The 53,684-nt window shown below is 66.8% G+C and carries 54 protein-coding genes, 3 tRNA genes and 7 pseudogenes (2 of these 64 running past the window's edge); 26 read left to right on the forward strand and 38 right to left on the reverse strand.

Annotated elements, in window-relative coordinates; translation table 11 throughout:
• On the reverse strand, positions 1–1,105 hold the 5' portion of the coding sequence (gene ahpF, locus ADT71_RS19375) for an alkyl hydroperoxide reductase subunit F (RefSeq protein WP_054439451.1). Its footprint begins 485 nt before the window's first position; the window shows 1,105 of its 1,590 coding nt (coding positions 1–1,105); it begins with the start codon at positions 1,103–1,105; its stop codon lies off the left edge, out of view.
• Positions 1,106–1,252: 147 nt separating this feature from the next.
• Complete coding sequence (gene ahpC / locus ADT71_RS19380) at positions 1,253–1,819, reverse strand: alkyl hydroperoxide reductase subunit C (protein WP_054439453.1); 567 nt, start codon at positions 1,817–1,819, stop codon at positions 1,253–1,255.
• Between the two features lie 198 nt (positions 1,820–2,017).
• Between ahpC and ADT71_RS19385 the strand changes: the two genes are divergently transcribed.
• From ADT71_RS19385 to ADT71_RS19395, 3 genes and pseudogenes are all read left to right on the forward strand, one after another.
• Positions 2,018–2,392, forward strand: a complete 375-nt coding sequence (locus tag ADT71_RS19385) for a hypothetical protein (protein ID WP_054439455.1) — start codon at positions 2,018–2,020, stop codon at positions 2,390–2,392.
• Positions 2,393–3,700: 1,308 nt separating this feature from the next.
• Positions 3,701–3,967, forward strand: a pseudogene (locus tag ADT71_RS35905) (hypothetical protein); the annotation flags it as partial.
• Positions 3,968–4,018: 51 nt separating this feature from the next.
• The gene (locus ADT71_RS19395; protein ID WP_054439458.1) at positions 4,019–4,201 is read left to right on the forward strand and encodes a hypothetical protein; all 183 of its coding nucleotides are present in this window, start codon (positions 4,019–4,021) and stop codon (positions 4,199–4,201) included.
• Between the two features lie 18 nt (positions 4,202–4,219).
• On the opposite strand, the gene aroC is transcribed toward ADT71_RS19395, so the two are convergent.
• Positions 4,220–5,287, reverse strand: a complete 1,068-nt coding sequence (aroC, locus tag ADT71_RS19400) for a chorismate synthase (protein WP_054439460.1) — start codon at positions 5,285–5,287, stop codon at positions 4,220–4,222.
• Positions 5,288–5,468: 181 nt separating this feature from the next.
• Here aroC and ADT71_RS19405 point away from each other — a divergent pair, with 181 nt between their 5' ends.
• From ADT71_RS19405 to ADT71_RS19420, 4 genes are read left to right on the forward strand one after another with little or no spacing between them, the layout of a single operon-like run.
• Positions 5,469–5,774 carry an antibiotic biosynthesis monooxygenase gene (locus ADT71_RS19405; RefSeq protein ID WP_054439462.1) on the forward strand — a complete coding sequence of 102 codons (306 nt, stop codon included), beginning with the start codon at positions 5,469–5,471 and terminating at the stop codon, positions 5,772–5,774.
• A 4-nt stretch (positions 5,775–5,778) separates the two neighbouring features.
• Complete coding sequence (locus tag ADT71_RS19410) at positions 5,779–6,126, forward strand: ArsC family reductase (RefSeq protein WP_054439463.1); 348 nt, start codon at positions 5,779–5,781, stop codon at positions 6,124–6,126.
• A 47-nt stretch (positions 6,127–6,173) separates the two neighbouring features.
• Positions 6,174–6,740, forward strand: coding sequence for a nicotinamide riboside transporter PnuC (pnuC, locus tag ADT71_RS19415; protein WP_054439466.1), 567 nt, complete (start codon positions 6,174–6,176; stop codon positions 6,738–6,740).
• Positions 6,737–7,252, forward strand: a complete 516-nt coding sequence (locus ADT71_RS19420; protein ID WP_054439584.1) for an AAA family ATPase — start codon at positions 6,737–6,739, stop codon at positions 7,250–7,252. Before pnuC ends, ADT71_RS19420 begins: the two co-directional genes overlap by 4 nt.
• A 37-nt stretch (positions 7,253–7,289) precedes the next feature.
• Here the strand turns inward: ADT71_RS19420 and ubiG are convergent, their stop codons facing one another.
• Positions 7,290–8,039, reverse strand: a complete 750-nt coding sequence (ubiG, locus tag ADT71_RS19425; protein WP_054439467.1) for a bifunctional 2-polyprenyl-6-hydroxyphenol methylase/3-demethylubiquinol 3-O-methyltransferase UbiG — start codon at positions 8,037–8,039, stop codon at positions 7,290–7,292.
• Positions 8,040–8,137: 98 nt separating this feature from the next.
• Between ubiG and ADT71_RS19430 the strand changes: the two genes are divergently transcribed.
• A complete protein-coding gene (locus tag ADT71_RS19430; protein ID WP_185998928.1) occupies positions 8,138–9,382 on the forward strand; it encodes an aspartate kinase in 1,245 nt (414 codons plus the stop codon).
• A gap of 57 nt (positions 9,383–9,439) precedes the next feature.
• Here the strand turns inward: ADT71_RS19430 and ADT71_RS35910 are convergent, their stop codons facing one another.
• The 4 genes from ADT71_RS35910 to ADT71_RS19445 form a co-directional block, all read right to left on the reverse strand.
• Entirely contained in the window at positions 9,440–9,640 is a 201-nt protein-coding gene (locus tag ADT71_RS35910) for a DUF2239 family protein (RefSeq protein ID WP_369818314.1), read from the reverse strand.
• Complete coding sequence (locus ADT71_RS19435; RefSeq protein ID WP_054439469.1) at positions 9,583–10,878, reverse strand: acetyl-CoA hydrolase/transferase family protein; 1,296 nt, start codon at positions 10,876–10,878, stop codon at positions 9,583–9,585. Before ADT71_RS19435 ends, ADT71_RS35910 begins: the two co-directional genes overlap by 58 nt.
• Before the next feature lie 136 nt (positions 10,879–11,014).
• Positions 11,015–13,240 carry a glycosyltransferase family 41 protein gene (locus tag ADT71_RS19440; RefSeq protein ID WP_165913234.1) on the reverse strand — a complete coding sequence of 742 codons (2,226 nt, stop codon included), beginning with the start codon at positions 13,238–13,240 and terminating at the stop codon, positions 11,015–11,017.
• A gap of 129 nt (positions 13,241–13,369) precedes the next feature.
• A tRNA-Gly gene (locus ADT71_RS19445) sits at positions 13,370–13,444 on the reverse strand.
• Positions 13,445–13,668: 224 nt separating this feature from the next.
• On the opposite strand from ADT71_RS19445, the gene ADT71_RS19450 reads away from it, so the two are divergent.
• Both ADT71_RS19450 and ADT71_RS19455 read left to right on the forward strand, forming a co-directional pair.
• A complete protein-coding gene (locus ADT71_RS19450) occupies positions 13,669–14,571 on the forward strand; it encodes a tetratricopeptide repeat protein (protein ID WP_054439472.1) in 903 nt (300 codons plus the stop codon).
• 2 nt (positions 14,572–14,573) lie between these two features.
• Entirely contained in the window at positions 14,574–15,188 is a 615-nt protein-coding gene (locus tag ADT71_RS19455; protein ID WP_054439473.1) for an LON peptidase substrate-binding domain-containing protein, read from the forward strand.
• 118 nt (positions 15,189–15,306) lie between these two features.
• Here ADT71_RS19455 and ADT71_RS19460 read toward each other — a convergent pair whose 3' ends face one another.
• The 5 genes from ADT71_RS19460 to ADT71_RS19480 all read right to left on the reverse strand — a co-directional run bounded on the left by ADT71_RS19460 (position 15,307) and on the right by ADT71_RS19480 (position 20,989).
• Complete coding sequence (locus tag ADT71_RS19460; protein ID WP_054439475.1) at positions 15,307–17,547, reverse strand: PBP1A family penicillin-binding protein; 2,241 nt, start codon at positions 17,545–17,547, stop codon at positions 15,307–15,309.
• 116 nt (positions 17,548–17,663) lie between these two features.
• Positions 17,664–18,548: a dienelactone hydrolase family protein gene (locus tag ADT71_RS19465; protein ID WP_054439477.1), complete on the reverse strand. Its 885-nt coding sequence runs from the start codon at positions 18,546–18,548 to the stop codon at positions 17,664–17,666.
• 95 nt (positions 18,549–18,643) lie between these two features.
• Positions 18,644–19,045 (reverse strand): VOC family protein, encoded by a 402-nt coding sequence (locus ADT71_RS19470; RefSeq protein WP_054439479.1) that lies wholly within the window; start codon positions 19,043–19,045, stop codon positions 18,644–18,646.
• 58 nt (positions 19,046–19,103) lie between these two features.
• A complete protein-coding gene (gene purU, locus ADT71_RS19475; RefSeq protein WP_054439481.1) occupies positions 19,104–19,958 on the reverse strand; it encodes a formyltetrahydrofolate deformylase in 855 nt (284 codons plus the stop codon).
• A gap of 11 nt (positions 19,959–19,969) precedes the next feature.
• Positions 19,970–20,989, reverse strand: coding sequence for a nitronate monooxygenase family protein (locus tag ADT71_RS19480; RefSeq protein WP_054439482.1), 1,020 nt, complete (start codon positions 20,987–20,989; stop codon positions 19,970–19,972).
• 142 nt (positions 20,990–21,131) lie between these two features.
• Here ADT71_RS19480 and ADT71_RS19485 point away from each other — a divergent pair, with 142 nt between their 5' ends.
• The gene (locus ADT71_RS19485) at positions 21,132–21,602 is read left to right on the forward strand and encodes a hypothetical protein (RefSeq protein ID WP_054439484.1); all 471 of its coding nucleotides are present in this window, start codon (positions 21,132–21,134) and stop codon (positions 21,600–21,602) included.
• A gap of 142 nt (positions 21,603–21,744) precedes the next feature.
• On the forward strand, positions 21,745–23,280 hold the full coding sequence (locus tag ADT71_RS19490; protein WP_054439486.1) for a catalase: 1,536 nt from the start codon (positions 21,745–21,747) through the stop codon (positions 23,278–23,280).
• A 99-nt stretch (positions 23,281–23,379) separates the two neighbouring features.
• Here ADT71_RS19490 and ADT71_RS19495 read toward each other — a convergent pair whose 3' ends face one another.
• The 5 genes from ADT71_RS19495 to bioF form a co-directional block, all read right to left on the reverse strand.
• The gene (locus tag ADT71_RS19495) at positions 23,380–24,633 is read right to left on the reverse strand and encodes an adenosylmethionine--8-amino-7-oxononanoate transaminase (RefSeq protein WP_054439488.1); all 1,254 of its coding nucleotides are present in this window, start codon (positions 24,631–24,633) and stop codon (positions 23,380–23,382) included.
• Positions 24,630–25,274 (reverse strand): dethiobiotin synthase, encoded by a 645-nt coding sequence (gene bioD, locus ADT71_RS19500; RefSeq protein ID WP_197283085.1) that lies wholly within the window; start codon positions 25,272–25,274, stop codon positions 24,630–24,632. Before bioD ends, ADT71_RS19495 begins: the two co-directional genes overlap by 4 nt.
• A gap of 141 nt (positions 25,275–25,415) precedes the next feature.
• A complete protein-coding gene (locus ADT71_RS19505) occupies positions 25,416–26,021 on the reverse strand; it encodes a methyltransferase (RefSeq protein WP_231636048.1) in 606 nt (201 codons plus the stop codon).
• The gene (locus ADT71_RS19510) at positions 26,018–26,638 is read right to left on the reverse strand and encodes an alpha/beta fold hydrolase (protein WP_054439490.1); all 621 of its coding nucleotides are present in this window, start codon (positions 26,636–26,638) and stop codon (positions 26,018–26,020) included. The genes ADT71_RS19505 and ADT71_RS19510 overlap by 4 nt, the downstream gene beginning before the upstream one ends.
• On the reverse strand, positions 26,635–27,828 hold the full coding sequence (bioF, locus tag ADT71_RS19515; RefSeq protein ID WP_054439492.1) for an 8-amino-7-oxononanoate synthase: 1,194 nt from the start codon (positions 27,826–27,828) through the stop codon (positions 26,635–26,637). The genes ADT71_RS19510 and bioF overlap by 4 nt, the downstream gene beginning before the upstream one ends.
• A gap of 196 nt (positions 27,829–28,024) precedes the next feature.
• Between bioF and ADT71_RS19520 the strand changes: the two are divergent.
• Positions 28,025–29,102: pseudogene (locus tag ADT71_RS19520) on the forward strand (L,D-transpeptidase).
• Here the strand turns inward: ADT71_RS19520 and ADT71_RS19525 are convergent.
• Positions 29,093–30,127 (reverse strand): rhodanese-like domain-containing protein, encoded by a 1,035-nt coding sequence (locus ADT71_RS19525; RefSeq protein ID WP_054439493.1) that lies wholly within the window; start codon positions 30,125–30,127, stop codon positions 29,093–29,095. The pseudogene ADT71_RS19520 and the gene ADT71_RS19525 sit on opposite strands and share 10 nt — an antisense overlap.
• Before the next feature lie 233 nt (positions 30,128–30,360).
• Between ADT71_RS19525 and ADT71_RS19530 the strand changes: the two genes are divergently transcribed.
• Positions 30,361–30,735 carry a hypothetical protein gene (locus tag ADT71_RS19530; RefSeq protein WP_231636049.1) on the forward strand — a complete coding sequence of 125 codons (375 nt, stop codon included), beginning with the start codon at positions 30,361–30,363 and terminating at the stop codon, positions 30,733–30,735.
• 120 nt (positions 30,736–30,855) lie between these two features.
• Here ADT71_RS19530 and ADT71_RS19535 read toward each other — a convergent pair.
• The 3 genes and pseudogenes from ADT71_RS19535 to ADT71_RS19545 form a co-directional block, all read right to left on the reverse strand.
• A pseudogene (locus ADT71_RS19535) lies at positions 30,856–31,061 on the reverse strand (hypothetical protein).
• Positions 31,061–31,252, reverse strand: coding sequence for a DUF4169 family protein (locus ADT71_RS19540; RefSeq protein ID WP_054439495.1), 192 nt, complete (start codon positions 31,250–31,252; stop codon positions 31,061–31,063). Before ADT71_RS19540 ends, ADT71_RS19535 begins: the two are co-directional and overlap by 1 nt.
• Before the next feature lie 9 nt (positions 31,253–31,261).
• Positions 31,262–32,740, reverse strand: coding sequence for an ATP-binding protein (locus ADT71_RS19545; protein ID WP_054439586.1), 1,479 nt, complete (start codon positions 32,738–32,740; stop codon positions 31,262–31,264).
• A gap of 157 nt (positions 32,741–32,897) precedes the next feature.
• Here ADT71_RS19545 and ADT71_RS19550 point away from each other — a divergent pair, with 157 nt between their 5' ends.
• A complete protein-coding gene (locus tag ADT71_RS19550) occupies positions 32,898–33,770 on the forward strand; it encodes an NTP transferase domain-containing protein (RefSeq protein WP_054439588.1) in 873 nt (290 codons plus the stop codon).
• Between the two features lie 169 nt (positions 33,771–33,939).
• On the opposite strand, the gene ADT71_RS19555 is transcribed toward ADT71_RS19550, so the two are convergent.
• Positions 33,940–34,026 (reverse strand) — tRNA-Leu (locus tag ADT71_RS19555).
• A gap of 311 nt (positions 34,027–34,337) precedes the next feature.
• Positions 34,338–35,324, reverse strand: a complete 987-nt coding sequence (locus tag ADT71_RS19560; protein ID WP_054439497.1) for a zinc-ribbon domain-containing protein — start codon at positions 35,322–35,324, stop codon at positions 34,338–34,340.
• A gap of 156 nt (positions 35,325–35,480) precedes the next feature.
• On the opposite strand from ADT71_RS19560, the gene ftsE reads away from it, so the two are divergent.
• From ftsE to ADT71_RS19580, 4 genes and pseudogenes are all read left to right on the forward strand, one after another.
• A complete protein-coding gene (gene ftsE / locus ADT71_RS19565; RefSeq protein ID WP_054439499.1) occupies positions 35,481–36,194 on the forward strand; it encodes a cell division ATP-binding protein FtsE in 714 nt (237 codons plus the stop codon).
• A 20-nt stretch (positions 36,195–36,214) separates the two neighbouring features.
• Positions 36,215–37,116: pseudogene (locus ADT71_RS19570) on the forward strand (cell division protein FtsX).
• 26 nt (positions 37,117–37,142) lie between these two features.
• Positions 37,143–37,709: a YdcF family protein gene (locus tag ADT71_RS19575; RefSeq protein WP_054439500.1), complete on the forward strand. Its 567-nt coding sequence runs from the start codon at positions 37,143–37,145 to the stop codon at positions 37,707–37,709.
• On the forward strand, positions 37,709–38,404 hold the full coding sequence (locus ADT71_RS19580) for a 1-acyl-sn-glycerol-3-phosphate acyltransferase (RefSeq protein WP_054439502.1): 696 nt from the start codon (positions 37,709–37,711) through the stop codon (positions 38,402–38,404). The genes ADT71_RS19575 and ADT71_RS19580 overlap by 1 nt, the downstream gene beginning before the upstream one ends.
• A 2-nt stretch (positions 38,405–38,406) precedes the next feature.
• Here the strand turns inward: ADT71_RS19580 and ADT71_RS19585 are convergent, their stop codons facing one another.
• The 3 genes and pseudogenes from ADT71_RS19585 to ADT71_RS19595 form a co-directional block, all read right to left on the reverse strand.
• Complete coding sequence (locus ADT71_RS19585; RefSeq protein WP_054439504.1) at positions 38,407–39,186, reverse strand: transglutaminase family protein; 780 nt, start codon at positions 39,184–39,186, stop codon at positions 38,407–38,409.
• A 95-nt stretch (positions 39,187–39,281) separates the two neighbouring features.
• Positions 39,282–40,207: pseudogene (locus ADT71_RS19590) on the reverse strand (prephenate/arogenate dehydrogenase family protein).
• Complete coding sequence (locus ADT71_RS19595) at positions 40,204–41,322, reverse strand: histidinol-phosphate transaminase (protein ID WP_054439505.1); 1,119 nt, start codon at positions 41,320–41,322, stop codon at positions 40,204–40,206. The pseudogene ADT71_RS19590 and the gene ADT71_RS19595 overlap by 4 nt, the downstream one beginning before the upstream one ends.
• A gap of 211 nt (positions 41,323–41,533) precedes the next feature.
• Between ADT71_RS19595 and ADT71_RS19600 the strand changes: the two are divergent.
• The 3 genes and pseudogenes from ADT71_RS19600 (at position 41,534) to metW (ending at position 43,681) form a co-directional block, all read left to right on the forward strand.
• Positions 41,534–42,650: pseudogene (locus ADT71_RS19600) on the forward strand (homoserine O-acetyltransferase).
• A gap of 42 nt (positions 42,651–42,692) precedes the next feature.
• Positions 42,693–43,091 carry a GNAT family N-acetyltransferase gene (locus tag ADT71_RS19605; protein WP_369818311.1) on the forward strand — a complete coding sequence of 133 codons (399 nt, stop codon included), beginning with the start codon at positions 42,693–42,695 and terminating at the stop codon, positions 43,089–43,091.
• Entirely contained in the window at positions 43,088–43,681 is a 594-nt protein-coding gene (gene metW, locus ADT71_RS19610) for a methionine biosynthesis protein MetW (protein ID WP_054439507.1), read from the forward strand. Before ADT71_RS19605 ends, metW begins: the two co-directional genes overlap by 4 nt.
• Positions 43,682–43,691: 10 nt before the next feature.
• Here metW and ADT71_RS19615 read toward each other — a convergent pair whose 3' ends face one another.
• Complete coding sequence (locus ADT71_RS19615) at positions 43,692–44,081, reverse strand: VOC family protein (RefSeq protein ID WP_054439508.1); 390 nt, start codon at positions 44,079–44,081, stop codon at positions 43,692–43,694.
• A gap of 93 nt (positions 44,082–44,174) precedes the next feature.
• On the reverse strand, positions 44,175–44,561 hold the full coding sequence (locus tag ADT71_RS19620) for a VOC family protein (RefSeq protein WP_054439509.1): 387 nt from the start codon (positions 44,559–44,561) through the stop codon (positions 44,175–44,177).
• Between the two features lie 198 nt (positions 44,562–44,759).
• On the opposite strand from ADT71_RS19620, the gene ADT71_RS19625 reads away from it, so the two are divergent.
• On the forward strand, positions 44,760–45,431 hold the full coding sequence (locus ADT71_RS19625) for a glutathione S-transferase family protein (protein ID WP_054439511.1): 672 nt from the start codon (positions 44,760–44,762) through the stop codon (positions 45,429–45,431).
• Between the two features lie 47 nt (positions 45,432–45,478).
• Here the strand turns inward: ADT71_RS19625 and ADT71_RS19630 are convergent.
• Positions 45,479–46,428 (reverse strand): annotated as a pseudogene (locus ADT71_RS19630) (complex I NDUFA9 subunit family protein).
• A 246-nt stretch (positions 46,429–46,674) separates the two neighbouring features.
• Between ADT71_RS19630 and ADT71_RS19635 the strand changes: the two are divergent.
• Positions 46,675–46,761: transfer RNA gene (locus ADT71_RS19635), tRNA-Leu, on the forward strand.
• 114 nt (positions 46,762–46,875) lie between these two features.
• Here ADT71_RS19635 and ADT71_RS34140 read toward each other — a convergent pair.
• The 5 genes from ADT71_RS34140 to ADT71_RS19650 form a co-directional block, all read right to left on the reverse strand.
• Complete coding sequence (locus ADT71_RS34140; RefSeq protein ID WP_231636050.1) at positions 46,876–47,460, reverse strand: c-type cytochrome; 585 nt, start codon at positions 47,458–47,460, stop codon at positions 46,876–46,878.
• Entirely contained in the window at positions 47,370–47,687 is a 318-nt protein-coding gene (locus ADT71_RS34145) for a hypothetical protein (protein ID WP_231636051.1), read from the reverse strand. The genes ADT71_RS34140 and ADT71_RS34145 overlap by 91 nt, the downstream gene beginning before the upstream one ends.
• 8 nt (positions 47,688–47,695) lie before the next feature.
• Positions 47,696–49,300, reverse strand: a complete 1,605-nt coding sequence (locus ADT71_RS34150) for a PQQ-binding-like beta-propeller repeat protein (protein WP_231636052.1) — start codon at positions 49,298–49,300, stop codon at positions 47,696–47,698.
• A 260-nt stretch (positions 49,301–49,560) separates the two neighbouring features.
• On the reverse strand, positions 49,561–49,788 hold the full coding sequence (locus ADT71_RS19645; protein ID WP_054439513.1) for a DUF2171 domain-containing protein: 228 nt from the start codon (positions 49,786–49,788) through the stop codon (positions 49,561–49,563).
• A gap of 119 nt (positions 49,789–49,907) precedes the next feature.
• A complete protein-coding gene (locus ADT71_RS19650) occupies positions 49,908–50,168 on the reverse strand; it encodes a DUF2171 domain-containing protein (protein ID WP_054439514.1) in 261 nt (86 codons plus the stop codon).
• A gap of 333 nt (positions 50,169–50,501) precedes the next feature.
• On the opposite strand from ADT71_RS19650, the gene ADT71_RS19655 reads away from it, so the two are divergent.
• Positions 50,502–51,554, forward strand: coding sequence for a ribonucleotide-diphosphate reductase subunit beta (locus tag ADT71_RS19655; protein WP_054439516.1), 1,053 nt, complete (start codon positions 50,502–50,504; stop codon positions 51,552–51,554).
• 97 nt (positions 51,555–51,651) lie between these two features.
• On the opposite strand, the gene ADT71_RS19660 is transcribed toward ADT71_RS19655, so the two are convergent.
• From ADT71_RS19660 to ADT71_RS19670, 3 genes are all read right to left on the reverse strand, one after another.
• Positions 51,652–52,161: a thermonuclease family protein gene (locus tag ADT71_RS19660; protein WP_054439518.1), complete on the reverse strand. Its 510-nt coding sequence runs from the start codon at positions 52,159–52,161 to the stop codon at positions 51,652–51,654.
• Positions 52,162–52,176: 15 nt separating this feature from the next.
• A complete protein-coding gene (locus ADT71_RS19665; protein ID WP_054439521.1) occupies positions 52,177–52,530 on the reverse strand; it encodes a PilZ domain-containing protein in 354 nt (117 codons plus the stop codon).
• A 107-nt stretch (positions 52,531–52,637) separates the two neighbouring features.
• Positions 52,638–53,000 (reverse strand): hypothetical protein, encoded by a 363-nt coding sequence (locus tag ADT71_RS19670; protein ID WP_054439523.1) that lies wholly within the window; start codon positions 52,998–53,000, stop codon positions 52,638–52,640.
• Between the two features lie 218 nt (positions 53,001–53,218).
• Between ADT71_RS19670 and ADT71_RS19675 the strand changes: the two genes are divergently transcribed.
• Positions 53,219–53,684, forward strand: partial view of a carboxylesterase/lipase family protein gene (locus ADT71_RS19675; protein WP_054439524.1) — the start only. 995 nt of this gene lie beyond the right edge of the window; 466 of the gene's 1,461 nt are visible here — the first part of the coding sequence; the start codon lies at positions 53,219–53,221; its stop codon lies off the right edge, out of view.

Here is a 53,684-nt window from a genome sequence, read left to right on the forward strand (position 1 = left end):
CGACGCCGGAGTTGCCGCCGCCGATCACCGCCACGCGCTTGCCCTTGAACAGCGGGCCGTCGCAGTGCGGGCAATAGGCCACGCCCTTGTTCTTGTACTCGGCCTCACCCGGCACGCCCAGGTTCCGCCAGCGGGCGCCAGTGGTCAGCACGAGGCTGCGGGCCTTGAGCGAGGCGCCGTTGGCGAAGACGACCTCGTGATAGCCGCCCAGTTCCTTCGCGGGGATCAGCTTTTCGGCGCGCTGGAGGTTCATCACGTCGATGTCGTATTCGGCGACGTGCGATTCCAGTGCGGCCGCCAGCTTGGGGCCCTCGGTATAGGGAACCGAGATGAAGTTCTCGATGCCCATGGTGTCCTGCACCTGACCGCCGAAACGTTCGGCGACCACGCCGGTCGAGAAGCCCTTGCGCGCGGTGTAGATCGCGGCCGAGGCGCCGGCGGGACCGCCGCCGACGACCAGCACTTCGAAAGGCTTCTTGCCCGCGAGCACGGCAGCGGCCTTGGCATCGGCGCCGGTGTCGAGCTTGGCGAGGATTTCCTCGATGCTCATCTTGCCCGAACCCCACATCTTCCCGTTCAGGAAGACGGCGGGAACGGCCATGACGCCGCGTTCCTCGACTTCCGCCTGGAACGTGCCGCCCTCGATCAGGGTGGCGTTCACATGCGGGTTGTTGAGCGCGAGCAGGGTCAGCGCCTGCACGACGTCGGGGCAGTTGTGGCAGGAGAGCGAGAAGTACATCTCGAACTCGTGCTCGCCCTCGATGGCGCGGGCGATTTCGAGCGCCTCGTCGGAAACCTTGGGCGGATGGCCGCCGGCCCAGAGCAGGGCCAGGACCAGCGAGGTGAATTCATGGCCGAGCGGGAGCCCTGCGAAGCGCACCCAGGCGCTGGCGTCGCTCGCGCGGCGGATGATGAAGCTGGGGCGACGCTTGTCGTCGCCGTCGAAAGTGGCGGTGACCTTGTCCGAGAGCGAGGCGATCACGGTCAGCAGCTCGCGGGTCTCGGTGGATTTCGCATCGTCGCCCAAAGAGGCGACGAGCTCGATCGGCTCGCGCAGCATGGCGAGATATTGCGAGAGCTGTTGCTTCAGGTTGGCGTCGAGCATGGTCTTTGCGTCCTTTGGAAATGCGTTGGGAAAAGGGGCGGCCGGGGCTTCGGTTCCGCGAGGCCGCGCCGTGAGGGCGCGGCACCGGGAGAGGGAAAGCCCCGGGCCGCGCACCTTCACGCGACCCTAAGGGTGTCGCGGGGTGTCTTAGAGCTTGCCGACGAGGTCGAGCGAGGGAGCAAGCGTTTCAGCGCCTTCTTCCCACTTGGCCGGGCAGACCTGGCCGGGGTGCTCGCGCCAGTACTTGGCAGCCTTGATCTTGCGGACGAGTTCGACCGCGTTGCGGCCCACGCCCTCGGGGGTGATTTCGACCAGCTGGATCACGCCGTCCGGATCGACGACGAAGGTGGCGCGGTCGGCCAGGCCAACGCCTTCGCGCAGAACGCCGAAGTTGTTGGTCAGCGCGTGGTTCTGGTCACCGAGGAACGCGTACTTGATCTTGCCGATCTTGTCCGAGGTGTCGTGCCAGGCCTTGTGGCTGAAGTGCGTGTCGGTCGAAACGCCGTAGACTTCGACGCCGAGGCCCTGGAGGGTTTCGTACTGCTCGCCGAGGTCTTCCAGCTCGGTGGGGCAGACGAAGGTGAAGTCAGCGGGGTAGAAGAAGAACACGGCCCACTTGCCGGCGATGTCTGCTTCGGTGACGTCGAAGAAGTCCTTGCCTGCCTGGAAAGCGGTGTTCTTGAACGGCTTGATCTGGCTGCCGACGATACCCATGGATATGATCTCCCTCGATTGGGTGTTGAAGTTCGAGGAGGGAGATAGGCTGCCCGTGTGACGTTGTGTAGGGCGTTGATCCGATTGCCTTGATCGGAATGACCGATCAGTTGCGGTGGACTGAACGTTTCTGCCGATAAAGCGCGCGGCACTGCGAAAACCCGTGCGGCGCTGCGGCAAATCGGGCAACAGCAGGCCATGAAAACGATACGACTTGCGCTGCTCCTGGCGGCCTGCGCGTCGCTGGGCGCCTGCGACTCATGGCCCACTTCGCTGGATAATCGCGCGCCCGAGGATGTGACGTTCCGCTATCACCATCGCCTTTACGACCAGTGGTCGGTCTGGGCGCCCGTCTCACATGACCGCGCGGTCCTGCTCGCCCGCGAGCACCGCATGCGCGACATTTCCGGTCTGGAGATCACGCAAGGCGGGCTGACCTATCGCTACGCCGAAAACGCGCTGGCCCCGGTACACCGGTTCTGTGCCGGATCTGCGAGCTGTTCGCTCGTCTATCGGGGCGGAGGCAGGCTGGAAGCGCGGACAAAACCGCTGACGGACAGCCAGTTCCAGTAAACGGCGGGTCGCCGGGCGTTCGCAAAGGCGATATTCAGGGATTTTTCGCGAAAAGTCCGGAGTTTACCAATTCCACAACTTTGAACAGGATGTTACGAACCCCTAAGTGGGGAATACGTAGGGCGGAATGCTCAAGGTCTTTCTTATAATCGCCTATCTGCTCTGCGACTATGAGTCGGTGGCGGAGCGTTTTAGTTCCGCGCCCGGGGCCGCGTTGCTGTTCGTTTTTGCGGCGCTCTATGCAATGCTTGCGGTGGGCCTGCTGGCTTCGGCTTTCATCGGACGGCACTCGGTGCGGATAGCGCTGGCGGCGCTGTTTGCAGCGGCATCGCACTTCCAGCTTTCGTTCGAATGGACGACGGCGGGGCCGATGACCTACCAGTCCTTCGTCAACCTCTACAACGCCGCCGGACAGATCGACCACGCCGTTGCCCAGCATAGTGCGACGATGGCGCGGGCGATGGGGGCGGCCTTGCTGCTGTTCCTGGGCGTGGCCCTGCCGCCCAGGCGGTGGCGGGTGCCGCTGCGCTGGGGCGTTCCGGTCCCGCTGCTGGCGCTCTGCGCGCTGGCGACCTTGCTGTTCGTTCGCGGCGGCGAGGGTTCCAGGGCCTTGCCGCCTGCCTATCCCTCGATCGCGTTCGCGGGGCTGATGGCCGGGGAAGCGATCGCTTCCGTGCCCAAGCCCCGTGCCGCGCCGGCCTTGCCGCGTCCCGATGCGCCGCTTGCGCAGGACATCGTGCTGATCGTGGACGAGAGCATCGCGGGCAATTACCTCGATATCGACAACCCGTCAGGCGTGCGCAGCGGCCTTGCCGAGGAGCGGGCGGGCCTGCGCATCACCAATTTCGGCTATGCCGCCGCAATCCACAAGTGCAGCGCCAATTCCAATGCCGTGCTGCGCTTCGGGGGAACGCCCGACACCTACCGGGAAGCGCTGGCCAGCTGGCCCTCGATCTGGAGCTATGCGAAAGCGGCCGGTCTTCGCACCGTCTACATCGACGGCCAGTCGAACGGCGGCCACCTCCAGAACATGATGACGGCGAAGGAGCGGCGGGAAATTGCCGAATTCGTGCAGTTCGACGGGGTGCCGGCGGCGGACCGGGACATGCGGATAGCCCAGGTTCTGGCCGCTCACGTCAACAACGGGCTCCGGGAATTCATCTATGTGAACAAGGTCGGCGCGCATTTCCCGATTGCCGACAAGTTTCCGGCGGGGAAAGCCCGATACCGTCCGATCCTGCCGCAAGGGGGTGGGACGCTGCTGTCCTGGACGAGCAACCGGGCAGGGTTCGGCGGCACGCCGGGCGAATGGGTCCGCTACCGCAATTCCTATCGCAACACCGTGGACTGGAACGTGGGCACATTCTTCGACCGCCTGCTGGCGCGCCGGGGGTGGGGAATGCCGCGATCGTCTATACGTCCGACCATGGGCAGGACCTGCACGAACGGGGCAACCCCGGAAACAACACCCATTGCGGCGCCGAAAATGCAGCGCAGGAAGAGGGGCTGGTGCCGCTCGTGTTTATCGGAAAGTCCGGGCCATCCCGGCTGGACTGGTCACGCCATCTGGCCGCCAACCGCAACCGGTCGAGCGCGTTTCGCATCTTTCCCACGCTGCTGGTGCTGATGGGCTACGATCGCGATGCGCTTCGCCCCCGCTATGGCCTGCCGTTGGACGAGGCCGGGCAAGACCGATTCGCCTACAATGTCGACTTCGCCCCGCTGCTGGGAAAGCCGCCCGGCTTTCGCGACATGGACGTGGCCAGCGTGATTGCGCCGCCGGAGTCCGACTACACGGCGGCGAAGTGACGGGCGGACAGCGCGGCTTCAGCCACACTGTCCGCGGTGCAGCAGCTTGTGGTCCGCCAGCACCAGCGCCATCATCGCCTCGACCACGGGAACCCCGCGAATGCCGACGCAGGGGTCGTGACGCCCCTTGGTGAACAGCTCGGTCGCTTCGCCTTCGCGGTTGATAGTAGGCTGCGGCGTCAGGATCGAGCTGGTCGGCTTGAAGGCCACGCGCACCAGCACCGGCTGGCCGGTGGAAATCCCGCCGGCAATGCCGCCCGCGTGATTGGCGCTGAATTCGGGGCCATTCGCGCCGGGGTGCATCGGGTCGGCGTTCTGCTCGCCGGTGAGGCGCGCGGCGGCGAAACCGTCACCGATCTCCACGCCCTTTACCGCGTTGATGCCCATCATGGCGGCGGCAAGGTCTGCATCGAGCTTGCCGTAGAGCGGCGCGCCCCAGCCGGCGGGAACGCCGGTGGCGACACATTCCACCACCGCGCCCACCGAGGAACCGGCAAGGCGCGCATCGTCGACGATCTTCTCCCAGCGCTTCGCAGCCTCCGCGTCGGGGCAGAAGAACGGGTTGTTGCCGATCTCGGCCGCGTCGAAGTTCGCCATGTCGATGGCATCGCCGCCGATCTCGGAGACATAGGCAAGGATCGTCGCTTCCGGGATAACCAGCCGTGCCACGCCGCCCGCCGCCACGCGGCTGGCGGTTTCGCGCGCGGAGCTGCGGCCGCCGCCGCGATAATCGCGGAAACCGTACTTGGCGTCATAGGCGTAGTCGGCATGGCCGGGGCGATAGGCCTTGGCGACCTCGGAATAGTCCTTCGAGCGCTGGTCCACGTTCTCGATCATCAGCGAGATCGGAGTGCCGGTGGTCTTGCCTTCGAACACGCCGGAAAGGATGCGGACCTGGTCCGGCTCCTGTCGCTGCGTGGTGAATTTCGACTGGCCGGGGCGCCGCGCGTCGAGGAAGGGCTGGATCACGCTCTCGTCGATGGCGAGGCCCGGCGGGCACCCGTCGACGACGGCGCCGATGGCCGGCCCATGGCTTTCGCCCCAGGTGGTGAAACGCAGCAGGCGTCCGAAGGTGTTCACGCTCATCCGGGCGCTTTGTCGCGCAAGCATCGGTTTGTCCAGCCTCGCGCGCGCGACAGAAGCATGCGCGCGGATCGTCCCGTTATGGGTGCATGACCGGAATTTCAGCGGAAGCGGTTGTTCCTGCGCTTGTCCGGCGCGAACGGTCGGCGCTAGGAGCGGTCAAAATTGAACAACAGGGTCTGCCATGTTTCTTGTCGTTTTCCGTAACCGCAAACGCACCGACATCGACGCGGAGGCCTATGTGGCCGACGCCGACCATATGGAAGTGCTTGCACGGCAGCAGCCGGGCTTCATCTCCTTCAAGAGCTACGTGAGCGACGACGGCGAAGTTATCGCCATGTCCGAATGGGATGACGAACCTTCCGCGCGCGGCTGGGCCCGCCATGCCGAACATATCGTCGTGCAAAAGCGCGGGCGGGAAGGCTACTACGAGAGCTACACCCTGTTCACCTGCGATTCGCCGCGGGTATCCCACTTCCGAAGGACGTGACGACGTGAGCCTCGAATTCTACGGCATCCCCAACTGCGACACCGTCAAGAAAGCGCGGAAGTGGCTTGAGGCACGAGGCGCAGACTACACCTTCCATGACTACAAGAAGGAAGGCGCGGATGCGGCCCTGCTTCAGAAGTGGGTTGCTCAGGTCGGTTGGGAAAAGCTGCTGAATCGGGCCGGGACTACTTTCCGGAAGCTGCCTGATGCCGACAAGGCCGATATCGATGCGGCCAGGGCGGTTGCGATCATGGTCGCCAATCCCAGCTGCATCAAGCGGCCGGTGGTCGAGCTTTCCGGCGGGTTGCTGGTCGGCTTCAAGGAAACCGAATGGGAAGCGGCGCTCGGCTGACGGCGCCGGCGCTCATGACCATCAGGCAGAACGGCTGAAGCATCGCGATGAATCCGATCGAATGGGCGGCGGCGGCACTGGGCCTTGCCAATATCGCGCTCCTCGTGCGGCGCAGCGTGTGGAATTACCCGTTCGGCATGGCCATGGTCGCGCTCTACTTCCTGGTGTTCTGGGATGCGAAACTTTACGGCGAGGCAGGGCTTCAGGTCTTCTTCTTCGCGGCGCAGATCTGGGGCTGGGTGCTGTGGGTGCGCGCGGGCGGCGGTGAAAGCCGGGTGCCGGTGCGCCGACTGGGGAATTTCGCGCGGCTGCTCTGGGTGATGGGAACGGCTGCACTCGCGCTCAACCTCGGCTGGGTGATGCACAAGTTCACCGACGCCTCGCTGCCTTATGCAGATTCCGCCATTGCCGGAGCCAGCATCGCCGCGCAGATCCTGCTCGGTTTCCGCCGTATCGAGAACTGGGTGCTGTGGATCGCGATCGACGTGGCTTCGATCGGGGTCTACCTCTACAAGGAATTGTGGCCGACAGCCGCGCTCTACGTGGTGTTGCTGGCGATGTCGGTGCTGGGCCTGCGCGAATGGATCGCGGCGGAGAAAGCCGAAGCCGCATGATCACCGTTTGCCTCCACGGCGCGGAAAGCACCGGCAAGTCGGTGCTGGCCGAGCGGCTGGGCTATCCCTGGGTGCCGGAATACGGCCGCACGTATTGCGAGGAAAACGGCACGGACCTGACGATGGCGGACCTTCTCGCCATTGCCGAGGGACAGGCCGAGGCAAACCGAAAGGCCATGGCGTCCCGCCCTCCTGTGCTCCTGTTCGACACCGATCAGCTCATGACCGCCGCATGGGCGCAGATGTTGTTCGGGGAAGCGCCGGATGTGCTTTTTCGCTATCCCAAGGCGGACCATTACCTGCTGTTCGCGCCGGACGTTCCGTGGCAGGACGATGGCACGCGGTTCTTCGGCCCGGACGAGAGGCGCGCGCATTTTGCCGCCCTGGCGGAGGAGATGCTGGTGCGGGCCGGGGTGCCGTTCTCGCGGATCGGCGGTTCGTGGCAGGAGCGCGAGGCGCAGGCCCGGGCGGTTATCGAGGGCATAGGAAAGCCTGACGCGCGCCCTTGGTAGCAACAGGGTGCAGGGGCGATGGCCCCTGCCTGATTCCTTATTTCTTCCGCGCCGTGGCAATGAAATTCAGCGACAGATCGTCCGACAGGTGCAGCCCCGCCGTCGGCGACCAGGCGATGCCTCTCGGCTCGCCGAGCACCAGCCCGGCGCCATCCGCAAGATCGCGCAATTCGTCGGGCGTGGCGAATTCCTTCCAGTCGTGCGTACCGCGCGGGACTTTGCCCAGCCGTTCGGCCGCCTCGACCAGCAGCAGGCGCGAGGCCGGGGTGCGGTTGGGGCAGGAAAGGAACATCAGCCCGTCGTCCGCCAGCGCATCGGCGAGCTGGCCGATGAACAGTGCCTTGTCGGTAACGTGCTCGATCACTTCCAGCGAGCAGACGAGGTCGAAGCCGGAGAGGCCGAGCGCGCCCAGTTCACCGTGGCGATAATCGATGGGAAGCCCCATCGCCGCGGCGTGGGCGCTGGCCGCCGCGATGTTTTCGGCGGCCGCATCCACACCCGTCACCGCCGCGCCCAGACGGGCAAGGGGTTCGCACAGCAGGCCCGCGCCGCAGCCCGCGTCGAGCGCGCGTTTGCCCGAAAGCGGGCGCAGCATGCGCGAGTCGGTGGAGAAGTGCCGGTCGATCTCGGCGCGGATAAAGCCAAGGCGCACCGGGTTCAGCTTGTGCAGCATGGCCGAGGAACCCTTGGGATCCCACCATTCCGCCGCCAGCGAACCGAAGTGAGCAGCCTCTTTCGGATCGATTGTTGCGCGAGAAGGCGTGTTCGAAGCAGTTGCATTGTTCATCGCTCCCTCCTAACAGCGCGCCCGACTCTTATCCACACGCGCATCCTTTCTCTGCGCACAAACCGACGGGGAGCAGTGGCACCTTGGCACGTATCGTGATGAAATTCGGCGGCACTTCGATGGCCGGAACCGAGCGAATCCGGCGCGTGGCGGGCATTGTAAAACGCCAGCAGGAAGCGGGCCACGAAGTCGCCGTCGTCGTATCGGCCATGGCCGGCGAGACCGACCGCCTCGTGAACTTCTGCCGCGAAGCCAATGCCCTCTACGATCCGGCGGAATATGACGTGGTCGTCGCCGCGGGTGAACAGGTCACTTCGGGCCTGCTGGCGCTCACGCTTCAGGCGATGGGCTGCAAGGCGCGTTCGTGGCTCGGCTGGCAACTGCCGATCAAGACCGACGATGCCCACGCCAAGGCGCGCATCGAGGACTTCGATTCCGACGCCCTGCTGGCCTCGATGGCTGCCGGCGAGATTGCGGTGATCCCCGGTTTCCAGGGCGTTTCGCCCGATGGCCGCATCACCACGCTCGGCCGCGGCGGTTCGGATACCTCAGCGGTTGCCGTGGCGGCGGCGGTCAAGGCCGACCGCTGCGACATCTACACCGATGTCGACGGCGTCTACACCACCGACCCGCGTATCGTGGCCAAGGCGCGCAAGCTGCCGCTGGTTACTTATGAAGAAATGCTCGAACTGGCCTCTGTCGGTTCGAAGGTCCTGCAGACCCGCTCCGTCTCGCTGGCCATGAAGGAAAAGGTGCGCGTCCAGGTGCTGTCCTCGTTCATCGACGAGAACGCGCCCGCCGCCGATACCCTGCCCGGCACGATGATCGTGAGCGATGAAGAACTGGAAGGAAGCGACATGGAACGCCAGCTGATCACCGGCATCGCCGCCGACAAGAACGAAGCCAAGGTCACGCTGACCCGCGTGCCCGACCGTCCCGGCGCCGTGGCCGCGATCTTCGCGCCGCTCGCGGAATCGAACATCAACGTCGACATGATCATCCAGAACGTCGCCAAGGACAAGGGCGAGACCGACGTCACCTTCACGGTGCCGCAGGCCGACCTCGTTCGTGCGCAGGCGCTGCTGGAAGAGCGCAAGGAGACGATCGGCTACTACCGCATGATCGCCGACAGCAATGTTGCGAAGATCAGCGTCGTCGGTGTCGGCATGCGCAGCCACGCCGGTGTCGCCTCGACCATGTTCAAGACGCTGGCCGATCGCGGGATCAACATCATCGCCATCTCGACCAGCGAGATCAAGGTTTCGGTCCTGATCGACACGGACGAGACCGAACTGGCGGTGCGCGTGCTGCACACCGCTTACGGGCTCGACGCTGCCGCCTGACCGGCCGCACAGATCGAACAGGAAAAGGCGGCGCGGGCGAGCGCCGCCTTTTTCGTATCAGTCCTCGGCGCGGGGTTGGGCCAGCTCCAGCAGATGATCGCGCAAGTCGGCTGGCCATGGGGCGAGCGCTGCGGCCAGTTCCGCCGGCTTGTCAGCAAAGAGCAGCCGCGAGGCTTTCTCGAAACCGGGAAGATCGCCGCCTAGAGTCCTCTCGCCAATTCGTCGCGGAACTTCGGGTCCGCCAGTCCGATCAGCAATTCCGCCCGTTCGCGCAGGGTCTTGCCCCGCAAGTTGGCGGCACCGTGTTCGGTGACGATCCAGTGCACATCGTTGCGCGGCGTCGTGACCGGGCCGTCCAGCTTCGGCACGATACGGCTGACCGTGCCGCCCTGGGCGGTGGAGCGGCAGGCGATGATCGAGACGCCGCCTTTCGATGCGCTTGCACCGCGCACGAAGTCCAACTGGCCACCTGCGGCGGAATATTGGCGGCCGCCCATGAATTCCGAATTGCAGGCGCCGTGCAGGTCGACCTGGATCGTTGCGTTGACGGAGACGACATTGTCGTTGCGGGCGATCTCCGAAGCGTCGTTCACCACGTCCACCGGCAGCGAATAGACTTGCGGATTGCCGTCCATCCAGCGGTAGAACGGCTCGTCGCCCATCGCGAAGGAATAGACGCTGCGGCCCGGATGCGTCGTCTTGAGGCGGTTGGAGACCGCGCCGGAGTGGACCAGTCCGGCCATGGCGGGGGTGAGCAGCTCGGTGTGGATGCCAAGATCGCGGCGGTCCTCGATACGGCGGCAGACGGCGGCGGGGAGATTGCCGATGCCCATCTGCAGACAGGCACCATCGTCGATCATCTCGGCGATCAGGGCGGCGATGGCCTCGTCTTCGGGGGAGCCGGCCGCCTCGCCGAACGAAAGCAGCGGCACGTGATTCTCGACGATGGCCGAGACTTGCGAGACATGGAGCGGGGTCGAGCAGGCAACGCGTGGCATCGCCGGGTTCACCTCCACGATCACCGTCCTGGCGCAATGCGCGGCGACCGAGGTGTAATCGTTCGCGGCGCCGAAGCTGAAGAAGCCGTTCTCGTCCATCGGCGATACGGCAAGCACGCAGGCATCGAGTTCGATCTCGTCACGTAGCAGCCGGGGCGAGCCGCTGAAGGCGCATGGCACGAAGTCTATCAGCGCCTCGGCGGCGGGATCGGCCTTGATCAGCGCCCGCTCGATACCGCTCATGAACAGGCACCGGGGGCGGATGCGGCCAAGCAGTTCGCGGCGCAGGATCGTCGATCCGGAATGGACCTGCGAAAGCAGATACCAGACGCGCAAGTCGCTTAGCGTTCCCGCCTCGGCCCGGCGTGCAAGGGCGGCGAGGATCGCGGGTGGTTCGCCCACCGCCATGCCCATCGCCAGGTCGCTGTCGCTTTCGATGGCCATGACTGCCCGGTCGGCCGTCGTCAGCTTCGCCGCGTAGATTTGCCCAGCGTCCATTTGATCCCACTCTTTTTGATATTATGCTTGCAGGATCGGGTGTGCCATTCGGGCTCGACCGAGAAGGGGGAAGAGGGGAGCTTGCGCGCGCGCCAGGCGGAGATTTTCCGAAATGGCCGAAGCGCGGGCTTTCCCTTCACGGCACTTCGAAATGATCCGGTGCAAGCCCTGCCAGCCTTCGCCTGTGCATCTCCTCGAAGGCTGCTTCCACCCGCCGGGTATAGGGAACGGTGCGGAACAGCGGACTTGTGAGCCGGTTCGCGGCAAGGCGCTGACGCAAGTGCCGCATCCCGCGCGGATCGTGCGCGAGCGCGAGGGCCGTGGCTTCGTAGGCGTCGCGGTCCGGCACGGCCAGTTCGGGCAGGCCCACCGCCCGCACGAGGCTTCCGGCAACCCGCGCGGCGAATTGGCGACCGGGCATCGTCAGCACCGGCAATCCGCCCCAGAGCGCATCGCTTGCGGTCGTATGGGCGTTGACGGCGAAGGTATCGAGGAACAGGTCGGCCAGGGCGAGGCGGGCCAGATGTTCGCCATGCGGCACTCCGGCGGAGAACACCAGCCGCGTCGCATCGATGCCGCGCAGCCCGGCTTCGCGGCGCAGGTTTTCCTCGGCCCAGCGGTTGGAGCGCAGCAGCCAGAGCACGCTGCCTTCGACCTGATCGAGAAGGCGCATCCAGATATCGAACTCGCCCGGCCCGATCTTGTAGGTGTGGTTGAAGCAGCAGAACACGAAGCCGCGCTCCGGCAGGCCCCAGCCGGCGCGGCCCCTGCTGTCCGCCACGATCGGGCGGCGCTCGTCGTTGGCCTGATAGCAATGGGCCAGGCGCACGATCTTCTCCGTGAACCACGCTTCGCCGCCCGGAGGCACGGTTGCGGCATCGGCGATGAAGTAGTCCATGCAAGGGTGGCCGATGGTGCCGGGATAGCCCATGTAGCTGACCTGCACAGGGGCGAGGCGTCCGCCGAACATCGCGGTGCGGGTGCCGCGCGTGTAGCCCTTGAGGTCGACGGCGATGTCCAGCCCGTCCGCTCTCGCCAGCGCCGTGACTTCGGCGTCGGTCAGCTCGCCGATCTCGGTGAAAGAGTCGGCATGGCCGCGCAGGGCTATCCGCGAGGCGTCGCCATCGCAGCGGGGGCCGTAGCTGTAGAGGCGGATATCGAAGCGCGCCCGGTCATGCTCGCGGAACAGGCCGCTCATCAGGTACATCGTCGCATGGTCGTGAAAGTCCGCGGAGAAGTAGCCGACGCGGATTCGGCCGTCCGCCGCAGGGGGCGGTTCGGGCAGTGTCGCCGGGGGCGGTGCGAACTTCACGGCCGCGCAGGCAAGCGAGCGGCGGTACTGGTGTGCGGGATCGTCCACGAAGGGCAGTGCGGCGAACGGCTGGACCGCTGCGGCCGAGGGGGCGTCGGTCAGCGCGAATTCGGCGCGGTTGCTCCAGTCGCAGATGTGGGCTTCCTCGAACAGGGCCTGGAGCAGCGCGGAGCGGTCGGCAGGATCGAGTTCCCAGCCCTTGCGGAAGGCGGCGATGGCGGCAGGCAGGTCGCCTTTCAGCACGAGCGCCTTGCCGCGATTGACGATGGCCTGCGTATTGCCGGGGTCGGCCTCCAGCGCGCTGTCATAGGCGCCCAGGGCATCGTCCAGGCGGCCCAGTAGCAGGAGTTCGCCGCCCATGTTGTTATAGGCTAGGGCATGGCCGGGCCGCAGCGCCACGGCGCGCCGGTAGGCCGAGACGGCCTCGGCGCGGGCGCCGCGCTTTGCGAGCAGGTTGCCGAGGTTGTAATGGGCCTCGGTATAGCCCGGATCGAGGGCGACGGTTTCGGCGAACTCCGCTTCGGCTTCCGCCCGGCGTTCCTGTGTGTCCAGCAGGTTCGCGAGATTGAAGCGCGCGTCGGCATAGCGGGGGTGGCGGGCGATCAGCTTGCGGTAGATGTCCTCCGCTTCGGAGAACCGGTTCTGGCGGCGCAAGGTGATGGCAAGGTTGTTCCAGCAGGCTGCCGCTTCGGGATCGGCCGCGATGGCGCGGCGGAATGCGGCTTCGGCGGCCGGAAGCACGCCGAGCGCGAGCAGCGCCGCGCCTTGCAGGTTGTGGACGGTGAAGCTCTGCGGAAAGGCCGCGGCGAGCCGGGCACCCTCACGCACCGCATCTTCGAGACGGCCGGAGCGATAGGCGGATACCATCTGGTCGATTTCGGCAGGCGGCGGATCGGTGTTGGCGGCTTCGAGCGCAAGGAGCGCCGACCTTGCCCGGCCGTTGCGGGGAAAACGGTCCAGCGCCTCGCGGTAGAGCGCCCGCGCCGCTTCCGTCTCGCCTCTTTTCGCCGCGCCTCTTGCCTTGATCAGCAGCGCTTCCAGTCCGCTCACGTTCCCCTCCGCGAAAGCCACGGCGAGATTAGGCGAACAGGGTTCACTGCGCATGAGCAGGGGAATCAGGACATCCACGAGGTGTGGATGCAGGTACCTGGAATGTCTGGATTTTCCACCGAAGGAAACTGGAGCGGGCGAAGGGATTCGAACCCTCGACCCCAACCTTGGCAAGGTTGTGCTCTACCCCTGAGCTACGCCCGCTCTGACGTTCAAGACCTGCTGGAGTGTCCGGCAGGTCCGGGGTGGAGGCGCGCCACTAGCAGTGCCTTTTGGAGGCCGCAAGAGGAAAATCGAAAGAATTTTTCGAAGCATGACAGAACGACACCTAAACGGCACCTAACCGGACATGAACCCTTCACAAATCCGTCCCGAGAGACGATCTAGGGGGCCATTCGATTTTCACGGGAGCACATACCTTGGCCAGCATGGGTCTCAACCTCGACGAACAGAAGGCGGTCGACCGGTTCCGCAAGACAGTGGCCGAACCGTCGATGACGCAGCTGGTGATTCTCGATTTCTGGGCCGAATGGTGCGGGCCGTGCAAGGCGCTCACCCCGGTGCTGGAAAAAGTGGCGGCCGACTATGCCGACAAGGGCGTGATCCTTGCCAAGGTGAATGTCGATGAAGAGCAGTTCATCGCCTCGCAGTTCCAGGTGCGTTCGATCCCGACGGTCTATGCGATCTTCCAGGGCCAACCGGTGGCGGACCTTACTAGTGCGCGCACCGAATCGCAGCTGAAGGCCACCCTCGACCAGCTGCTGTCGCAGTTGCCGGTCCAGCCGGGCGGGGCCGAGCCGCAGCACGATATCGCGCCGCTGATCGCCATGGGCGAGGAAGCGCTGGCGGAGGGTGACGGCGAGCGTGCCGCCGCGATCTTCATGCAGATCCTCGAACTCGCGCCTGAGAACGCCGAAGTGCTGGCCGGGTTCGTGCGCGCGCTGGTGCTGGCGGGCCGCATCGACGAGGCCGGGCAGGTGCTCGACAGTCTCGAAGGCGAAATTGCCGCCGATCCGCTGCTGGAACGCGCCCGCACCGCGCTGGCGCTGGCGAAGGACAAGCCCGAGGACAGCGAGCTTGCCGCCCTGCGCGCCGCCGCTGCCGAGCGTCCCGCCGACATGGAGGCGCAGTTCGCTTTCGCCAATGCCGCATTCGCCGCCGGCGAACGCGATGCCGCGGCGGAGGTGCTGCTGCGCATGGTCGCCGCCGACCGCGAGTGGAACGAAGGCGCCGCCCGCGCCAAGCTGCTCCAGATCTTCGAGGTGACCGGCCTTGAGGACCCCTGGGTCTCCGCCACGCGCCGCAAGCTCTCCACCGTACTGTTCGGTTGACGGTGGCGCGGATCACCATCTTCCCGCTGCCGGGCGCGGTGCTCTATCCGGGGCTGCAACTGCCGCTCCACATCTTCGAGCCCCGCTACCGGGCGATGGTGAGCGACGCGCTCGCGCGGGATCGGCGAATCGGCATGATCCAGCCGCAACGCCCGCAGGAAGGCGCGCCGCTTTACGCGGTGGGCTGCCTCGGGCGGATCGGCGATGTCGAGGCGCTGGAGGATGGGCGGTTCAATATCCTGCTCACCGGCGAATCGCGGTTCCGCGTGCTGCGCGAACTCGATGTGACGACCCCGTTCCGGCAGGTCGAAGCCGAGCTCCTGCCTGACCGCGAGGACGAGGTGCTGGCCCCGATCGAACGCGCCAGCTTCGAGCGCGAGGCCAAGCGCTTTGCCGATGCGCAGGGTTATGCGGTGGACTGGGACCAGGTCGGCCGGCTGGACGACCAGTCGCTCATCAACGGCGTCTCGCAGATCGCGCCGTTCGATGCCGCCGCCAAGCAGGCCCTGCTCGAAGCGGACAGCCTGCCGCTGCGCTGCGAACTGCTGGTCCAGCTCATGCAGTTCTTCGGCCGCCGCAGCGACGACGGCGACGATGAAGGCGTGACGCTTCAGTAAGGCCACGTCCTGCACATGGAAGTGTGCGGCGTCTTCCAACGAAAAAGGCCCGGAGCTGTCTCCGGGCCTTTTTTGTTTTCCTGTCGCCCGGGTCAGTTGCCCCGGTCAGTTGCAGGGGTCAGTTGCCCGGCGTGCGGGTGGCGACCGGGGCGGGGCTGCGCGTGGCGGCGGGGCGGGGAGTGCCGGCGGTTGGGCGCGGCGCGCCCGTCCCCAGTCCCTGTCCGGCGCGAAGGCCCGGATCGTCCTGCTGGCCGCGCCCGGTGGCGCGGTCGAGGAAGTCGCTGTTGGCGGCCGGCGGCGGCGACTGTGCGGGGCCATAGTCGGGCATCTGCGGCTGGCCGGGGCCGGGGCCGGGACCGACCGAACCGTCCTCGTAGCGCGGCTGGCCGTCCGGCCCCTGACCCGCGCCCTGGCCATCCGGGCCGGGCTGGACGATGTTGCCGTTCTCGTCGACGTAGTAATAGTCGTTCGGATTGCCCTGCATCGCCTCGTCGTCGGGTTCGAGTTGCCATTCGGGCAGTTTCACCTCGGTGTCGAACTGTTCGACCGGGCGCTTGGCCACCGCGACCTTCATGTAATCGGAGAAGGCGCGTGCCGGGGCATGGCCGCCGGAAAGGCCGCCGACCGGGCGGGCATCGTCGCGGCCCATCCAGACCCCGGTGGTGATGCCGCTGGAGAAGCCGAGGAACCAGCCGTCCTTGTTCGAACTGGTGGTGCCGGTCTTGCCCGCCACGGGGCGCCCGATCTGCGCCGCGCGGCCGGTGCCGGTGGCCACGGTCGTCTGCAGCAGGTCGGTGATCCCGGCGGCCACGTTGGGCGGCACCAGAACCTGTCCGCGCACCGACTTGTGTTCGTAGAGCACTTCGCCCGAGGACGTCGTCACCTTGACGATGCCATAGGGCTCCACCGAGGTGCCGCCGGCGGAAACCGCGGCGAAGGCGCGGGTCATGTCGATCACGCGCACTTCGGAGGTGCCCAGCACCATGGCGGGCTTGGTGTTGATCGGGGTGGTGATGCCGAAGCGCCGCGCCATCGAGGCCACGGTGCCGAAGCCCACCTCGTTGCCGAGCTGCGCGGCGACGGTGTTCTTCGAATAGGCGAAAGCGGTGCGGATATCGATCTGGCCGGCGAAGTTGCGGCCGTCGTTCTGCGGGCTCCAGCCGTCGATCGTCACCGGTTCGTCCACCACGCGGTCGTCCGGGGTGTAGCCGGCTTCGAGCGCGGAGAGGTAGACGAACAGCTTCCACGCCGAGCCGGGCTGGCGCATCGCGGTGGTGGCGCGGTTATAGTTCGAATTCACATAGTCCGTGCCGCCGACCATCGCCAGCACGGCGCCGTCGCGGTCGAGGCTGACGAGCGCGCCCTGCGCGCCCTTGGGCACGTTGGCGACGATCGAACTGGTGGCCGCCTGCTGCATCTTCGGATCGAGCGTGGTCCAGACCTCGATCGGCTCGTTCGTGTCGGGCAGCAGCGTGTCGAGCTGGGGCAGGGCCCAGTCGGTGAAATAACGGACCGCGTTCTGGCCCTTTTCATGGACCACGTTCACGTCGGCGATGTCGGCCTGATCGGCTTCCTGCTGCGTGATCGCGCCGTTCTTGACCATCAGGCCCAGCACCACTTCGCCGCGGTCCTTGGCGGCCGCGACGTCGGCGGTGGGCGAATAGTTCGAAGGGGCCTTCACCAGGCCGGCGATGATCGCGGCCTCGGCGGTGGAGAGTTCGGTGGCGGGATGGCCGAAGAACTTGCGGCTGGCCGCGTCGATGCCATAGGCGCCGCCGCCGAAATAGACCTTGTTGAGGTAGAGTTCGAGGATCTGGTCCTTGGTGAACTTGCGTTCCAGCGCCAGCGCCAGCACCGCTTCGCGCGCCTTGCGCGTGAAGGAGCGGCTGTTGTTGAGGAACACGTTGCGGGCAAGCTGCTGCGTGATCGTCGAGGTTGCCTTGGCGCGGCCGCCCGTCGTCGTCGAGACGTAGACGGCGCGCAGCAGGCCCAGCGCGTCAACGCCGATATGCTCGCGGAAACGGCGATCCTCGACCGAGACCATCGCGCCCTTCATGACGGCGGGAATCTGGTCGTAGCTCAGCCACTTGCCGTAGCTCGGCCCGAGCGAGACGAGTTCCGTCCCGTCCCGCGCGCGGACCACGATCATCTGGCCGTTCTGGCTGCTCTTGAGCGAATCGTATTCCGGCAGCTCGCTCATCGTGAAGACGACGGCGGTGCCCAGGAAGATCACGCCCAGAATGGCAAGTGCAGAGCCCCAGATCAGGACGCCGCGAACGATTCGGCGCCAGAGGGGTTTCTTCTTGGCAGGGGAGGAAGGCCCGCTGGAGGAGCGGCGCCGGCCGGAATCATTGGCCATTTTCGAGGTATAAATCCCTTAAGCGGACCAGGCGGCCCGAGCGCTTCCTACACCGTGGACGCGCCTATTGTAACCCGGCGTTAACGGGCAAGTGACGATCGGGCGACGTTCGGCGGCTAGAGCGCGGCGTAGAGCGCGAGCATCCGCTGCCATGCCTTGTCCGCCGCATCCGGGTCCCATGCCGGCGAATCGGGTACGCACCAGCCGTGATCGGCGGGGTAGACCTCGACTTCGGCGGGGCGTCCGGCGGCGGAGGCGGCCTGCTTCAGGTCGGTCTTCTGGTCCGGCTGCTTCGCATCGTCGTTGCGGGCGATGGCGAAGAGATAGGAGGCCTGCGTGCGCGCCAGCAGGCGGTGGGGGCTGTCGTCCTGGTCGGTGACGAGGCCGGCGCCGTGGAAGGAAGCCGCCGCGCGGACCCGTCCCGGTATTGCCGCCGCCGTACGGACGGTGAAGGGGCCGCCCATGCAATAGCCGTTGCTGCCGATCCCGCGCTTCGTGTCCACGGCCTTCTGGGCATCGAGGAAGGCGACATAGGCACGCGCATCGCGGGTGATGGCGTCGGGCGTGAGCGCGGCGCGCAGCGGAGCGACCCTGGCCTGCCCCTCCGGCGTGCGGAAGGCGGCGAAGCTTTCGAACACGGGGGCGGGCTCGCCGCGATAATAGGGGTTCACGACAAGCACGGCGTGGCCTTCGGCGGCGAGCGTGCGGGCCATGATCTTCTTCGCCTCGCGCAGGCCGGCGATGTCGGGCCAGAGGATGACGGCGGGATGGCTGCCCTTGGCCGGGTGGACGAAGAAGGCGTCGGCCACGCCGTCCGCCGTGGTGATCGAGACCATCCGCTCGTTCAGCGCATTGGCGCCGCGCAGCTTCATCACGTTGGTGCAGCCGGTAAGGGCGGCTCCGGCCGCCGCGCCGGCGCCGATCGCGGCGAACTGCCGGCGATTGAGCCCGCGCCGGGCAAGGTTGGCGTCTTCGGCCTCGGCGGTGAAATCGTCACACATCGAAAAGCGCTCCGGTCTTGAAATCAGGTGGTTGCCGCCAAGGCTACCCAACCGCGAAGGCCATGGCGAGGGCCTGCTTGCCGGAATGCCGGATTTCAGTCTCCGGGGAAGTTGAGTTCGAGGTTCACTGCATTGGGGTCCACCAGGAACACCTGCCGCAGGCCGAGGCCGGGGTGTTCCATCACCCGGTGCGCAAGGCCGAGCTGCTCGATCATGGCCACCGTTTCGGCAAAGCCCGAGCAGCGCAGGGCGAAATGGTGGAGCGCGTTGGTCGGCTGTCCGGGCCGGTATTCGTCGTAGCGCCCCGGCGCGGTGGTGCGGTCCACGAGGTGGACGATCGCATGGCCCGCCGCATCGCGCATCCAGTAGCCGGCGATGCCTTTGGCGATCGTGGGATTGTCGCTGCGGGTGAGGCCGAGCACCCGTTCGTAGAACGAGGCGGTCGCCTCGAGGTCGTCGGTAAGGATATTGACGTGATCGACACCGTTGACGGGCATGGGCTCTCTCCCCTGGCAGAGGCGGCACCATCGAACGATGATCGCCGCCCTGCAAGTGTCAGCTTCGGAAGACCACCGTGCGCGAACCGTTCAGGAGCACGCGGTCCTCAAGGTGCAGGCGCACGGCCTCCGCCAGCACGCGGCGCTCGATGTCGCGGCCCTTGCGCACCATGTCCTCGGGCGTATCGGCGTGAGTCACGGTTTCCACGTCCTGGTGGATGATCGGGCCTTCGTCGAGGTCGGCGGTGACGTAGTGCGCGGTGGCGCCGATCATCTTCACGCCGCGCGCATGGGCCTGGTGATAGGGCTTGGCGCCCTTGAAGCCCGGCAGGAACGAGTGGTGGATATTGATGCAGCGCCCCGAAAGGAAGGCCGCCATCTCGTCCGAGAGGATCTGCATGTAGCGCGCCAGCACCACCAGTTCGGCCCGGGTCTCGTTCACCAGCGCACGGATCTGCGCTTCCTGATGGGCCTTGGTGTCCCGCGTGACGGGCAGGTGATGGAACGGGATATCGCCGATCATCAGCGAGTTGATCGCCTCGCGCGGGTGGTTGGAGACGATCCCCACCACTTCCATCGCCATTTCGCCGATGCGCTGGCGGTAGAGCAGGTCGGCGAGGCAGTGGTCGAACTTGCTGACCAGCAGCAGCACCCGGCGCGGGCGGTCGCGCCGGGTCATCGACCAGGCCATGCCGTATTCGTGCGCGATCGCGCCGAACCCTTCGCTGAACGCCTCGCGATCCGCGGAGCCCGGATCGAAGGCCACGCGCATGAAGAACTTGTCTTCCTCGAGGTCGTTGAACTGCTGCGCCTCGATGATGTTGCCGCCCGCCTGCGCGAGGTAGCCGGTAACGCGGGCGACGATGCCGGGACGGTCGGTGCAGGACAGCGCGAGGATCAGCGGTTCAGCCATCGGTTCGGGCCTCAGGCAGCGGAGCGGTTGGAAAGCGCCGCTTCGGATTCGGCCAGGAGGGCGGCGATGATGTCCGCGACCGGCTCTTCCTTGCTGACCATGCCCACCGACTGGCCGGCCATGACCGAGCCGCTCTCGACGTCGCCGTCGATCACCGCGCGGCGCAGCGCGCCTGCCCAGAAGTGCTCGATGGAAAGCTGGGCCTGGCCCATGTCCAGTTCACCGGAATCGAGGCGCTTGGCGACTTCGATCTGCTTGGCGGTGAATTCCTCGGTGCCCTTGTTCTTGAGCGCGCGCACCGGGATCACCGGCAGGCGCGGATCGACCTGCACCGAGGCGACCGCATCGCGTGCCGAGGCCCGGAAGAACGCCTTCTTGAAATCGGCGTGAGCGATGGATTCGCTTGCGCAGGCAAAACGGGTGCCGAGCTGCACGCCCGCCGCGCCCATTTCCAGGTATCCGGCCATGGCCTCGCCCCGGCCGATGCCGCCCGCCACGAAGACGAGGTTGTCGGCGGCGAGCGCGGGCAGGATTTCCTGGGCCAGCACCGAAGTGGAAACCGGGCCGATGTGGCCGCCGGCTTCCATGCCCTCGATCACCAGCGCGTCGGCGCCGGAGCGCAGCAGCTTCTTGCCCAGCGCCAGCGTGGGCGCGAAGCAGATCACCTTGGCGCCCGATTCCTTGATCGCCTCGACGCTGCCCTTGGGCGGAATGCCGCCGGCCAGCACGACATGGCCGACCTTGTGCTTCGCGCAGACCGCGATCAGCTCGAAGAGCTGCGGATGCATGGTGATGAGGTTGACACCGAAAGGCTTGTCGGTCAGGGCGCGCGTCCCTTCGATCTCCTTGTCGAGGAGCTCGGGGTTCATCGCACCACATGCAATGACGCCAAAGCCGCCGGCATTGCTGATGGCCGAGACGAGATTGCGTTCGGATACCCAGGACATGGCGCCGCACAGGATGGCATATTCGCTGCCGAGAAATTCGCATCCCCGCGCCATCAGCGCCGAGGTCTTGGAGTTGGCGGCCATTGATGCTCCCATAGCCCGCATTCATGAATGAGCGAGCCCATAGGATGCTGCAGCGCCGCGCACAAGCTGGCGCGGCCACCTTCCTGCGCCGCATCGTTCTATAATGCGATTGACGATACTCCCGAATGGAACTGCCTTTCCCATGACCAAGACGCTGACTTCCACCCTCCGTCAGCCCTCCAGCATCGTCATCCTCGTCATCGTGCTGGCCGCCGCGGCGCTGCTCGGCACGCTGGCGTTCGAGAAGATGACCTCCGATCTCCCCGAGGCGCTGGCCGCCGCGCCCGCGCAGCAGGCCCCGATGACGGGCACCTCGCGGCTGGGCGAACAGGACCAGGCCACCCTGATGCAGATCGAGATCGGCGCGGGCAACCTGGCGACCGAACTGGGTAACGGCGATACCGGCACCGCCAATGCCAATGCGCTTGCCGGGCTGGCCACGCTGTCCGCCAAGGCCGGCGCGCTCGGCGCAGGCACGCCCGGGGACGTGCGCAAGTTCCTGGCCGCCGAAATCAGGCGCGCGCGCGATGCGGTGCGGCGCGGCGACGTGGCGGACGCCAGTTCGACGCTGATTTCGCTCCAGGCCCGGCTCGCGATCAGCAGGACGCTGTAAGGGCCGTCTGCAGCTGGCCCTGTGCAACTAATCGCCTGAAGCGATTACACTTACGCCTTCGTATAGCTTATTCAATCAGTCTCCTTCGGTTAGAACCGTCTCGCAAGCCCTTAGCGGGACGGACAAGACAAGGAGTGAGACCATGACCGAAACCACACCCGGCGGCGGAAAGTGCCCCTACGCCCACGGCGAGACTTCGCTCACTCCTACCCCTCTCACCACCGCGTTCGGCGCGCCGGTGGTCGACAATTCCAATTCGCTGACTGCCGGGCCGCGCGGGCCGCTGCTGATGCAGGACGTGTGGCTGCTGGAGAAGCTGGCCAACCTCAACCGCGAAGTCATCCCCGAGCGGCGCATGCATGCCAAGGGTTCGGGCGCGTTCGGCACTTTCACCGTCACCGGTGACGTCAGCCGCTATACCCGCGCGAAGTTCCTGGGCGAGGCGGGCAAGCAGACCGAGATCTTCGCGCGCTTCACCACGGTTGCGGGCGAGCGCGGCGCCGCCGATGCCGAGCGCGACATTCGCGGCTTCGCGGTGAAGTTCTACACCGAGGAAGGCAACTGGGACATGGTCGGCAACAACACGCCGGTCTTCTTCGTGCGCGATCCCCGCAAGTTCCCCGATCTCAACAAGGCGGTGAAGCGCGATCCCCGCACCAACATGCGCAGCGCCACCAACAACTGGGACTTCTGGACCCTGCTGCCCGAGGCGTTCCACCAGGTCACTTATGTCATGGGCGATCGCGGCATCCCCAGGAGCTACCGCCACATGGACGGCTTCTCCAGCCACACCTACTCGTTCTACAACGAGGCGGGCGAGCGGTTCTGGGTGAAGTTCCACTTCAAGACCCAGCAGGGCCACGCCCACCTGACCGACGCCGAAGCGGCGGCAATCGTGGCGGGTGACCGCGAATCGCACCAGCGCGATCTCTACGACGCCATCGAGCGCGGCGATTTCCCGAAGTGGAAGGTCATGGTGCAGATCATGGCCGAGGAAGAAGCGGCGACCTGCGGGTTCCACCCCTTCGACCTCACCAAGGTCTGGTCGCAGAAGACCTACCCGCTGATCGAGGTCGGCATGATGGAGCTGAACCGCAATCCGGAGAACTTCTTCGCCGATGTGGAGCAGAGCGCCTTCAGCCCTTCCAACCTCGTTCCCGGCATCGGCGTCTCTCCCGACAAGATGCTGCAGGCGCGTCTCTTCGCCTATTCGGATGCGCAGCGTTACCGCCTTGGCGTGAACCACCACCAGATCCCGGTGAACGCCGCGCGCTGCCCGGTCTTCACCAACCACCGCGACGGCCAGGGCCGGGTGGACGGGAACTACGGCGGCCTGCCGCACTACCACCCGAACTCGTTCGGGCAGTGGCAGGGCCAGGGCGAGTACCGCGAACCGCCGATGAAGATCGATGGAAACGCCGATTTCTGGAACTTCCGCGAGGATGATGACGACTACTACAGCCAGCCGCGCGCCCTGTTCGAACTGATCGACGCCGACCAGAAGCAGCGTCTGTTCGAGAATACGGCCCGCGCCATGGGCGATGCGCCGGACTTCATCAAGCAGCGGCACATCGACAACTGCACCCGCTGCCATCCGGCTTACGGCCAGGGCGTGGCCAGCGCACTGGGCATGAGCGTGAACCCCGCGCTCTCGCCCGTGCCCGAGACGGCAGACTGACCAGAGCTACCCCGGCCGCCGTTACCCCCCATGCGGCGGCCACGGTCCCGCCTCCCCGTTTCGCGAATGCCGCGCCGGGGAGGCGGGATTATCCGTTTTTCAGAACGATATCACCGCTTCGCCGATGGCATCCCACACGTGTGCGAGCTGATCGTCGGTAATGCAGTAGGGCGGCATGACGTAGACCGTGTTCCCGAGCGGGCGCAGCAGCACGTCGCGTTCCCGGAAGAAGGCCATGAGGCGCGGGGCGAGGTCGCTCATGTAGCCGCTGGTGCCGGCGGTCCTGAGGTCCAGCGCGGCGATCGTGCCGATCGTGCGGGGATTGTCGAAATGGCAGAACTGGCCGAGCTTCGCGATCCAGCCCGCCTGCTTTTCCGCCAGCGCGGCGATCCTCTCCCGCACCGGCTCCTCGCGCCAGATCGCCAGGTTGGCGGCGGCGGCGGCGCAGGCGATCGGGTTTGCCGTGTAGCTTGACGAGTGGAAGAACATCCGCGCGCGGTCGGCGGAGTAATGCGCCTCGAAGATCGGCTCGCTGGCCATGGTGACGGCGAGCGGGACGGCGCCCCCGGTCAGCCCCTTGGAAAGGCAGAGGATGTCGGGGACGATGCCGGCCTGTTCGCAGGCGAGCAGGGTGCCGGTGCGGCCCCATGCCGTCATCACTTCGTCGGCGATGAACAGGACCCCGTGCCGCGCGCAGATATCGCGCATCGCGGCAAGCGTTTCCGGACCGTATACCAGCATCCCGCCCGCGCCGAGGATCAGCGGTTCCACGATCAGGGCGGCGGTGTCCGGCTGGCGGCAGAGCGCCTCTAGCGCGTCCAGCGTCTGCTGTTCCGCGCCCGCTGCGGGGAAGGGAATGCGGCCGACGCCGAACAGCAGCGGCTCGTAGGGCTGGTTGAACACGCCGCGCTCCCCCACCGACATCGCGCCGATGGTGTCGCCGTGGTAGGAATTCTCCATCACCACGATCCGGTGGCGGTTCTCGCCCCGCCAGTGCCAGTAGCCGAGCGCCATCTTCAGCGCGACTTCGACACTGGTCGAACCCGAATCGGAGAAGAACACCCGCGTCAGGCTTTCCGGCATGATCTCGCGCAGGCCGGCGGCGACCTGTTCGGCCGGTTCGTGCGTCCATCCGGCGAAGATGATCTGGTCGAGTTTCTGCGCCTGCTCCGCGATGGCGGCGCGGATGCGCGGATGGGAATGGCCGTGCGTCGTCACCCACCACGAGGAAACCGCGTCCACCACCGCCTTGCCGTCGGCCGTGTGCAGCAGCGCGCCCTCGGCATGGGTGACGAGCGGCACCGGCTCGCCAAGCCCGTGCTGCGTGAAGGGATGCCAGACCGATGATGTCATGCCCTGAAGTCCTCGATGCGGAAGTTTGCTGCAAAGGCGCGGGCCAGGGCCTCGGGGGTCAGGGATGCGAGGCGGGGCAGGCGGCCGAGGCGGCGGACATTGCCCATGGCGCAGATGGTGGCCTCGCTGTCTTCCACGGCATCGCCCACGAAAGCCACGCCCAGCACCTCGACGCCGCGCGAACGCAGCGCCTCGATCGAGAGCAGCGAATGGTTGATCGTGCCCAGCACGGTGCGCGCCACCAGCACCACCGGCGCCTGCCACCGCGCGAACTGGTCGGCATAAGTCATGGTGCGGGTGAGCGGGACCATGACGCCGCCCGCCCCCTCGACCACCAGCGGACCTTCTACCTGCGGCAGGGCGAGCCGTTCGGGATCGATCTCCACCCCGTCGATCTCGGCGGCGAGGTGCGGGGAGCAGGGGGTGGCGAGGCGGTAGGCTTCGGGCAGGATGTGGCCGGCGGGCAGGCCGGACAGCCGCCCCACGCGGTCTCCATCGCCGCCGTCTTCCTCGAGCCCGGCCTGTACCGGCTTCCAGTAATGCGCGCCCAGCGCCCCGGCGAGCGCGGCGGCGAACACGGTCTTGCCGATTTCGGTATCGGTTCCGGTGACGATCAGGGGTCTGGCGATCTGGGGTCTCATGGGGCGCTCACCTAGCGCGGTGTAAGTGACAGGTCACGACCTCGTAAGTGACTTCGCATCCGCTTTGGGCAAAACGAGCCAGCGTCCGGCGCAACTGGCCGGGAGAAAGCGGGCGGTGCCCGGCATCGGCGGCGTGCGCGCCTATGGCCTTGAGCGCGCGCAGGAAGGCCAGCGGATCGTCATGGCGCTCAATGCGGTTCTCGGCCGTGACGGCGAAGTCGCCGAAGGCCGCGACCGGAGCGAAGCGGGGCGTCCCGGCCGCGAGGCCCTCGCCGCGTGGGCCTCGCGCCACTGCGCGAAACTGCCGGGGCCGAGCGTCGTCACCATCAGGTGGCCGCCGGGTGCAAGCCAGCCGCCCATGCGGGCGAGCGCTCGCGGGGCATCGTCGAACCACTGCACGGCGAGGCTGGAGCAGATCAGGTCGAACGGGCCGCCGCCGGGATCGCCGTACTCACCGTCGAGCACGGCGAAGCGGCGGTGCGCGTCTTCGCCCAGCCGCGCCCGGCAACGCTCCAGCATCTCGGGCGAAAGGTCGGTGACGAGCCAGTCCCCGCCAAGGCCCGCCAGCGCCTGCGTGAGGAATCCGGTGCCGCAGCCGATTTCCAGCACGCGGGGGCGCCGGGGCAGGGCAAGCGCGGCGATCCGTGCGGCGAGGGTCTGCGCGATGTCGCGCTGGATGCGTGCGTTGCCGTCATAGTCGGCAGCCCCGGCGAAGGCGCGGGCGATGCTTTCACGTGGAACGTTCATGCTCCGTGCCCGATCATGCCGCGCACCGCCCCGGCGCAAAGCTCCGGCGCTTCCAGCGGCAGGAGGTGTCCGCCCGCGGCGCTTTCGATCCGGCTCACGGCCGCGCCCGCGAAAACGGAGGCCCGCATCGCCTCGGGCAAAAGCGGGTCGCGCGCGCCCTGCAGCGAAAGTACCGGCACCGCCGGCAGCGGCGGCTGAGCATCGCGCAGGCGCAGCAGGTCGGTGCGGAGCAGGTCCGCGTCGATTTCGCCGAAGCCATCGCCTGCACCGCACTGGCGGCGGAACTCGGCGAGCACGGCGCGCGGGTCCTCGCCGAAACGGCGCAGCATCCGGTCCACCACGCGCACCGGGACGCCCGCGCGGTCGGGACGGGCGGTGAAGCGCTCGAACCCGTTGATCGCAACGATGCCGACGAGCCCCGGCGGCGGATCAGCCAGCACGCGCATCGTGCCGTAGGAGTGGGTTATCGCAAGGCACGGGCCTTCCACGCGGCAGGCGCGCGGCGCGCCGAAGTAGCCGCAATCGTCGATCGCCTGCGGCATGTCCGCCAGCAGGTTCGCGAGCGGTTCCCAGAATGCGCTGCCGAAACCCCAGCCATGGGCGAAGAGCAGCTTCATCGCCGTTCCCCGGCCTGCGAAATCGGGCCCACCGCATCGCCGATGGCTTCCAGCAGGACATCGATATCGGCTTGGGAATGAGTTGCCCGCAGCGCAAGGCGCAGGCGGCTGGTGCCCGGCGGCACCGTTGGCGGGCGGATCGCCGAGGCGAGCAGGCCGCGTTCCTCCAGCTGGCGCGAGAGGCCCAGAGCCGCTTCCTCCGCGCCGATCACGGCGGGGACGATCTGCGTGCTCGACGCGCCATGGTCGATGCCGAGCGCGGCGAGCCCGCGGCGCAGGCGGTCGCCCAGCGCGGCGAGGTGGGCGCGCTCCTCGTCCATGCCCGGCACGAGGTCGAGCGCGGCGTCGATCGCGCCAAGCACGGCGGGCGGCGGGGCGGTGGTGAAGACGAAGCCGCTCGCCGCGTTGACGAGGTAGTCGATCATCACCCGCGATCCCGCGACATAGGCGCCGAATCCGCCGAGCGCCTTGCTGAAGGTACCCATCACGAGGTCGATCCCGCCGGGCACTTGCGCCGAAAGCCCCGCGCCGCCGGGGCCGAGCACGCCGGTGGCATGGGCTTCGTCGACGAACAGGAAGGCGTCGTGCCGGGCGGCGATATCGGCCAGGCGGGCGATATCGGCGCGGTCCCCGTCCATCGAGAACACGCTTTCGGTAAGGATCAGCCGGGCGGGCGCGTCACGGCCCTTGCCGGCCAGCAGCTGCTCCAGGTGATCGAGGTCGTTGTGGCGGAAACGGTGCTGGCGCGTGCCGGAAATGGCGATGCCGGCGTGCATGGAGGCGTGGACCAGCCGGTCGGTGAAGACCATGGCGCCGGGCGCGGCGGCGAGCAGGGCGGGGATCACCGCGGCATTGGCCTGCCAGCCGCTGGCGAAGATCAGCGCCGCCTCGGCATGTTTGAACGCGGCGATCCGGGCTTCGAGCGCGAGATGCGCCTCGCTCGTGCCGGTTACCAGCCGGGAGGCGCCGGAGCCGGTGCCCAGGGCCTCGGTCCATGCGCGGGCGCGTTCGACCAGCAGCGGATGCCGGGCAAGGCCGAGATAGTCGTTGCTGGAAAAGTCGATCAGCTCGCGGCCGCCGCGCCGGATGCGGCCGCCGGGCTCCAGCGCGGCGGGACGCAAGATGCGGCGCTGTCCGGCGCTCTCGATCCGGCCGAGTGCCGCCGCGAAGAAGGAATCGAACCTGCTCATCGCGCCAGCCGGTATGGCAAGCGGGCCTCGGGCACAATGGGGGTGGGCGCGCCTCCGGCACGGTGGGACGCGCGCTTCCGGCAGGTTCGGCGGCAGGCGCGGCGTGAGTAGACGGCGGCGTGCGGCACAAAAACGCGCGCCGCCGTGAAGCCGGGCGCGGCTTCGCGCGTTGATGGGGAAAGAGGAAAAAAGAAGGATGCCCCGCGTGTTGCGAACCCTGCCGCTTGTCTCCGTCGCCGCGGCCCTGCTGCTCTCCGCCTGCCATTCCGAGCGTGCCCCTTCCGGTGAGCGCACCGGCGCGACATCGCCGGGGCAGGGACTGGCCTTTGCCGACGCGCCGGGCGGCGCCGCCACCGAATCGGCCGACAGCCTCGTGCTGCGCGCGCAAGTCGCGCTCGACCGGCTCGGCTTCTCCTCCGGCGTGATAGACGGCAAGGAAGGCCAGTCCTACGGCCTCGCCCTCAGCGGGTTCCAGCAAGCACGGGGCCTGCCGGCAAGCGGCAGGCTGGACCCGGCGACCCAGCAGGCGCTGCTTTCGGGCAGCGACAGCGCCGGAACGCGCAACGTGGTGATCCCGGCGGACTTTGCGAAAGGCCCGTTCGTGCCGGACCTGCCCAAGGACATGGCCGGACAGGCGCGGTTCAAGCACCTGGGTTACCGCAGCATGGCCGAGGCGCTGGCCGAACGGTTCCACACCACGCCCGAAACGCTGCTGGCGCTCAACGGCGCGGGCACGGTGCTGGGCGCGGGTCGCACGATCCGGGTGCGACGTTCGCGATGCCGGACTTGCGACCATCGAGGGGGACGAGAGCGGCTGGGCCGATACCCTCCAGCGCCTTGGCGTCGCGGCGGAGCAACCCAGGGCCGATCACGTCGTGGTCGACAAGTCCGATGGCGCGCTGCGGGTCTATGACGGTGCGAACAAGCTGATCGCGCAGTTCCCGGTGACCACCGGCAGCGGCCACGATCCCCTGCCGCTCGGCACCTGGAAGATCGTGGGAGAGGCGCGCAATCCGGACTATCACTTCAACCCGGACCTGTTCTGGGATGCCAAGAAAAGCGCGAAGGACAAGCTCCTGCCGCCGGGGCCGAACGGGCCTGTCGGCGTGGTCTGGCTGGACTTGTCCAAGGCGCACTACGGCATTCACGGCACGCCCGAACCCCAGAACATCGGCCGCACCGAAAGCCATGGCTGCGTGCGCCTGACCAATTGGGACGCCGCGCGGCTGGCGCAGATGGTTTCGGCGGGAACGAAAGTGGTGTTTCAGGCCTGACGTTCGACCGGATAGCCCGCCTCTGCCCATGCCTTGACGCCGCCGTCCAGCGCGACCGCGCGCAGGAACCCCAGTTCGCGCAAGGTCGCGGCGGCCAGCGTGGAGATCTTGCCGAATTCGCAGCATGTCACCAGCCGGGCGGTGGGATCGCAGAGCATCGCGTTGACCCGCAGTTCGAGCTGGCCGCGCGGCAGGTGGACGGCGCCGGGAATATGGCCGGCCTCGAACGCTTCCTTCTCGCGCACGTCGAGCACGATCATGTCGCCGGCTAGGGTGCCGATCCGCGCGTTCAGTTCCTCCAGCGCGATGAAGGGAACGCGCGCGGCGGCTTCGGCGAGAAGCTGGGCAACGGTCCTGCCGCCGTTCATGTTGGTGCGCAGCGCTTCGGTGAGATGGGTGGGCGCGGCCAGGTCCAGATGCTGCATCATCGCCACGAATTCATCCCGGTCGGTCTTTTGCAGGCGCGGATTTTCGGCGATTTCGGCGCCGATGGTGGAATGGCTGCGGCCCTTGTAGTCATGCGCGGGATAGACCAGCGTTTCGGGCGGGAGTTTCAGGAGCTTGCCGAACAGGCTGTCGTGCAGGGCGGCGGGATCGCCGGTGGGAAGATCGGTGCGCCCGGTGCCGCCGATCAGCAGCGTATCTCCGGTGAAAACCCGGTCCGCGGCAAGGATGCACATCGAATCGCGCGTATGCCCCGGCGTGTGCAGGGCGCGCAGGCGCAACTCGCCGACGATCAGCATGTCCCCATCGTCCAGTCGCATCCCGGCATAAGGGGCAGGGCTCAGGCGGTTCATCACCACCGGCGCGCGCAGCAGCCTGCCCAGTTCGCGGCTGGCGGAGAAGTGATCGGCATGCGTGTGCGTGTCGAGCACGTAGCGGATATGGACGCCGAGCTGGCTCGCCAGGCCGACATAGCGATCGATCTGGGACTGTTCCGGGTCGATCAGGATCGCGGCGCGGCTGGCTTCGCAGCCGAGCAGGTATGACTGGCAGCCGCCCGTGGCGATTTGCTCGAAGATCATGCCGTTTCCTTGCGGTGTGACCGGGAAAGTCTGCCTGCCGCCACCGGCCGCCGCAAGCGCCGCGATCCGTTTCGGGTACGTCTCTTTGGAGTAACCGCACCGTTCCGGCCCGGCGGCGCGGGATGGATCGAGCCCTGTCCGGGTTGGAACGAATCGGCCCGTCTTGCGCTTTACCCTGCCGGAATCCTACGCCTCGGCAGAGAATTCCAGATATCGCAATTCAAGGACATATCATGAAAATCCGTCTTGCCGCGCTTGCCGCCGTTGTCGCTCCGGCCGCGCTGTTCGCCGCTGCCACGCCTGCCGCCGCGAAAGTGACGGCCGAGGCCAACGTGGCCCGCGCGGAAGGGGACTGGGGCGGCGAACTGGCGATCGGCGTGCCGGTGATCCAGGACGGCGGCTTCAGCATCACGCCCGGCGCGGGCGTGTTCTTCCACCACCGCGACCATCCCGGCTACTTCACGGACGATTCGCAGTGCTTCAACCGCAGCAGCGGCGCGCAGGTTTCCGACGGCAAGTGCGACAATTCCGGCACCAGGTTCTTTGGAAAGGTAGAGGCGATGTACCGCCTGCCGATGTCGCTCGGCCTGGGTGTCGCGCGCGGCTGATCGGTGACGACCTGCGGGCCTACGGCACGGTCTCCATGCCGATCCTTCCGCGCATCGACGTGAAGGGCAATATCGGCGACCACTATCTGGCGGCCGGCCTTCAGGCGCGGTTCTGAGTTTCTACCAGCCCTCGATCAGATCGACATAGGCCACCACGTCATTGTCGGTGGCGATGAACAGGCCGTCCTGCACCTCTTCGGGTTGCCGGGCGCCATGTCCATGGCCTCGGTCAGGGTGCCGTAGAACAGCGTGCTGGCCGCGCCGCCGTCCGGGCCGGAATCGAGGTGGTACAGGCGCACCGTGGCGTCGAGATAAGTCGTGCGCATCAGTCTTCGCCTTGTTCCGGGGTTCGCCTGGCACCGTCCACGATGCGGCCCAGACGCGTGATTTCCGTCTCGGTCGCCCGGCGTTCGTGCTTGCTGCGGCCATGCTGCGCGCGGGCGGTGTCCGCCTGGGTCCGGGCGGCGTCGCGCGCCTTGGCCTTGCGGGCCATGCGAAGGTTGATGATCTCGGCCATGACGGCCTTTTACCCCTCGACGGGCGCTGTTGTAACCCCGAGATCGGGCAGTCCGACCGAACGCTTGCCCGAAAAGTCCGTGCGCACGACGATGAGCCCGTCCTTTTCCAGATAGTCCAGCAGGCGCTGCACGCGGCGGGGGCTGCTGGTGCCGTAGACGCGGGCCAGGACCATGTCGTCGGGGCAGGGCTCGTCGTTCATGGCGGCGCGCGCGATCATGTAGAACGGCGCCAGCGCATCGTCGGGAACGTGCTTGGCAAGGTTGACCAGATCGAACCAGCGTTCGTCGTCGGGGTCCTCGATACCGGCGATGGCGGCGGCGAAACCGCGGCGGAACATCGTCGCATCGAGCCCGCGCACCGAGATGCCCTTCATGCGGCAGCGAATGGTGAAGTCCTGGAACAGCGTGGTCGCGGACTGGAACGTGCAATCCGGGTCCTGCGCCATGGTGTTCAGGATTTCGAGCATGGCCGCCCGGTTTTCTTCCGGCTCCGGCTCGGGCCGTTCGGGGCGCGGCGGCGGTGCGGAAGACGGGCCGGCGGAGGGGCCGTGCGCGATCGATTCGCTCAGTTCCTCGACGTCGATCGCGGGGCGCGGGGCGGGACGCGGAAAATCGGGGCGTTCCGGCTCGACGTGGAGATTGTCGTGCAGCAGTTCGCGCAGTTCCTCGGTGGTCGCCGTGGGCAACGGGGTGAGGCCGGGGGTGACCGACTTGGCACCGGTCAGGACCGTGCCGATGTTCACCGCCACCGGGCGGCGGCTGATCGCCGGGCCGAGTCCGAGGAACTGGCCGCGCGCAAGGTCGCGGATCTGTTCCGCCTGGCGGCGCTCCATGCCCAGCAGGTCGGCGGCGCGGATCATGTCGATGTCGAGGAAGGTGCGGCCCATCAGGAAGTTCGAGGCTTCGGCCGCCACGTTCTTGGCCAGCTTGGCGAGGCGCTGGGTGGCGATGACCCCGGCAAGGCCGCGCTTGCGGCCCCGGCACATCAGGTTCGTCATCGCCGCGAGGCTGACGCGGCGCGCCTCCTCGGACACTTCGCCGGCGGCGGCGGGGGCGAACATCTGCGCCTCGTCCACCACGACCAGCGCGGGATACCACTGTTCGCGCGGGGCATCGAACATGGCGTTGAGGAACTGCGCGGCGCATTTCATCTGCTGGTCGATCTCAAGCTCGTCGAGCGCGAGGACGACCGAGGCGCGGTGTTCGCGGATGCGCGCACCCAGCCGGACGATCTCGCCTTCCGCATAGGCGGCGCCGTCGATCACGACATGGCCAAATTCCTCGGCGAGGCTGACGAAGTCTCCCTCGGGGTCGATCACCACCTGTTGCACGATGGAGGCGCTCTCTTCGAGCAGGCGGCGCAGCAGGTGCGACTTGCCGGACCCGGAATTGCCCTGCACCAGCAGGCGGGTCGCCAGAAGTTCCTTGATGTCGATTTCGATCGACTCGCCCTGCGGGGTCTGGCCGATCACGATATTCGCGCTCACGCCGCATGCCTTGCGCAAGCCGGGCGCGAGAGGCAAGGCAATGCTGCGGCTTTATCCATAGCTTGTGCGCATCGGCTTGCGGCGCGTCATGCGAAAATCGCGGATTTCCGCGCCGGTCACGGGGCTGTCACACGCGCGCGGCATAGCGACGCAGATTATGGCTTCACCGGTTTCTCCTGATAGCGACGGTATCGAGCGCCTGCCCCTGCGGCTGGTGGTGCTGGCGGGGCATGGCCTCGGCCCCGGCGGAATCGATCCACTGGCAGAGCGTTTCGGCGAAAGGCACCGCTGCCTCGTGCCGCTGGCAGGGCGGCCGCTCATCGCCCATGTGCTGCAGACGGCGGCGCAGCATCCCCGCGTCGCCAGCCTTGCGGTCTGCGTGGAGCGGGAGGCGTTCGACCCGGTGTGGGACGTGCTGACGCGGCTGCCGGGGCGCGGCAGCGTGGCGCTGGTGGGAGCGCGGCAGGATATCGCGGCAAGCGTGCGCGCGGCGGCGGAGGACTGGGATGGCCCGCTGCTCGTCACCACCGCCGATCACGCCCTGCTCAGCGCGGAATCGATCGACGCCATGGCCGATGCGCTGGAAAGCTGCGATGTCACTTTCGCGCTGGCCCGGCGCGAGGCGGTGGAGGCCGCGCATCCCAATGCGCTGCGCAGCTATATAGCCTTGCGCGACGGCGAATTCGCGGCGTGCGACCTTTATGGCATGGCGGGGACGCGTTTCGTCCACGCGGTTGACGTGTTTCGCGGCAGGGGCGCCTCCGACCGCGAGGGCGCCCGGATCTGGCGGGCACTGGGCCTTGCCGGGCTGCTCATGGTCAAGCTGCGGCTGGAGACGCTTTCGGGTGCGGTGGTGCGGGCTTCGCGCCGCCTGCGGCTGCGCGTGCGCGCCGTGGTCATGGCCGACGGCACCCAGGCGATCGACGTGGACAATGACCGGACATATGCAGTGGTGCGGGACCTGCTGGGCGAACTGCCGCCGGAAACGCCCGGCAAGACCGCCAGGCCGACAGCGCGCGCCGTAGCCTGAAAAGGGTGCTCGGGTAGCCTGGATTTCAGGCGCCTGATCGAAGTGCGGGATGGCAGTGGCCGATCGGCGGAGGCCGGGTCGTGCCGGACCGTTTTTTTCAAGGCCCCAAACGACTTTCGGGCCCCCTTGCGGGGGCCCGAAGGCTTTACCAGATCTCTTGCGAGAGTGATGGTGCGGTCAAGAAGACTCGAACTTCCACGGGCTTTCGCCCACAACGACCTCAACGTTGCGCGTCTACCAATTCCGCCATGACCGCTAAATCACCGGGGAGCTTCGAAGCCGTCCCGTGGCAGGAGCGCGCCACTAGCAAAGGGTTCCTGACCCGGCAAGTGGCTTCGGCCAATTATTTTCAAAAAGAGCGAATTTTTTTGCACCGCACGGAATTTATGGCGGATTTGCGTGGCTCGGCCAATTTGATGCGGGTGCATGGCCGGATGGGGCCGCGTCACGGCATGGTGAAGCGGGCCGCGCATGGCGGCGAACAGGTAAGCGAAATCCTGCAAAAAGTGCAGGGCCGGTGCGGCGCTGCAAAGGAGCCCGGGCTCACGCGGGGTGAGCCGGCCCGCCTCAGTCGGGCTTCCAGCCGATCTCTGCGGCCGATGCTGCCTTGGGAATGTCGGTCAGCGCTTCGTTGACGGTGATCGCCTCTCCCGGCGCGAGCTTGCGCTTCGAGGGGACGACTTCCTTTTCGTAGACGATGCGGTCGCGCTTGTCGCGCAGCACGACCAATAGCGAGGGCACGTAGCGGGCCTCGCTGCCGATATTGCTGATGGTGCCGCTGACCGAGAAGAATTCGGTGCCGTCGGGCAGAGGCTTGCGGTCCTGCCGCTTGCGCGGGAAATCGAGCTGGAGGTCGGGCTGGGCGGGAGAGAAGGTCTGGCGCGGGATCGGCAGCCAGTCCGGCAGGCCGCCCCAGGCGACGGCGCCGGTAAGGCCTAGGGTCACGACCGCGAAGATCGCCGAGCCGAGCGTCGCGATCCGCGTCCAGTTGCGGCGCGGGCGGAACGGCGGCGAGAAATCGAAGTTCGACGCGTTTTCGTCCGCATAATGGACGCTTGTCGTATCGTCGTAGATCGGCGCGGGCTTGCGCGCGGGCTGCGGCGCCTGCGTGGGCGCGGAAAGCGGGCCGGCCTCATCGGTCGGCGTGCTTGCGGGGCGGGTGCCGGGAATGTCGGCAGCGCTCGCTTCGCGGCCGGGGGCGCGGCCGGGCACGCGAATGGCTTCGCGCGGCGGCGGGGCCTGCACCGGGGCGGCCTGCACCGGGGGTGCCTGAATGGGGGCGGCCTGCGCGGGAGCCGGCTGGACCGGCGGCGGCGCGGCAGGCCGTGGCGGCGCTACCGGCGCTTGCTGCGCGGCGGGAGAAGGCGGTGCGGCGGGAGCGGCAACTGTGCCTGCCCCCCCTTGCGCAACCGGGGCTTCTTCCGCTGCGGCTTCGGGGCCTTCCTGGAACCAGCTGTGGCGGCACTTGGCGCAGCGTACCGTGCGCCCGTCCACGCCCAGCGCGCTGTCCGGGACCGCATATCGCGTAGAGCAGGCGGGGCAGGCGATTATCATGATCGCAATCTATAAGCACGAGTGACTCTCATGCGACAAGACATGGACTTGTGGGCACACGCCGGAACGCCCTTTTTTCCACATTCAATGCTCGCTATAGCGTCTCGTCGCCCGTTCGGACCCGAACATGCCAGGCCGTAAACCGATTAGACGAGTATGACCGCGGACGGGGAAATCATCCATTTCGACAATGTCGGGCTGCGTTACGGCACGGATCGGGAGATCCTGTCCGACCTGACCTTCACGTTGTTTCCGGGGCGGTTTTACTTTCTCACCGGGGCCAGCGGCGCGGGCAAGACTTCGCTGCTGCGGCTGCTCTACCTTGCCCAGCGCCCCTCGCGCGGCGCTATCCGCATGTTCGGAACGGACGCCATCACCCTGCCGCGCAGCCGGTTGCCGATGTTGCGCCGCCGGATCGGCGTGGTGTTCCAGGACTTCCGGCTGATCCCGCACTTGTCCGCGTTCGACAACGTGGCCTTGCCGCTGCGGGTTGCGGGGCACCAGGAGAAGGATATCGCCGGTCCGGTCCGCGACATTCTCGAATGGGTCGGCCTGACCGAGCGGATGGATGCGCGTCCCGCCACGCTTTCGGGCGGTGAGCAGCAGCGCGTCGCCATCGCCCGCGCCGTGATCGCGCGTCCGGCGATGCTGGTGGCGGACGAGCCGACCGGCAACGTCGATCCCGAGATGGCGCTCAAGCTGATGCGCCTGTTCGAGATGCTCAACCGGCAGGGCACGACCGTGGTGGTCGCCACGCACGATCTGGACCTGCTGCGCAAGGTGCCGGAGAGCCTTATCATGCGGCTCGATCGCGGGCGTCTGGCCGATCCCACCGGGGCCCTGCGCTACCCGCCGCGGCAACTGACATGAGCGCAGAAGGAGTGCCGCGCATGGCATGGCGCCGCCTTGGTGCGCGCGGGGCCGAACTGATCCCGCAGATCCGCATGTCCGGGCCGATGCCCTGGGTCATCGCGATCATGGTGGCGATGACGGCGATCGCGCTTGCCGCCGGGCTCGCACTCGGCAACGCCATCTCTCCGCGCGCGCGGAAATCGAGGGCGGCGTGACGGTGCAGGTGCTCGAACCGCGTGACGACGTTCGCGCCCGGGAAGCGGCGGCGGCGGTCGAGGCGATCAAGCGCGTGCCGCATGTCGCCGGGCTTCGCCAGGTTCCGCAGGCCGAACTCGATGCCCTGATCGAACCCTGGCTGGGCAGCGGGATCGCCGCTGCCACCGGCGCGGCGATCCCGGTTCCCGCGCTGATCGACGTGCGCCTCGACGGTGCGGCGAGCCCGGATCGGCTCGCGGCGATCGAGCGGGTTCTCGTTCGCGCCGCGCCTTCCGCCCGGGTGGATGCGCAGTCGACATGGCTGAAGCCGGTATTCGACGCGATGCTGTCGCTGCAGGTGCTCTCGATCTCGCTGGTCGTTCTGCTGGCCGGCGCGCTGGCCGCGGCGGTCCTGCTGGCCGCGCGCTCCGCACTGGGCGCCAATCGCGACACGATCGAGATCGTCCATCTCCTGGGCGGAACCGATACCCAGGTCGCGCAAGTGTTCCAGCGTTCGATCGGCTATGACGCGGCGGGCGGCGGAACGGTCGGGCTGGCGCTTGCGCTGGTGGTGATCCTGTCGCTCGGCCGCCGTTTCGCGGGGCTCGGGGCAGGACTGGTGGACAGCGGCGCGCTGGTCTGGACCGACTGGCTGCTGCTGGCGCTGGTCCCGGTGCTCTCCACCCTGCTGGCGATGCTGACCGCGCGGCTGACCGTGCTCCATGCACTTCGCAAGATGCTATAGTACGCACAAGACGCTATAGGCATCTCATGTTCCGTCGCACCGCCGCCTTCCTGCTGCTGATCTGGCTGTTCGGTTTCCTCTGGTTTGCCATCGCGCTTCCGGGGCCGCTGGACGATGCGGTGAAGACCGACGCGGTGATCGTGCTGACCGGCAGCCGGGGAAGGATCGAACGGGCCATGGCCGTGCTGGAGGCCGGACGTGCCCCGCGCGTGCTGATCTCCGGCGTCGACCGCGAAGTGAGGCCCGGCGAACTCGCTGCCGAATTCAAGATTCCCGACCGGCTGATGAAGTGCTGCATCACGCTCGGCTACGAAGCTTACGACACCCGCTCCAACGCGCTTGAGGCGGCGGACTGGGTGGGGCGCCGCAAGGCCCGCACGGTGCGGCTGGTGACGGCGGACTGGCATATGCGCCGCGCCGCCTACGAGCTTGCACGCGAATTACCGCAGGGCGTCACCGTTCTTGAGGATGCGGTGCCTTCGCATCCCAGCCTCGGCACGCTGTTCCTCGAATACCACAAGTTCGTGGGCCGCATGGCGCTGGACTTCTGGAACAGGCCGCCCTGGAAACGTCATACTGGAACCTCGAAATAATGCGCACGAATGCGATCGACGTCATCCGCAGCCTGCTGTTCTACCTGGTGTTCTATCCGGGCACGCTGGTGTTCGTCACGATGGTCTGGGTGGCTTCGCTGTTCGGGCAGGAGCCGATGCGCCGCTCGGTCCGGGGCTGGGCCAGGTTCCACCGTCTGTGCTGCCGCTGGCTGCTGGGCATCCGGCTGGTGATCGAGGGCGAGATGCCGGAGGAAGGCGTGCTGGTGGCGATGAAGCACGAAAGCTTCTTCGAGGCGATCGACCTGCCGGCGCAGATGCAGTTTCCCGCACCGTTTCCCAAGGCCGAACTGATCGACATTCCGGGCTGGGGCTGGGCCGCGCGCCAGTACGGCGCGGTCGTGGTGCAGCGGGACCAGGGCGCCCGGGCCTTGCGGGCGATGGTGGCCTCGGCGCGGGGCTTTGCGTCGCAGGGGCGGCCGCTGGCGATCTTCCCCGAAGGAACGCGGGTTCCCCATGGCCAGCGCGCGCCGCTGCAAGCGGGATTCGCCGGGCTCTACAAGCTGCTCGGCCTGCCCGTGGTCCCCGTCGCGGTGGACAGCGGCAGGCTCTATCATCGCCGCTGGAAGAAGCCGGGCACCATCACCCTGCGCGTGGGCGAGCGGATCGAGCCCGGCCTGGCGCGTGACGAGATCGAGGCCAGGGTCCAGACCGCGATCAATGCGCTGAACCCCTGAGGTCAGGCGATCTCGCGCACTTCGACGGACTGGCTCCGCAGTTCCACCGGCCCGTAGCTGGTAAGAAACGAAACCGCCGCCGCATCGACGCCGACCCCGATCTTCGCCATCGCCTCGGGGCGGCTCATGCCGGTCGCATCCACCAGATGCCAGGTATCGTCGAGGAAGACTTCGGCCACGGCATGAAAGTCCTGCGGCTTGACGCCCAGGCCGTAGACGCTGGCGAAGCGCGCTGGAATGGCCGAGGCGCGGCACAGGCTTATGACGAGGTGGGCATAGTCACGGCATACGCCCTCGCCCGAATTGAAGCTGTCGGCCGCGCTCGTCTGCGCATTGCTGGAGCCGGGGACGTAAGCCAGGTGGCCGGCCACCCAGTCGCGGATCGCGGCCACCTTGTTTCCGCCTTCGAACATGCCGAACTGCGTGAGAGCAAAGTCCTGGAAAGTGTCGGAAGGGCAGAAGCGCGAGGGCAGCAGGTAATCGACCGTCTCGGCCGGGAGCATGTGCGGCGGCACGGCGGGCAGCCCCTCGATCGGGGTCACGATCCGCTGCGGTTCCACGACGGCCTCGTAGCGCACGGTCAGCGCATTGGCGACATGGAGCCAGATCCGGTCGCCGATTTGGTCATGCCCGGGCAGGCGGGCGAAATGCTCGACCGGAGGCAGCGAGATATGGGCGCTGTGGACCACCTGCTCGGGAAGGATCGCCGCCTCGAGCTGGAGCAGCACGTCGGTGGGCGCGGGCAGCGCGTAATCGAGTTGGGCCAGAATCGAGAGTTTCATGGGACGCGCGGCTTGTCCATGGGAAGTGTCCTTGGGAAGAGCTTCGGGAGGTCTTACCCGCTCAAAGCCCGAGAAGCGTGCCGGCTCCCGCGGGATCAGCGATTCTTTTGGCCGTTCTCGTGATCGCCGCGTCCGAAGTCGGGGCGGGAATCGTCCTGCCCTTCCTCGATGATGGAGCGGCGGATCGCGCGGGTGCGGGCGAAATGCTCGAACAGGGCATCGCCGTCACCCACCCGGATCGAGCGCTGCAGCGCGGTCAGGTCTTCGGTGAAGCGCTGCAGCATGGTCAGCACCGCGTCCTTGTTCGACAGGAACACGTCGCGCCACATCGTGGGGTCCGAGGCGGCGATGCGCGTGAAGTCGCGGAAGCCGCCGGCCGAATACTTGATGACCTCGCCCTGCGTCACGTCCTCGAGGTCGGAGGCGGTGCCGACGATGGTATAGGCGATGAGGTGCGGCAGGTGGCTGGTGACGGCGAGCACGAGGTCGTGATGGCCGGGGGTCATGATCTCGACATTGGCGCCGAGCCCTTCCCAGAAGCCTACCAGCTCGCTGAGCTTCACCATGTCCGTCCGTGCGGGCGGGGTGACGATGCACCAGCGGTTGCGGAAAAGGTGCGCAAAGCCTGCGTCGGGGCCGGAATTCTCGGTGCCGGCAACCGGGTGCGCGGGGATCACCAGGTGATCGGGCAGGGCATCGCCCAGCGCCCTGGAGATCGCTTCCTTGCTGGAGCCGACATCGCTGACGAGGCAATGCGCGGGCAGCGCTCGCGCACTTGCTCGGCTGCCATGCCCATCACGCCGGGGGGCACGCAGAAGATCACGAGGTCGGCATTCGCGACGGCTTCGGCCGGCGTCTCGCAGACCGTGCCGACGAGGCCGCGCTCGGCCGCGCGGGCGCGGTGGGCGGGGCTGAGGTCGTAGCCGGTGGTGGCCACGCCGGGCAGGTATTCCTGCACGGCAAGGCCGATCGATCCGCCCTGAAGGCCGAGGCCGATGATCGCGACGCTGTTTATGCTCATTGCGCGGCTTCCGCCATTTCGCGCAGCGCGGCGGCGATCGCGTCCATGTCCTCGGGCTTGCCGATGGTGAAGCGCAGGGCCTGCGGCAGGCCCTGTCCCGGCAGCCAGCGCACGATGTAGCCCCGGTCGGCGAGGCCGTCGAAAGCGGCTTCGGCGGTCAGCGCGCCTTCGAACAGGACCAGCACGAAGTTCGCCTGGGTGGGCAGGGCACGCAGACCGTGGTTGCCCAGCGCTTCGAGCTTGCCCACGAAGCGCGCGCGTTCGTCGCGGTTGTGGACGCGGCTGGCCTCCACGAAATCGGCATCGCCCAGCGCGGCCAGCGCCATGGCCTGGCCGGTGGCGGAGACGTTGAACGGTCCGCGAATACGGTTGAGAGTGGCGACGATCCCCGGCGCGCCGGTGGCCCAGCCGATCCGTTCCCCGGCAAGGCCGAAGATCTTCGAGAAAGTGCGCGTCACCAGCACATTGTCATGCGCCCGGGCCAATGCCAGCGATCCGTCGTCGTCCTCGGGCGCGACATATTCGCCGTAAGCCTGGTCGAGCACCAGCAGCACATCGGCGGGAAGTCCGGCGTGGAGCCGCGCGATCTCGCCCTTTGGCAGGTAGGAGCCGGTCGGGTTGTTGGGGTTGGCGACGAAGACCACGCGGGTCCGGTCCGTCACCAGCGCAAGCAGGGCGTCGACGTCGGTGCCGTAGTCGGCGTCGGGCGCGATGACCGGGGTTGCGCCGCAGCGCCGCGCGGCGATGTCGTAGACCGAGAAGCCGTAGCGCACGTAGATCACTTCGTCGCCAAGGCCCGCATAGCCCTGCGCGGCAAGGTTGAGCAGTTCGTCCGAGCCGGTGCCCATGACGACGCGTGCCGCATCGAGGCCGTGCCTGGCGGCAATCGCCTCGCGCAGGGCGGTACTGTCGGGATCGGGATAGAGCGCCGGCGCCTGCGCGCGCGCTTCCAGCGCATGGCGGCTGGTGCCGAGCGGGTTCTCGTTGGCCGACAGCTTGATCAGCGGCTTGCCGTCCTTGCCCTTGGACTTGCCGGGCACATAGGCATGGATCGCGTCGATCCACGGCTTGGGCTGCGGGGCTTGGCGGGTGCTGATGGTCTGGCTGTCAGTCATGATGCGCGGCCTATTAGCTTAGCGGCGGCGTGAAGGACAGGGGGCGATTTGGGCGATCGGTGCCGCGCCGCAGGGGCGGCGGCCGGCTCAGCCAGAGCGGGATTCGCGCGGTGTAACGAAAATACCCAGCCGCGCACTTTTCAAACCGGCGCCGGCAACCGAGCGAGTAATTGACAGGGCGCGGGCGGTCCCCCACTTGGCACAGTTCATCATGTCCACCACGCCCATCATCGACTCCAGTCGGGTTCTCGAACTGGCCCAGCCGCTCCCGCTCGACGGCGGACAGAGCCTGCCGGGCGTCCGCATCGCCTATGAGACGCACGGCACGCTCAATGCCGCGCGCGACAACGCGATTCTCATCACCCATGCGCTGACCGGCGACCATCACGTGGTCTCGGATCATCCCAAGACCGGCAAGCCCGGATGGTGGGTGCGCATGGTCGGACCGGGCAAGCCGATCGACACGGACCGGTTCTTCGTGATCTGCGCCAATGTGATCGGCTCCTGCATGGGCTCCACCGGCCCGGCCAGCCTCGCGCCGGACGGCAAGCCGTGGGGCATGCGCTTCCCGGTCATCACCATCCGCGACATGGTGCGCGGCCACGTCGCCCTGCTCGATGCGCTGGAGATCGATTGCCTCTATGCCGTCGTCGGCGGGTCGATGGGCGGAATGCAGGCGCTCAGCCTCGCCTCGAACTTCCCCGCACCGGATCCGCGCGGCGCTGGTGATCGCCTCCACCGCGCGCCATTCGGCGCAGAACATCGCTTTCCACGAAGTGGGCCGCCAGTCGATCATGGCGGACCCGGAGTGGCGCGAGGGCGACTATTACGATCACGGCAAAGGCCCGGAAAAGGGCCTCTCGGTGGCGCGCATGGCCGCGCACATCACCTATCTCTCGGAAGCGGGCCTGACCGAGAAGTTCGGCCGCCGCCTCCAGAATCGCGAGGAGAAGACCTTCGGGTTCGACGCCGATTTCCAGATCGAGTCCTACCTGCGCTATCAGGGCCTGGCCTTCACGGACCGCTTCGATGCGAACTCCTACCTCTACATCACCCGCGCCATGGACTATTTCGACCTGGCCGAGGAGCATGGCGGCTTGCTGGCCAATGCCTTCGCGCAGTCCAAGGCGCGCTACTGCCTCGTCAGCTTCGACACCGACTGGCTTTACCCCACCGCGGATTCGCGCGGCGTCGTCCACGCGCTGAATGCGGCGGGCCTGCCGGTGAGCTTCGTCGAACTGTCCGCGCCTTACGGTCATGACAGCTTCCTGCTCGACGTTCCCGCGCTCGATCGCGTGGTCGAGGGATTCCTGGGAGAAGGCCGGTGACGGCATCGCACATCGAACTGTCAGACGATCCCGCGCGGCTGGATGTGGCCCGCATCCACGGCTGGCTGGCCACCAGCTACTGGTGCCCCGGCATCGAGCGCGCGCAAGTCGAGAAGCAGATCGCGCTCGCACTGCCTTGGCGCCTATCGCGAGGACGGTGCCCAGGTCGGCTTCGCCCGCGTCATTTCCGACCGCGCCAGTTTCGCCTGGCTGGCGGACGTGTGGGTGGATGAAGGCGTGCGCGGGCAGGGGATCGGCCGGCGCCTTGCCAGCTGGTTCGTGGAGCATCCCGACTATGCAGGCATTCGCCGTTTCGGCCTTACCACGGCCGATGCCCACGGGGTCTATGCGGCGCTCGGCTTCAAGCCGCTGGCGCGCCCGGACCGGCTGATGGAGCGGCTTTCCCCCGCCTTTGCGGCGATAATGGAGGCAGGCGAATGAACGGCCTGCGTCCCGATCTCGCGGTGATCGCCGCCAATGTCGATCCCGCCGCGCGGGTGCTCGACGTGGGCTGCGGCGACGGCACGCTGATGCAGGCCCTTCGCGAAGACAAGCGGTGCGACGCGCGCGGCATGGAGCTCGATCCCGCCAATGTCGGCCTTTGCGTCGCCAAGGGCCTGTCGGTGATCCAGGGCGATGCCGACAAGGACCTGGCCTTCTACCCGGACCAGTCGGTGGACTACGCGATCCTGTCGCAGACCCTGCAGACGACGATGCGCCCGGACATGGTGCTGGAGCAGCTTCTCCGCATCGGCCGCCGCGCCTTCGTGAGCTTCCCCAACTTCGCGCACTGGCGCGTGCGGCTGTCGCTGCTGTGGGGCGGGCGGATGCCGGTGACGCGCCTGCTGCCGGTCGCCTGGTACGAGACGCCCAACATCCACCACCTTACCGTGGACGATTTCCGCGAACTGCTGCGGGAACGCGGCATCAAGGTGGAAGGCGCCTGGTTCCTCTCCGGCGACCAGCAGTGCAGCGCCGCCGCCGCGAATTTCCGCGCCGAACATGCGGTGTTCCTGCTGTCGCGCGGATAGGCGCGGCGTTTCAGCCGCCCATGGTGAGCCCGCTGTAGATGCCCAGCTTGTGGCCGTCCGGGTCGCGCATATAGGCACCGAAGGCGCCGCGCGCCTGCGGCTTGGCCTCGGGCTGGCCCTCGCAAGTGCCGCCGTTGGCGAGACCGGCGGCATGCCAGGCGCGCACGGTGGCCTCGTCGTTCGCGCCGAAGATGATCGTTCCGCCATTGGCATGGGTGGCGGGCTCGCCGTCACGCGCCGGGCCGAGCAGGAACTTCAGGCCGTCGAGATCCCACATCACCATCGGATATTCGTTCGAGATCGCGCAGGGTTCCACGCCGAGCGCGGCGAAAGTGGCGTCATAGAAGGCGCGGGCCTTCTCGAGGTCGTTGGTGCCGAGGCGCAGGCTTTTTAGGATCATCGTTCTCTCTCCAGTTTTTTGTCGTCAGGGTCGAAGATGTTCTGAGGGCGCCTCGCCATGCTGCCACCGGCAGCACGGTGAGGCGCGGTGGGATCAGGCCTGGACGTGATGCATCGCGCAGAGCTTGTTGTTCTGCGGATCGCGCAGATAGGCGAGATAGAGCTTGCCGAACGGGAATTCGCGCAGGCCCGGCGCATCCTCGCAGCTCTGTCCGCCGGCCGCGCACCCGGCTGCATGCCAGGCATCCACCGCGGCGGTGCTGTCCATCGAGAAGCCAACCGTGCCGCCATTGGCGAAAGTGGCCTCGTTGCCGTCGATCGGGGTGACGATCATGAAGTTCGAGCCGTTGTGCGTATAGGCGAGGCGGCCTGCTGCCGGGTCGGCCATCAGCGGGGTGGCGCCCATCGCGGCGAAGATCGCGTCGTAGAAGGTCTTCGCGGCGACGAGGTCGTTGCTGCCGACGCAGATGTGGCTGAACATGCTTGGGCTCCGTGGGTGGTGAATGCACGGGGTTTGGCGGGCTGCCGCAGACCGGTCAATCGCAGGCGGTCCGCTGCGACGATGATTGCCGGCGATGCGGCGAAAACGGGACTTATCCACGCGTTTCGCCCCCCGTGGCGGCATGGCCATTTGGCTCCGGGTGGACGCTGGGAGGCAGGTTTGGCATTCGAAATTGCCATGTGGCACATCTTCCAGTTTCCGCTCTGCCCCTTCAGCCGCAAGGTTCGGCTTCTCATGGCCGAAAAGGGCATCGCCTACGAACTCCAGACCGCGCGCCCGTGGGAGGGTGAGGACCGGCTGTTCGAGATGAACCCGGCAGGGCGCACCCCCGTGGTCAAGGAAACCGAACGCGGCACCGTCATCGTCGATAGCCGCGCCATCTGCGAATATTTCGAGGAAACCGTCGATCGCAACCCGCAGATCAGCGGCACTGCCGTGCAGCGCGCGGAAATCCGCCGCCTGATCGCCATGTTCGACGAGAACTTCTATCACGACGTATCTGGTCCGCTCCTGCATGAACGGATGAAGAAGCGCCTCGTCCTGCGCCAGTCACCCGATGCCAAGGTGCTGCGCGAATCGATGAAGCTCGCTCACGACTATCTCGACTATATCGATTACCTGATCGACAACCGTCCCTGGCTGGCGGGCGCAACGATGACACTGGCGGATCTTGCCGCGGCGGCGCAGATCTCGGTGGCCGATTACCTCGGCGGTCTCGACTGGTCGAGCCACGAGCAGGCGCGGGGCTGGTATCTGGTGATGAAGTCGCGGCCTTCGTTCCGGCCGCTGCTCAGCGAGCGCATGGAAGTGATCCAGCCGCCCAGCCATTACGCCGAAGTGGACGCCTGAACGGATAGAGGCGGCGCAGGAAGCGGGAAGCTCCCTGCGCCGGTCGATCAGGCTGCGGCGGTCTTGGTGCCGAAGCGGCCGTGGTTGCGGAACGGCACCATCCAGCGGTCGAGGAACAGCTCCAGCGGGCGCGGCGTGATGCCGAGCTGGGCAAGGCCGGGCAACGTGCCGCTTGCGGTATTGCCGGCCTGGAGCAGCTTGAGCTGGTCGGTGCTGATCGGGGTGCCGGGCAGGGCGGCGATCAGTCCGGAAATGCCGTCGGGCAGTTCGATGAAGGTGCGATCACGCTCGGCAGCCTTGGCGATGCGCTGGTTGAGGTCGAGCATCGAGACCACTTCCGGGCCGGCGAGTTCGAAGGTCTTGCCGCCGTGTGTTTCCGGGGCGGAGAGGGTTTCGGCGATCGCCTCGGCCACGTCGTCCACGAAGACCGGCTGGAGCTTCGCCTGCGGTGCGAAGACCGGCAGCACCGGCAGGCGCGAAACGAGATTGCCGAACATCATGACGAAGTTGTCGTCCGGGCCGAACATGACCGAGGGGCGCAGGATCGTGGCGGTCGGGAAGGCGGCAAGCACGGCCCGTTCGCCCTCTGCCTTGGTCCGCGCATAGGCGACGCTCGACGAGGCTTCGGCGCCGATGGCCGAGACGTGGACGAACGCAGCGGCGCCGGCGGCGCTGGCGGCAGCGGCGATGCGGCCCGCGCCTTCACCCTGCACGGCGTCGAGATTGCGTTGAACGCGCCCACCAGGTTCACCACGGCGTCCGATCCGGCCAGCACGGCGGCCAGCGAATCGGGCTTGGTCACGTCCACGCCCGCGAACTGGACCTGCCCAAGGTTGCCGAGCAGCTTGAGGGCGTAGGATTTCTTGGGGCTGCGGCTGGCGATGCGCAGACGCGCGCCGCGTGCGAGCAGGGCCTGGGCCACATGCTTTCCGAGAAAGCCGCTGCCGCCCAGCAGCGTGACGATCTTGCCGTAGAGGGGGTCGGTGGCTTGGCTCATGGTCAGGTCCTTCAGCGGGCGCAGGCGCATGAAGGAAAGGCCGCCTGCGCTCAGGTTTCGCGCATGACCTGCGCCATTGCACAAGGCCGGTTCCGGAGCAACCGGCGGCAGCTCTCCGACGGAGATTTCGCCTTTTTTCGCGCGATTTGAAAAAGTTCGATGAGGAGCGTTGACAACATTCCGGCAGCCCCTTAGAGGCGCCCTCCTACCCGGCGAGGACGGCACCAAAGGCTCCCTCGCTTCCGTGCCCAGATGGCGGAATTGGTAGACGCACCAGCTTCAGGTGCTGGCGCTCGCAAGGGCGTGGAGGTTCGAGTCCTCTTCTGGGCACCATTTCTCAAGCGATTGAGAATGCAAAGGGACCGTCGCAAGGCGGTCCCTTTGGCGTTTCTGCACTATCAGTCTTCAGCCAATCGAAGATACGCCGGCTATGCTTCGAATGGGCGGTCAGGGGCGAGTGCCGGTCAGCGGGAAGCTGCCGAAGGGGCCGTTTGCATTCTCGCCGCTCATCTTGCCGCCGCGAACGGTGATGTCGTAGCTAATGGTGATGGGCATCGGCATTGAGGCCTTGCCCTGGAATTTCGCACGGCCATTCTTCACGCCGCCCGCGACGTCCACCGTGCCTTGTTCTGCGGTCACCTTTCCGGTCACCACGTTGCCGGTAACCTGGAGGTTCATCACGGCCTTCTGGGGACCGACCGGGGTCTGGATCACGATGTTCCATTTACCCACGAAGTCCTGCGGTTTGGCGTTGCTGGCCTGCGCGGCCCTGGCTTTGTCCAGGAGCGCCTTCTGCTCGGCCGGGGCGGCTTGTGCCCGGGCGCGGAGGTAGAAGCGCAGGGTTTCCAGTTCCTCGTCAGTAAAGTCGGGGAAGGGCGGCATGCCGTTCATTTTCAGTGCGCCGCCCTTCACCACCTGCCGGAACGTGTCGGCGTCGGTGATCATCGGCGAATAGCGCAGGTCTGGTGCGGCGCCGCCGCCGATCGCGTTCCAGCCGTGGCAGACGAGGCAGGCGCGGGTTCCGAAGAGCATCGCGCGGCCTGGGCCCGGGCGAGATCGGGCTTGAAGTCCGGGTCGGCCGGGGCGGCGAGTTCGGGAAGCTGGAACGGGGGAATGGTGTCCTTTCCGTCCAACGCGAAAGTCAGTACCCGGCGCGGCAGGCGGTAGTCGGTGCGGAAGGCGGCGTTGCCGGGCGAGTTGATTCCGGCACCGTTACCACCGCTTCCGGTGATGACGGTGACATATTGGCGCCCGTTCATCCGGTAGGTTATCGGAGCGCGACGATCGGGCTTTCGGTCTTGAACGACCAGAGAGCCTTGCCGGTCTGCGCATCGCGAGCCACGAACTTGCCGTCGATCTGGCCCTGGAACACCAGGCCGCCAGCGCTGGCCATGACGCCGCCGGGCCAGTTGCCGGGCAGTTCGACTTCCCAGGCGACCGACTGCGTGACCGGGTTCCAGGCCTTGAGGAAGCTCCTGTGGCTGCCGGGCAGTTCGACCTCGGGGATCAGCGTGACGCCCATTCCGGCCGTGATCTCGCCGCCGCCCTTCTGGCCGTCGCCGATGAGGGCGCCTTGTTCGATGACCGGGATGTAGACAAGGCCGGTCAGCGGGCTGTAGGCCTGCGGCATCCACGAGTGGGCGCCGGTCGGCCCCGGCCAGACTTCGAACAGGCCCGGTTTCCCGGCATAGCGAATTCCGGGATTCTCGACCGGACGACCGGTCTTGCCGTCGATATGATCGGCCCAGGTGACCTTGGCGATCTTTTCCGCGGAGATGAAGGCGCCGGTCGCCCGGTCGATCACATAGAAGAACCCGTTCTTGGGCGCCTGCATCAGGACCTTGCGGTCCTTGCCGTCGATCTTGAGCGTGGCGAGCGTTATGTCGGTGGTGGCGGTACAGTCCCACTGCTCGGCCGGGCACACCTGATAGTGCCACTTGTAGGCACCGGTGTTCACGTCCACCGCGACGATCGAGGAGAGGAACAGGTTGTCGCCCCCGCCGGGGCTGCGCCTGGCCTGATTGTAGGGGAATCCGTTGCCGATGCCGAGATAGACGAGATTGAGTTCCGGATCGTAGCTGAATGCGTTCCATGCCGTGCCGCCGCCGCCCCGGCGCGTGCCGTCGGGGTTGGTCCAGCCGCTGGGCCATGTCTTGCGCATGATGGCCTCGGCTTTCTCGTTGCCGGGTGAGGCCGGATCGCCGGGGGTGGTATAGAAGCGCCAGGCGAGCTTGCCGGTCTTTTCGTCATAGGCGGTGACGAAGCCGCGCGCCGGGCTGATGTCCGCTCCGCCGAAACCGACGATCACCTTGCCGCCGAAGACACGGGGCGCGCCATTCGAATTGCGCGGGGCTGCGTCCGGATAGTCGTAGGTCTTCCAGGCTTCCCTGCCGGTCTTCGCATCGAGCGATATCACGTAGCCGTCGGTAGTGACGAGGAAGACGTGTCCGGCATCGTAGGCGATGCCCTTGTTGCCCCACGACATCTGGAGCGCCGAGGTCGCGCGTTCGCGGGTGCCGCCGTCATATTCCCAGATCTGCCGTCCGGTGACGGCATCCAGCGCGCGGATATGCGAGTGGCCGGTGGTGAGGAAGACCTTGCCCTCCGCCATGAGCGGGGTGCTGGCGGTGTAGCCGGGCTCAAGGTCGAAATGCCAGGCGAGCTTGAGTTTGCCGACGTTGCCGGTGTCTATCTCGTCGAGCGGGGAATAGTGCGTTTCGGTGCCGGTGCGGCCCCAACTGGGCCATTCGTCGGGATCGGCGACCATGGCCTGTTCGATCGGCTGGGCGGGCTTGTCGCAAGCGGTGACCACGAGCGGCGCGAGTGCCGCGAGGAATAGCCGCAAGGCGGCTGAGCATGGGCGTGCGATCACGGCTTCCTTCCCCGTACTGTCTTCTCGTTGTGAAACAGCGCTATCAGCCCGGCAGGGGCTTGGGAAGATTTACTGGCCTTGGTGTATCATATCTCGCCAGCCCATCGCCTGAGCGAATGGGGATCCGCCAGATGCGAGAACCCCGGCCTCCCGCAAAGGAGCCGGGGTTCTGCATTGGGGCGATCCCTGTGCGAATCGCCCACTGTTGGGGCCGGTTCCTGACGGGTCATCGCTTGCGGGCGATGGCCCTGCAGGGGGTGTCAGTTGGCGCCGGCGCCCATGGGAATCGGGGTGCCTTGCTTCAGGTATACGCGATTGTCTTCGATGCGATCGACATTGTCAAAAGCAATGAAATGGTGCGCGCCATCGGAACTGTCCGAACGCGTAAGCTTGATCTGGTCGTCCTTCACCGAATCGATAGTACCGACATGGGTGCCATTGTAATCAGTGACTTCCATGTGTTCACGGACGCGAAGTTTCTCGAACATAGGGATTCCTCCAGTGTCGTTCAGGACTTGATGATGACTAAACGGAGGTCCGTGATCTTCGTTCCGGCATTGGTCCCATGGCCGCCACGCTTCGTGGAAAAGAGGCGATCCGTGCTTGCTCAGGGCTGGGCGCCGAGGCCGAAAGTTTCGTCTCCGCGTGGGGAGAGCAGTATCCTCTCGCCGTCTACGCCGTCGATCTGGGTTGTCGCGACGAAGGACGAACCCTCGCCTTCGAGAATGACTTCCTCGCCGTCCACATGGTCGACCGTGCCGAGCACGGTGCCATCGGCGTCGATCACCGTCATGCCTTTGCGCACGATGCCCGATTCGGTGGGCCAGGCGGTCTGGACAGGGTCGAAAGGGGAAGGGGAAGGGGGCATCGCAAGTCCTCCGTAAGGGGCCTGAACTGGCCTTGGTAGAGGAAGAATACCCGGCAAACCGGCCCGGTTCCACGATTCGCCGCGAAAGGGGTGGCCTACAAGCCCTAGCGTTCCCATAATGACGAAGGCGCTAGATATGCCTGTTTAAGCTGTGGGAAGTTTTACCGAACCCGCTCCAAAAACGATCAAATTTGAGTATCGTGGCTGGTGTCGGCACCGGGGCTTGCCCCGCGCCCCAGAGATCATGCGTCGGGAAAGGCGCGGAGAGCCGCGCTTCGGCTCTGCGAATCGCCCGGCGCGCCATTTGAATCGAACACCCGGAGTTGTCCGCCCATGTCCCTTCTCGAAGCCCGCAAGACCTACAAGCCCTTCGAATATCCCTGGGCCTACGACTTCTGGAAGACGCAGCAGCAGATCCACTGGCTGCCCGAGGAAGTGCCGCTGGGCGAGGACTGCCGTGACTGGGCGCAGAACATCTCCGAGCATGAGCGCAACCTGCTCACACAGATCTTCCGCTTCTTCACCCAGGCCGACGTGGAAGTGCAGGACTGCTACCACGAGAAGTATGCGCGGGTCTTCAAGCCGACCGAGATCAAGATGATGCTCACCGCCTTCTCCAACATGGAGACGGTGCACATCGCCGCCTATTCGCACCTGCTCGACACCATCGGCATGCCCGAGAGCGAATACGGCATGTTCCTTGAATACGAGGAACTGAAGGCCAAGCACGACTACCTCCAGAAGTTCGGCGTCGACAATGACGAGGACATCGCGCGCACGCTGGCCATGTTCGGCGGCTTCACCGAGGGCGTTCAGCTTTTCGCGAGCTTCGCGATGCTGATGAACTTCCCGCGCTTCAACAAGATGAAGGGCATGGGGCAGATCGTCTCGTGGTCCGTGCGTGACGAATCGCTGCATTGCGAGGGCATCACCCGCCTGTTCCACGCCTTCGTGAAGGAGCGCGATTGCCTCAGCAAGGCCGTGAAGGACGACATTGCCGACCAGTGCCAGACCACGGTTCGCCTGGAAGACGCCTTCATCGACCTTGCCTTCGAGATGGGCCCTGTTCCCGGCATGACCGCCAAGGACATCAAGAAGTACATCCGCTACATCGCTGACTGGCGCATGGGCCAGCTCGGCCTCAACCCGATCTACCTGATCGAGGATCACCCCCTGCCGTGGCTGCAGCCGCTGCTCAACGGCGTGGAACACGCGAACTTCTTCGAGACCCGTTCGACCGAGTATTCGAAGGGTGCGACGCGCGGGAACTGGAACGATGTGTGGTCGAACTTCGATTCGCGCCGCAACGTGAAGGCCAACGACGAAGTCCTGGTCGAGGACGGTTCCGAGCCCGACATGTTCGGCGCGACCGAGGCTGCCGAGTAATCGCGCGGCGACTTTTGCCAGGGTAACGGAAAAAAGGGCTCCCGGACGCTGTGTCCGGGAGCCCTTTTTCATGCGGGATCGGTTTGTGGAACCCGCGTCAGCACCAGTCCCGGCGATAGCCCTGCCACTGTTCCGCGAGCCCCTCGTCGACCAGCGCGGCGCCCAGGCTGCGGCCCTGCCGCGTCACCACGCGCAGGGCCCGGCCGTACCGATCCTTGTCGCGACCGTCGCCGCCAGGCTGGAGCGAGAACGGCCCTTCGTTGAGCAGTGCGGTGAGGCGTTTGGTCGCTATGGCGCCAAGCCGGGCTTCCTCCGCGCACTCCGGCTTGCTGGTCTCCGGCGTATTGATGTCGGCGATGCGGATCTTCTCGCCTTCGTACCAGAAGGTGTCCCCGTCGACCACGCAGGTCCGGCGAACGGGCCCCGAGCAGCGCGCGAACTGCCCCGTTTCGGTATCGGCAGCGGTGGAGAAGGGCGTCTCGCCAAGGCCGGGGGCTGCCGAACGATGGCCGTGCCAGTAGTAGAGACCCGCGAGAGCCGCGAGCGGGAGCACGAAGCCGATCGGCGTCAGGCTCCAGCGGCCCCGCCGACGATATGATCTTGGCATTATGGAGAGCTGTCCTCAGGTTCCGTAGTCGCGTGCCTCTGGCGTGTCGAATTCGCCCCGGCAAGTGCGGATCAGCAAGTCCAGCTCGTGGTGGTGGAGTGCTTGCAGGAGCCGGAAGCCGAGCGTGCCGTTGCCGGTCCAGCGCACGCAGGCGTCGAGCGGCTCGGCCCCATCCGCTGCCACGACCAGCAGGTCGCCATTGGCGATGTCGGCAGGAACGAGATCGACGGGCATGACGCAGCCTAGCCGGCAGCCCTGCTGCGACACTTCCACCAGCAGCCCGGTGCCGACAAGATTTCCGTCGCGCAGGATCGATGCCCTCCGGCGCACGGCATAGCGCTGATGGGCGCGTATTCTGAGCGTATTCACAGGCAAGGCCCCCCGGCCATCCGATTCCCTGGAACTGTGGTCTGACGCCATGTTCTTATGATCCGGTTACCGGGCGCTTCCGCTCCCGATCCCGAATTCCCGTGCCTTCAGACCAGCCAGCTGCCGGGATTGGGCATCGGCGCATGCTTCTGGGCATTGAGCAGGCTCATCACGCAGCGCACGATCACCAATATGCCAACGGCCGCCAGCACGAACACGCCGATCAGCACGATCATCAGCAATATGCCCAGGATGCTTCCCGCCAGGCCCAGCCAGAAGGTGTTGATGAGGTACTGGTAGTGGGACTGTTCCCAGTCCGCCTTGGGCTCTCCCCGCCAGACGTAGGCGAGCACCACGCCGACGATGGCGGTAATCCCGGTAACGCAGGACGCGAGATACAGCAGGCTGATTATCGTCGGTTGATTGAACTCGAATCCCGAATTCGTAGTCGAGCGGTTCAGGTCGTCCATGGCTTTCTCTCCATGATGTACCCCAGGCCCTTGATGCTGCCCGCTTTGCGACTTTGGCGCAAGCATTGGATTCTCGGGCGTTTCCGGAGGGATTTCACCGGCGCGGGAAAGGTTCGCGGGCCCACACCCGGGCGATGATTGCCGGATGGCTGCAATTGCGCTGGCGCTGCTCCGCCGGGGAGCTAGGCTGCGGCAAAACGGGGGAGAGGACGCAAGCGATGACGGAAACGATCGTCCAGACGCGCGCGGGGCGGGTTTCCGGCCTCGAAGGAGCCGGATTCACGCGATTTCTCGGCATACCTTATGCCCGCGCGGAGCGTTTCGGCGTGCCAGAGGTGGTCGCGCCCTGGTCCGGCGCCCATCCGGCCAACCGCTTCGGGCGGCAATGCCCGCAGCAGTACGGCGGCAAGGTGCGCCGCGATGTGCTGGAAGGCCCGGACTACGGCGAGGATTGCCTCCACCTCAACGTCTACCGTCCCGATGGCGGCGCGGCCGGGCCGAAGCCCGTCATGGTGTGGATCCACGGCGGAGCGTTCATGGCGGGGGGCTCGAATGCCTACGATGCCTCCCGGCTCGCGCAGGAGGGTGACATCGTCGTCGTCACCATCAATTACCGCGTAGGGGTGCTCGGTTTCGTCAACTTCGGCGATGCCCTCGGGCTTCCGGCCATTCCGTCGAACCCCG

The sequence above is a fragment of the Novosphingobium sp. ST904 genome (genome assembly GCF_001298105.1).
In the GTDB taxonomy this organism is placed as follows: Bacteria; Pseudomonadota; Alphaproteobacteria; order Sphingomonadales; family Sphingomonadaceae; genus Novosphingobium.

What these genes read in the sequence shown, in the direction of transcription:
- aroC (WP_054439460.1), bottom strand. Translation starts at nt 5,287, where the DNA reads ATGAGCGTGAACACCTTCGGACGCCTGCTGCGTTTCACCACCTGGGGC.
- ADT71_RS19540 (WP_054439495.1), bottom strand. Translation starts at nt 31,252, where the DNA reads ATGGCCGAGATCATCAACCTTCGCATGGCCCGCAAGGCCAAGGCGCGC.
- ADT71_RS19625 (WP_054439511.1), top strand. Translation starts at nt 44,760, where the DNA reads ATGTGGCACATCTTCCAGTTTCCGCTCTGCCCCTTCAGCCGCAAGGTT.
- ADT71_RS19620 (WP_054439509.1), bottom strand. Translation starts at nt 44,561, where the DNA reads ATGTTCAGCCACATCTGCGTCGGCAGCAACGACCTCGTCGCCGCGAAG.
- ADT71_RS19660 (WP_054439518.1), bottom strand. Translation starts at nt 52,161, where the DNA reads ATGCCAAGATCATATCGTCGGCGGGGCCGCTGGAGCCTGACGCCGATC.
- metW (WP_054439507.1), top strand. Translation starts at nt 43,088, where the DNA reads ATGAACGGCCTGCGTCCCGATCTCGCGGTGATCGCCGCCAATGTCGAT.
- ADT71_RS19485 (WP_054439484.1), top strand. Translation starts at nt 21,132, where the DNA reads ATGACCAAGACGCTGACTTCCACCCTCCGTCAGCCCTCCAGCATCGTC.
- ADT71_RS19460 (WP_054439475.1), bottom strand. Translation starts at nt 17,547, where the DNA reads ATGGCCAATGATTCCGGCCGGCGCCGCTCCTCCAGCGGGCCTTCCTCC.
- purU (WP_054439481.1), bottom strand. Translation starts at nt 19,958, where the DNA reads ATGGCTGAACCGCTGATCCTCGCGCTGTCCTGCACCGACCGTCCCGGC.
- ADT71_RS19495 (WP_054439488.1), bottom strand. Translation starts at nt 24,633, where the DNA reads ATGACATCATCGGTCTGGCATCCCTTCACGCAGCACGGGCTTGGCGAG.
- ADT71_RS19395 (WP_054439458.1), top strand. Translation starts at nt 4,019, where the DNA reads ATGGGCTACGATCGCGATGCGCTTCGCCCCCGCTATGGCCTGCCGTTG.
- ahpC (WP_054439453.1), bottom strand. Translation starts at nt 1,819, where the DNA reads ATGGGTATCGTCGGCAGCCAGATCAAGCCGTTCAAGAACACCGCTTTC.
- ADT71_RS19615 (WP_054439508.1), bottom strand. Translation starts at nt 44,081, where the DNA reads ATGATCCTAAAAAGCCTGCGCCTCGGCACCAACGACCTCGAGAAGGCC.
- ADT71_RS19645 (WP_054439513.1), bottom strand. Translation starts at nt 49,788, where the DNA reads ATGTTCGAGAAACTTCGCGTCCGTGAACACATGGAAGTCACTGATTAC.
- ubiG (WP_054439467.1), bottom strand. Translation starts at nt 8,039, where the DNA reads ATGAACAATGCAACTGCTTCGAACACGCCTTCTCGCGCAACAATCGAT.
- ADT71_RS19530 (WP_231636049.1), top strand. Translation starts at nt 30,361, where the DNA reads ATGAAAATCCGTCTTGCCGCGCTTGCCGCCGTTGTCGCTCCGGCCGCG.
- ADT71_RS34145 (WP_231636051.1), bottom strand. Translation starts at nt 47,687, where the DNA reads ATGAACGGGCGCCAATATGTCACCGTCATCACCGGAAGCGGTGGTAAC.
- ADT71_RS19670 (WP_054439523.1), bottom strand. Translation starts at nt 53,000, where the DNA reads ATGGACGACCTGAACCGCTCGACTACGAATTCGGGATTCGAGTTCAAT.
- ADT71_RS19510 (WP_054439490.1), bottom strand. Translation starts at nt 26,638, where the DNA reads ATGAAGCTGCTCTTCGCCCATGGCTGGGGTTTCGGCAGCGCATTCTGG.
- ADT71_RS19465 (WP_054439477.1), bottom strand. Translation starts at nt 18,548, where the DNA reads ATGTGTGACGATTTCACCGCCGAGGCCGAAGACGCCAACCTTGCCCGG.
- ADT71_RS19430 (WP_185998928.1), top strand. Translation starts at nt 8,138, where the DNA reads ATGAAATTCGGCGGCACTTCGATGGCCGGAACCGAGCGAATCCGGCGC.
- ADT71_RS19505 (WP_231636048.1), bottom strand. Translation starts at nt 26,021, where the DNA reads ATGAACGTTCCACGTGAAAGCATCGCCCGCGCCTTCGCCGGGGCTGCC.
- bioD (WP_197283085.1), bottom strand. Translation starts at nt 25,274, where the DNA reads ATGAGACCCCAGATCGCCAGACCCCTGATCGTCACCGGAACCGATACC.
- ADT71_RS34140 (WP_231636050.1), bottom strand. Translation starts at nt 47,460, where the DNA reads ATGCTCTTCGGAACCCGCGCCTGCCTCGTCTGCCACGGCTGGAACGCG.
- ADT71_RS19435 (WP_054439469.1), bottom strand. Translation starts at nt 10,878, where the DNA reads ATGGACGCTGGGCAAATCTACGCGGCGAAGCTGACGACGGCCGACCGG.
- ADT71_RS19585 (WP_054439504.1), bottom strand. Translation starts at nt 39,186, where the DNA reads ATGAAACTCTCGATTCTGGCCCAACTCGATTACGCGCTGCCCGCGCCC.
- ADT71_RS19450 (WP_054439472.1), top strand. Translation starts at nt 13,669, where the DNA reads ATGGGTCTCAACCTCGACGAACAGAAGGCGGTCGACCGGTTCCGCAAG.
- ADT71_RS19550 (WP_054439588.1), top strand. Translation starts at nt 32,898, where the DNA reads ATGGCTTCACCGGTTTCTCCTGATAGCGACGGTATCGAGCGCCTGCCC.
- ADT71_RS19575 (WP_054439500.1), top strand. Translation starts at nt 37,143, where the DNA reads ATGTTCCGTCGCACCGCCGCCTTCCTGCTGCTGATCTGGCTGTTCGGT.
- ADT71_RS19385 (WP_054439455.1), top strand. Translation starts at nt 2,018, where the DNA reads ATGAAAACGATACGACTTGCGCTGCTCCTGGCGGCCTGCGCGTCGCTG.
- ADT71_RS19405 (WP_054439462.1), top strand. Translation starts at nt 5,469, where the DNA reads ATGTTTCTTGTCGTTTTCCGTAACCGCAAACGCACCGACATCGACGCG.
- ADT71_RS19490 (WP_054439486.1), top strand. Translation starts at nt 21,745, where the DNA reads ATGACCGAAACCACACCCGGCGGCGGAAAGTGCCCCTACGCCCACGGC.
- ADT71_RS19480 (WP_054439482.1), bottom strand. Translation starts at nt 20,989, where the DNA reads ATGGCCGCCAACTCCAAGACCTCGGCGCTGATGGCGCGGGGATGCGAA.
- pnuC (WP_054439466.1), top strand. Translation starts at nt 6,174, where the DNA reads ATGAATCCGATCGAATGGGCGGCGGCGGCACTGGGCCTTGCCAATATC.
- ADT71_RS19470 (WP_054439479.1), bottom strand. Translation starts at nt 19,045, where the DNA reads ATGCCCGTCAACGGTGTCGATCACGTCAATATCCTTACCGACGACCTC.
- ADT71_RS19595 (WP_054439505.1), bottom strand. Translation starts at nt 41,322, where the DNA reads ATGACTGACAGCCAGACCATCAGCACCCGCCAAGCCCCGCAGCCCAAG.
- ADT71_RS19420 (WP_054439584.1), top strand. Translation starts at nt 6,737, where the DNA reads ATGATCACCGTTTGCCTCCACGGCGCGGAAAGCACCGGCAAGTCGGTG.
- ADT71_RS19560 (WP_054439497.1), bottom strand. Translation starts at nt 35,324, where the DNA reads ATGATAATCGCCTGCCCCGCCTGCTCTACGCGATATGCGGTCCCGGAC.
- ADT71_RS19605 (WP_369818311.1), top strand. Translation starts at nt 42,693, where the DNA reads ATGTGGCCCGCATCCACGGCTGGCTGGCCACCAGCTACTGGTGCCCCG.
- ADT71_RS19580 (WP_054439502.1), top strand. Translation starts at nt 37,709, where the DNA reads ATGCGCACGAATGCGATCGACGTCATCCGCAGCCTGCTGTTCTACCTG.
- ADT71_RS19650 (WP_054439514.1), bottom strand. Translation starts at nt 50,168, where the DNA reads ATGCCCCCTTCCCCTTCCCCTTTCGACCCTGTCCAGACCGCCTGGCCC.
- bioF (WP_054439492.1), bottom strand. Translation starts at nt 27,828, where the DNA reads ATGAGCAGGTTCGATTCCTTCTTCGCGGCGGCACTCGGCCGGATCGAG.
- ADT71_RS19525 (WP_054439493.1), bottom strand. Translation starts at nt 30,127, where the DNA reads ATGATCTTCGAGCAAATCGCCACGGGCGGCTGCCAGTCATACCTGCTC.
- ftsE (WP_054439499.1), top strand. Translation starts at nt 35,481, where the DNA reads ATGACCGCGGACGGGGAAATCATCCATTTCGACAATGTCGGGCTGCGT.
- ADT71_RS19655 (WP_054439516.1), top strand. Translation starts at nt 50,502, where the DNA reads ATGTCCCTTCTCGAAGCCCGCAAGACCTACAAGCCCTTCGAATATCCC.